A 55523-nucleotide genomic window follows, 5' to 3' on the forward strand; every position below is an offset into this window, starting at 1 on the left:
GGCGCAAGCCACTTGCGCACCGAAAATGAACCCGGAGCGCGATGCGCAATACTGGTTTGACCAGCCGGGTGCACCGAAACCGAAACTGGCGAACGAGAAGCCTAAAGGTGAGACCGTGAACTACAACGAACTGCTGAAGTCGTGGGCGGACGCGCGTAAATAATAGCTGTACTGTGAAACGCGAACGGCACCGGAAGGTGCCGTTTGCATTTGCGGCTGTTCTGCGGCTTTCGGCGGAACGCCGCTAGGAGCAGGCTCGCTCCCACCGTGATAAACGGTGCGGTCATTGGACTGCGCGGATTCAGGTCAGCGCCGCCAGTTGTTCGACAGTCTCCGGGAAACGCTCGACCAACCGGATAAGCGTGGTGGCTTGAGCATTGGGTTGCGCTCGCCCTTGCTCCCAGTTTTCCAGCGTTCGGGTGTTGGTCCGAAGGTACATCGCGAACACCGGCCTGGAAAGATTCAATTGCTGACGAATGCTGACCACCTCCTCTGCGGTTATAGGAGCAAGTCTGACCAGTTTCACTTTGTGCGTGCGCAGTGTGACTTTACCTTGGCGCTCATTGGCCAGGGCTTCAACCCCCTCTAGCAGCTCCGAAAAAATGTCACGTTTCATCGTTCGTTCTCTCTCTGATTTCTCGATAAAGCACCTGTTTGAACAGCTTTTTTTGATGTGGCGTCAGGTCGCTTTGTTCATTTTTGCCGTACAAGGTAAAGAGCCAGAATTGGTCGAAACCGGACCACCAGTAATAAATAACCCTTAGCCCGCCACGCTTGCCCTTGTTTCGTCGCTCATCAACCACACGTATCTTGCGCAGGCCTCCAGTGCCTTCAACGATATCACCGGCTTCCGGGTTGTTTAGCAGCTCCTGCTGGAAGCTATGAAAAGTGTCATCGTCCAGATAATCGTTTCGATGCTTTTCAAAAGCTGGCAGTTCGATAAATAGAGCGTCCATGTTCTGTACGTTACCTGCGTATATTTCTATCACAAGAATCGAATAGGTCAAGCTTCTGTTCCCGCCAATTCGGTCAAGTCATTACGTTAAAGTCGAATGCAGGAACGGGATGTAGGACGCGGCTGATTCGCTCGCGAGGGGATTCGCGAAGTGCACAGGTGCGTAGGAAGTCCGATTGTTGGCCCCAAACGCAAAAACGGCACCTGAAGGTGCCGTTTGTGTTTTCTACCCAGTACCGCTTAAGCGATCAACTCGCCAACCCTGCCTGCTGAACCAGGACCAGCAACGGCTGTGGATACAGTCCAAGGAAGAACGCCAGTGCGGCGATGGCCAGCAGCATCACGCCGCCTGCCTTTTGTTCCCAGTGCAGTTGTGCATCGTGACGACGCAGGTTCGGCTCGATCAGGTACAGGGTGACCATGACGCGCAGGTAGTAGAAAACGCCGATGGCGCTGCCCAGTACCAGGGAACCGACCAGCCACCATTGGCGTGACTCGACACCGGTGGCGATGATGTAGAACTTGCCGATGAAGCCCGCGGTCAGCGGGATACCGGCCAGGGACAGCATCATCACAGTCATTACGGCGGTCAGGTACGGACGACGCCAGAACAGGCCGCGATATTCGTACAGGGCGTCCGCATCACGGCCGTTGTACGGCGAGGACATCAGGGTGATCACGCCGAACGCGCCGAGGCTGGTGATCACGTAGGTGACCAGGTACACGCCGATGGCTTCCACGGCCAGACCCTTGCTCGCCACCAGGGCGATCAGCAGGTAACCGAAGTGAGCGATGGACGAGTAACCCAGCAGACGCTTGAGGTTGCTTTGGGTCAGGGCCAGCAGGTTACCGAACAGGATCGACGCGATGGCGATGATGGTCAGCACGTCGCTCAGTACACCGCTGCTTGCCGCCGGCGAGATCTGGAACAGACGCACCATCACCGCGAACACGGCGACTTTCGACGCGGTGGCCAGGAACGCTGCCACCGGTGCCGGAGCACCTTCGTAAACGTCCGGGGTCCAGAGGTGAAACGGTACCAGCGACAGCTTGAACGCCAGACCGATCAGCATCATGCCCAGGCCCAGTTGCGCCAGCGAACTTGGCAGGCCGGTGGCGGCCAGGGCCTGGCCGATGCCGACGAAGCTCAGGCTACCGGAGTCGGCATACAGCAGGGCCATACCGAACAGCAGGAACGCGGAACCGGCGGCCGACAGCACCATGTACTTGATACCGGCTTCCAGCGAACGCTTGTTGAAGAAGGCGTAAGCCACCAGACCGTAAACCGGTACCGAGAGCAGTTCCAGACCGATGAACAACCCGGCCAGGTGCTGCGCGCTGACCAGCACCAGGCCACCGGCGGCGGCCATCAGGATCAGCAGGTAAAGTTCTTCACGGTTGCCCGGGTAACCCGAACCGCCATCGCCGAGGTAGGCGTGGGCGAGGGTTACACAAGCGAGGGTGGCGGCCAGGATCAGCGCCATGTACAGACACGCGAAGCTATCGATCTGCAGCAGAGGGGTCACAGCTAATGGTGCGACCTTTAAGGCTGGCAGGATCGACAGCAACGCCAGGTTCAGACCCGCCACGGAAATCAGGAAGGTCTGCGAGTGGTTGCGGCGCCAGGCGATTGCCAGCATCACCACGATGATCGTGGCGCTGGTGATCAACAAAGGCGCAAGCGCGATAAAGTGTTGAGTCGTGAATTCCATAGCGCTCTTACCGGGCCGAAGCGAGTTGAGTGAAGGCGGTGCCGAGCCATTGCTGCACGCCATGCATCGTCGCGGCAGAGGTATCGAGGAACGGTTGCGGGTACACGCCGATGTAAATCAGCAGCGCCGCCAGGCCGACCACCATGATCAGTTCGCGACCGTCCATGCCATGCAGCACCGCGTCCGATTTGGCCGGGCCGAAGTACGCACGGTGGATCATGATCAGCGAGTAGACCGAACCGAACACCAGGCCGGACGTCGCGATGATAGTCAGCCATGGCGTAGCGGGGAACGTGCCGATCAGGATCAGGAACTCACCGACGAAGTTACCGGTACCCGGCAGGCCGAGGGACGCGGCTGCAAAGAACAGGCTGAGGGCCGGCAGGTAAGCGATCTTCGACCACAGGCCTCCCATTTCGCGCATGTCGCGGGTGTGGGTGCGTTCGTACAGTTGACCGCTGAGGATAAAGAGTGCCGCGGCCGACAGACCGTGTGCCAGCATCTGCATCACCGCACCCTGCAGCGCCAGTTGGCTGCCGGAGTAGATGCCGATCAACACGAAGCCCATGTGGGAAACGGAGGAGTAGGCGATCAGACGCTTGATGTCGGTTTGTGCGAAGGCCAGGAACGCACCATAGAAAATCCCGATCAGACCGAGCGTCATGGCGATCGGCGCGAACTCGGCCGAGGCATTCGGGAACAGCGGCAGGGCGAAACGCAGCAGCCCGTAAGCCGCCGTTTTCAACAAGATACCGGCCAGGTCGACCGAACCCGCTGTCGGCGCCTGGGCGTGAGCATCAGGCAACCAGGAGTGGAACGGCACAACTGGCAACTTGACCGCGAAGGCGATGAAGAAGCCGAGCATCAGGATGTACTCGGTGGTCAGCGACATCTTGGTTTTCAACAGATCGGCGTAGTTGAAGGTAATCACGCCGGTGTCGTTGAAGTTGACCAGTACCAGACCCAGGATCGCCACCAACATGATCAGGCCGGAAGCCTGAGTGAAGATGAAGAACTTGGTCGCCGCGTAGATCCGGGTTTTCTTGCCGTCCGAAGAACTGTGACCCCAGAGCGCGATGAGGAAGTACATCGGCACCAGCATCATTTCCCAGAAGAAGAAGAACATGAACAGGTCGAGGGCGAGGAACACGCCGATGACACCGCCCAGGATCCACATCAGGTTCAAGTGGAAGAAGCCAACGTGACGCTGGATCTCTTTCCACGAGCAGAGTACCGAGAGGATACCCAGCAGGCCGGTCAGCAGGATCATCAACAGCGACAGGCCGTCGAGGGCCAGGTGTACGCTGATGCCGAAGCGTTCGATCCAGATGTGCTTGAACTCAAGCACCCAGGTCGGATCGGCACCCGGTGCCGGAGCAAATGAATAATTACCGTGGGCCCACAGCCAGAGGCCGAGTGCGAGTTCCAGGGTCATGGTCAACAGCGCAATCCAGCGGGGGAGGGTAGCGCCGAAGCGCTCACCCATCCAGCACAGCAGGCCGCCGATGAAGGGGATCAGGATTAGCCAAGGCAGAATCATGACGGGCTCAATTCCTTTCGCAAGTTCGCAAGGTTCATATCAGACCGCTACCAGCACGATGGCGCCGATGACCAGCACGGAGCCGGCTGCCATCGATGCCGCGTACCAACGCAGTTGACCGGTTTCGGTACGGCTCAGGGCGGTGTGGCCGCCTTTGGCCATACGCGGGATCAGACCGATAGTCTGGTCGAGCGGGTCTCTGCGCAGTGCGTGGCTGATCGCAAGGTATGGCTTGACGAACAGTTTGTCGTAGATCCAGTCGAAGCCCCAGGCAGCGAACCACCAGGCCGAAAGGAAGCGGCCGATGCCGCTGTTGGCGATTGCAGTGACGAAACGACGCTTGCCGAGGAACAGCAGCGCGGCCAGCAGGATACCGGCCAGGGCGATGGCGCCCGAGGCGATTTCCAGACTGTGCTTGGCTTCGCCGCCGGCATGGCCGACGCTTTCCGGCAGCACGCCGTGCAGTGGTGGAACGATCATCGCGCCAATGGCGGTAGACAATACGATCAGCACCGACAGTGGCAGCCAGTGAGCGATGCCGTGACCGGCGTGCGCTTCGGTCTTCGCTTCACCGTGGAACGCGATGAAGATCAGGCGGAAGGTGTACAGCGACGTCATGAACGCGCCGACCAGACCTGCGTAAAGCAGGCCGTGGTTGCCGCTGGCGAATGCTTCCCAGAGGATTTCGTCCTTGGAGTAGAAGCCTGCGGTCACCAATGGCAGGGCCGACAGAGCCGCGCCGCCGACGATGAAGCTGGTGTAGGCCAGTGGCAGTTTTTTCCACAGGCCGCCCATCTTGAAGATGTTCTGCTCGTGGTGGCAGGCAACGATCACCGCACCGGACGCAAGGAACAGCAGCGCCTTGAAGAAGGCGTGGGTCATCAGGTGGAAGATCGCGCCATCCCAGGCACCAACGCCCAGGGCCAGGAACATGTAGCCGATCTGGCTCATGGTCGAGTAGGCGAGGATACGTTTGATGTCGGTCTGGACCAGTGCGGCAAAACCGGCGAGCACCAAGGTCACGCCACCGACGATGCCGACGAGGTGCAGGATGTCCGGCGCCAACGCAAACAGACCGTGAGTACGGGCGATCAGGTAGACACCGGCGGTCACCATCGTTGCCGCGTGGATCAGTGCCGAAACCGGAGTAGGACCGGCCATCGCATCCGCCAGCCAGGTTTGCAGCGGCAGTTGCGCGGATTTGCCGACAGCGCCGCCCAGCAGCATCAGGGTCGCCATAACCATCCAGAAGTCACCAGCCTGGAACTTCTGTGGCGCCAGAACCAGCAGTTCCTGGATGTTCAGCGTCCCCAGTTGCGCGAACAGGATGAAGAGGCCGATGGCCATGAACACGTCGCCGATACGGGTCACGATGAAGGCTTTCAGTGCCGCGTTACCGTTGTTACGGTTGCTGTAGTAGAAACCGATCAACAGGTACGAGCACAGGCCCACGCCTTCCCAGCCGAAGTACAGGAACAACAGGTTATCGCCCAGGACCAGGAACAGCATGCTGGCGATAAACAGGTTGGTGTAGGCGAAGAAACGCGAGTAACCGGCTTCACCGCGCATGTACCAGGACGCGAACAGGTGGATCAGGAAGCCGACGCCGACCACCACACCGAGCATGGTCAGGGACAGACCATCCAGGTACAGCGCGAAGTTCGGCGTAAAGCCTTCCACCGCCATCCACTGCCACAACACCTGGGTGTAGTGACCGCCTTCAGGTGGCGCAACGTTGAATTGCCAGATCACGTAAGCCGTGACGATGGCAGACAAGCCGATGGAACCGACGCCAATCAGCGCCGACAGGTTTTCCGAAAAGCGGCCGCGTGAGAACGACAGCAGCAGGAAACCTATGAGAGGGAATACGAAAGTCAGATAGAGAAGATTCATCCGCGCATCTCGCTGGCAGCGTCGATATCGAGAGTGTGGAAGCGGCGATACAGCTGCAACAGAATCGCCAGGCCAATACTGGCCTCGGCGGCTGCCAGGCTGATCACCAGGATGAACATGATCTGTCCATCCGGCTGACCCCAGCGGCTACCGGCAACGATGAAGGCCAGTGCGGAGGCATTCATCATGACCTCCAGGCTCATCAGCACGAAGAGAATGTTGCGGCGGACCATCAGGCCGACCAGACCGAGGCAGAACAGGATGCCGGCAACGGCGAGTCCATGCTCGAGAGGGATAGCAGGCATCGTCATTGCTCCTTGGCTTCGTTGCGGCCCAAGTGGAACGCCGTGACGGCTGCAGCAAGCAGCAGCATCGAGGCGAGTTCGACCACCAGCAGATAAGGACCGAACAGGCTGATGCCCACGGCCTTGGCGTCTACGGTGGTGTGGCCGATGGCCTGACCGCTGGCGTCGCTGAACAGCACGTACAGCAGTTCAACCAGCAGCAGGGTGCCGAGTGCGACCGGGCCGAGCCAGATGCCGGGTTTGAGCCAGACGCGCTCTTGCTGAACCGAGGCCGGGCCCAGGTTCAGCATCATCACCACGAACACGAACAGCACCATGATGGCGCCCGCGTAGGCGATCACTTCCAGCACACCGGCGAACGGCGCGCCGAGGGCGAAAAAGGTCATCGCCACGGCAATCAGCGAAATGATCAGGTAGAGCAGGGCGTGCACAGGGTTGGTGTTGGTGATCACGCGAAGCGTGGACACAACAGCGATACCCGATGCGAAATAGAAAGCGAATTCCATCTTTCTTCCTTAAGGCAGCAAGCTCTTTACGTTGATCGGTTCGGCTTCATTCTGCGCGGCGCCTTTGGGCTTACCGGCAATTGCCATACCTGCAACGCGATAGAAGTTGTAATCAGGGTTTTTGCCGGGGCCGGAGATCAGCAGATCTTCTTTCTCGTACACCAGGTCCTGACGTTTGAACTCGGCCATCTCGAAATCCGGTGTCAGCTGGATCGCGGTGGTCGGGCAGGCTTCCTCGCAGAGGCCGCAGAAAATGCAGCGCGAGAAGTTGATACGGAAAAACTCCGGGTACCAGCGACCGTCTTCGGTTTCAGCTTTCTGCAGCGAGATGCAACCGACCGGGCACGCCACGGCGCACAGGTTGCAGGCTACACAACGCTCTTCGCCATCAGGGTCGCGAGTCAGGACGATACGTCCACGAAAGCGCGGCGGCAGGTACACGGCTTCTTCCGGGTACTGCAGCGTGTCGCGCTTGCGGAAGGCATGGCCGAAGATCATCACCAGGCTGCGAAGCTGGGTGAAGAAGCCATGCACGATGTCAAAAATGTACTTCATGATTCTCTATCCTCACTGAGCCGCGACGGCGGGCGTGTTGAGCAACACGATCGCAGCGGTCACCAGCATGTTGACGAGGGTCAGCGGCAGGCAGAACTTCCAGCTGAAATCCATCACTTGGTCATACCGTGGGCGCGGAATCGAGGCGCGCAGCAGGATGAAGAACATGATGAAGAACGCAGTTTTCAGCGCGAACCAGATGAACGGGATCTGCGGCAGAATACCGAACGGACCGTGCCAGCCACCGAAGAACAAGGTCACCAGCAGCGCCGAAATCAACACGATGCCGATGTACTCGCCGACGAAGAACATGCCCCATTTCATGCCGGCGTATTCAATGTGGTAACCGTCGGCCAGTTCCTGTTCCGCTTCCGGCTGGTCGAACGGGTGACGGTGAGTCACGGCGACGCCAGCGATGAAGAAGGTCAGGAAACCGAAGATCTGCGGAATGACGAACCACAGGTTCTGCGCCTGATATTCAACGATGTCGCGCATGTTGAACGAGCCGACCTGGATCACGATGCCCATCAGCGACAGGCCCATGAACACTTCGTACGACACGGTTTGCGCCGAGGCCCGCAAGCTGCCCAACAGGGCGAACTTGTTGTTACTCGACCAGCCGGCGAACAACACCGCATAAACCGACAGACCGGCCATGGCGAAGAAGAACAGAATGCCGATGTTGATATCCGCCACGCCCCAGGTCGGGGTGATCGGGATGATCGCGAAGGCAATCAACAAGGAGCTCATGGCAACCACCGGCGCCAACGTGAAGATCACTTTGTCGGCGAACGGCGGGGTCCAGTCTTCCTTGAAGAACATCTTGATCATGTCGGCAGCGATCTGGAACGCGCCGAACGGACCGACGCGGTTCGGACCGTAACGGTCCTGCCAGAGGGCGAGCAAACGACGCTCGACCCAGCTTAGCAGTGCACCGCACACCACCACGGCGAGCAGAATCACGATGGCCTTGAGGACCGCGATGATCACGTCAATCACTTCAGGCGTGAACCAGGTCATTGAGCTGCCTCCTGCAGACCGTCAACGGATTTGCCGAAAATCGCTGGCGGAATGCCGGCGATACCGGCCGGCAATGCGACCAGGCCGGCACCCAACTCTTCGTTGATGCGCAGCGGCAGACGCAAGGTCTGGCCCGCCACGTTCAAGCTCAGCAGAGCACCGTCATTGACACCCAGGCGGTCGGCTTCGGATTTGGCCAGCGACACGTAGGCGGCGGGGATGCGCTCTTGAACCGGTGTGGCTTTGGAAGAGTTCTCTTCGCTGCCGAACAGGTGGAAGAACGGCACAACCTGCCAGGTGCCCGGAGCCGGGTTGAACGCGCGAGGAACACTGGCGAACCAGTTCAGCGAATCACCGGTGCTTTCGATCAGGCGGGTGCCCGGGTCGCCAGCGCGGATGTGACCACCGACTTCGTCCTGGAACTTGTTCCAGGCTTGCGGCGAGTTCCAGCCCGGAGACCAGGCGAATGGCACTTGCTGACGCGGTTCGACCGAGCCCGAGTAACCTTCCATGGAGAACGAGAACGCCGTGTCGTTATCCTGGGAAGTCCGCGGTTCGTGCACGCTGATGTCGGCGCGCATGGCGGTGCGACCGGAGTAACGCAGCGGTTCGCGCGCCAGCTTCAGGCCTTTGATACGGAACGCGGCGGACGGCGCGGCACTGACGATGCCGGCCAGTTGCGCAGTGCTTGCAGCACACGCAGCGGTGACGTGGTCCAGTTGAGTCCAGTCGATTGGCTGGTTCAACAGGGTCGCGCGCAGGGCATGCAGCCAGCGCCAGCCTTCGTGAACGAGGATGCTCGCGTCGAGGTAAGTCGGGTCGAAGACCTGGAAGAAACGCTGGGCGCGGCCTTCCTGGCTGACCAGCGTACCGTCGCCTTCAGCGAAGCTGGCGGCTGGCAGAACCAGGTGCGCGCGATCGCTGGTAGCGGTTTTCTGATGGTCCGCAACGATCACCACTTTCGCGGCGTTCAGGGCAGCATCGACACGGGCTTTGTCGGTACGGGTGTACAGATCGTTTTCCAGTACGACGAGGGCGTCCGCTTTGCCGTCAATCACGGCTTGCAGGGCCGCGTCGACCGATTCGCCACCGAGCATGGCCAGGCCGAGGCTGTTGGCCTCTGGAACGATCAGGCTGATGGAACCGTTCTTCTCGCGCAACTTCAGCGCTTTGGCGATGTTCGCCGCCGCTTCGATCAGCGCCTTGGAACCCAACGAGGTACCGGCAATGATCAGCGGACGCTTGGCGGCGAGCAGGGCATCGGCAATACGCTTGGCCAGCGCCAGCGCTTCAGCGTCCAGGCCTTCAACGGCAGGCGCGCTGGCGTCGAGGGCGTGAGCCACGGCGAAACCGATGCGGGCCAGGTCGTCTGGCGCGGCGTGAACGCATTCTTCAGCGATGTCGTCGAGCTTGGTTTCAGCCAGGCTGGCGATGAACAGCGGGTTCAGCGCGTTCTGACCGATGTTCTTCACCGCAGCGTCGAGCCAAGGCTGAACGCGCATGGCGTCGGCCATGTCTTCAGCCTTGCCTTTGACCGATTGACGCAGGGACAGGGCCATGCGCGCAGCAGTCTGGGTCAAGTCTTCACCGAGGACGAAGATTGCATCGTGGTCTTCGATGTCGCGCATGTTCGGGATCGGCAGCGGGCTGTCTTTGAGCACCTGCATGACCAGACGAATGCGTTCCAGCTCAGCGGCTTCGATACCGGAGTAGAAGTGCTCGGCGCCGACCAGTTCGCGCAACGCGTAGTTGCTTTCGAGGCTGGCACGGGGCGAACCGATACCGACGATGTTGCGACCGCGCAGCAGGTCGGCGGCTTTATCCAGCGCTTCGTCGAGGGTCAGCTTGGCGCCGTTGGCCAGCTTTGGCTGACGCGGGCGGTCTTCGCGGTTGACGTAGCCGTAGCCGAAACGGCCACGGTCGCACAGAAAGTACTGGTTTACCGAACCGTTGAAGCGGTTTTCGATACGGCGCAGTTCGCCGTAGCGCTCGCCCGGGGAGATGTTGCAACCGCTGGAGCAGCCATGGCAGATGCTCGGCGAGAACTGCATGTCCCACTTGCGGTTGTAGCGCTCGGAGTGAGTCTTGTCGGTGAACACACCGGTCGGGCAGACCTCGGTGAGGTTGCCGGAGAACTCGCTTTCGAGGGTGCCGTCTTCTACGCGTCCGAAGTACACGTTGTCGTGTGCGCCGAATACGCCCAGGTCGGTGCCGCCGGCGTAGTCTTTATAGAAGCGCACGCAGCGGTAGCAGGCGATGCAGCGGTTCATTTCGTGGGAAATGAACGGGCCCAGTTGCTGGTTCTGGTGAGTACGCTTGGTGAAGCGGTAACGGCGCTCGTTGTGGCCGGTCATTACCGTCATGTCTTGCAGGTGGCAGTGACCGCCTTCTTCACAGACCGGGCAGTCGTGAGGGTGGTTGGTCATCAGCCATTCAACGACGCTGGCGCGAAACACTTTCGCTTCTTCGTCGTCGATGGAGATCCAGCTGCCGTCGGTAGCAGGCGTCATGCACGACATGACGATCCGACCACGCTTGTCGTTCTCGTCGGTGTACTGCTTGACCGCGCACTGGCGGCAAGCGCCAACGCTGCCTAGGGCTGGGTGCCAGCAGAAATAGGGGATGTCGAGGCCTAGCGACAGACATGCCTGTAACAGGTTGTCTGCCCCATCGACTTCGAGCTCTTTGCCGTCTACGTGGATAGTGGCCATGGTTCAAAGTTCTTCGTTGGCCCGGTGTCAGCGGGCGTGGCTAATGGAATCTTGTTATCCGCGCGAATCAAAACAGCCGTTAAAGGCGTCATCGCGCGAAAGCGAACGGCACGGACCGTTCGCTTTGTTTAAAGCGTTAAGCGCCGACTACGATCGGCCTTGCCAGAGGCGGGACGACGGCGCTGGTAGGCGCGATGCCGGCTTCGAACTCATGGCGGAAGTATTTGATTGCGCTGCCCAACGGCTCCACGGCGCCCGGTGCGTGAGCACAGAAGGTCTTGCCGGGGCCGAGGAAACCGACCAGACCCAGCAGGGTCTCGATATCGCCGGCTTGCCCTTCACCGTTCTCGATGGCGCGCAGAAGCTTGACGCTCCACGGCAAGCCGTCACGGCACGGGGTGCAGAAGCCGCAGGATTCACGGGAGAAGAACTCTTCCATGTTGCGCAGCAGGGACACCATGTTGACGCTGTCGTCCACCGCCATGGCCAGGCCGGTACCCATACGGGTGCCCACCTTGGCGATGCCGCCGGCGTACATTTGTGCGTCCAGGTGTTCCGGCAACAGGAAACCGGTACCGGCGCCGCCAGGCTGCCAGCACTTGAGCTTGTAACCGTCGCGCATGCCGCCAGCGTAGTCTTCAAACAACTCGCGACCAGTGACGCCGAACGGCAATTCCCACAAACCCGGGTTCTTGACCTTGCCGGAGAAGCCCATGAGCTTGGTGCCCATGTCTTCACTGCCTTCACGTGCCAACGATTTGTACCACTCCACGCCGTCGGCAATGATCGCCGGCACGTTGCACAGGGTTTCAACGTTGTTCACGCAGGTCGGCTTGCCCCACACGCCAACGGCGGCAGGGAAAGGCGGCTTGGAGCGCGGGTTGGCGCGGCGGCCTTCAAGGGAGTTGATCAGTGCGGTTTCTTCACCGCAGATGTAACGCCCGGCGCCGGTGTGGACGAACAGCTCGAAATCGAAGCCGCTGCCCAGGATGTTTTTACCCAGCAGGCCGGCTGCCTTGGCTTCTTCCACAGCACGGTTGAGGTGCTTGGCGGCGGTGGTGTATTCGCCACGCAGGAAGATGTAGCCGCGGTAGGTTTTCAGTGCGCGAGCACTGATCAGCATGCCTTCGATCAGCAGATGGGGCAGTTGCTCCATCAGCATGCGGTCTTTCCAGGTGTTTGGTTCCATCTCGTCCGCGTTGCACAGCAGGTAGCGGATGTTGATGGATTCGTCTTTCGGCATCAGGCCCCACTTAACGCCCGTGGGGAAACCTGCACCGCCGCGACCTTTAAGACCGGCGTCTTTCACGGTCTGGACGATGTCGTCCTGGGCCATGTCGGCGAAGGCTTTGCGCGCAGCCGCGTAACCGTTCTTGGCCTGGTACTCGTCGAGCCAGACAGCTTCGCCGTCGTCACGCAGACGCCAAGTGAGCGGGTGAGTCTCGGCCGACCGCTTGATGCGGTTGGCAGGACCGAAGGAAGTCAGGGTCATACGTAGCCCTCGAGCAATTTGGCAACGCCGGCAGGCTGCACATCACCGAAAGTGTCGTCGTCGATCATCAGCGCCGGCGCCTTGTCGCAGTTGCCGAGGCAGCAGACCGGCAGCAGGGTGAAACGACCGTCGGCGGTGGTCTGGCCCAGGCCGATGCCCAGATTGCTCTGGATTTCGCTGACAACGGATTCGTGGCCGCCGATGTAGCAAACCATGCTGTCGCAGACGCGGATGATGTGACGGCCCACTGGCTGACGGAAGATCTGGCTATAGAACGTCGCCACGCCTTCAACGTCGCTCGCCGGGATGCCGAGGATTTCGCCGATGGCGTAAAGCGCGCCGTCAGGCACCCAGCCACGTTCCTTCTGGACGATCTTCAGGGCTTCGATCGACGCCGCGCGCGGGTCTTCGTAGTGATGCAGCTCGTGCTCGATGGCCGAGCGCTCGGTTTCGCTCAGGGCGAAACGGTCTGTCTGGATAAGCGTGCTATTCATGCTTAGCGGTCCACGTCGGCCATAACGAAATCGATACTACCCAGGTACGCAATCAAGTCCGCGACCATGCTGCCTTTGATCACCGAAGGGATCTGCTGCAGGTGCGGGAAGCTTGGGGTACGAATCCGGGTGCGGTAGCTCATGGTGCCGCCATCGCTCGTCAGGTAATAACTGTTGATGCCCTTGGTCGCTTCGATCATCTGGAAGGATTCGTTGGCCGGCATGACCGGGCCCCACGAAACTTGCAGGAAGTGCGTGATCAGGGTCTCGATGTGCTGCAGGGTGCGCTCTTTCGGCGGCGGCGTGGTCAGCGGGTGATCCGCCTTGTACGGGCCTTCTGGCATGTTGCGCATGCACTGCTCGATGATCTTCAGGCTCTGGCGCATTTCTTCGACACGCACGATGCAACGGTCATAGGCATCGCCATTGGCCGCCAGCGGCACTTCGAATTCGAAGTTCTCGTAACCGGAGTACGGGCGAGCCTTGCGCAGGTCGAAATCGCAACCGGTCGAACGCAGGCCAGAACCGGTGACGCCCCATTCCAGGGCTTCCTTGGTGTTGTAGGCCGCGACGCCGATAGTCCGGCCACGCAGGATGCTGTTGTCCAATGCGGCTTTCTGGTATTCGTCCAGACGCTTTGGCATCCACTCGATGAAGTCTTTCACCAGTTTTTCCCAGCCGCGTGGCAGGTCGTGAGCGACGCCACCGATGCGGTACCAGGCCGGGTGCAGGCGGAAACCGGTAATGGCTTCGATCACCGTGTACGCCTTTTGACGGTCGGTGAACGTGAAGAACACCGGGGTCATGGCGCCGACGTCCTGGATGTAAGTCCCCAGGAACAACAGGTGGCTGGTGATCCGGAAGAACTCGGCCATCATGATGCGGATGACGTCGACCTTCTCGGGCACTTTGATGCCGGCCAGCTTCTCGACCGAGAGCACGTACGGCAGGTTGTTCATCACGCCGCCGAGGTAATCGATACGGTCGGTGTACGGAATGAAACTGTGCCAGGACTGACGCTCGGCCATCTTCTCGGCACCACGGTGGTGGTAACCGACGTCCGGCACGCAGTCGACGATCTCTTCACCGTCCAGCTGCAGAATGATGCGGAACGCACCGTGAGCAGAAGGGTGGTTAGGACCGAGGTTGAGGAACATGTAGTCCTCGTTCGCACCGGAACGCTTCATGCCCCAGTCTTCAGGCTTGAAGCGCGCGGCTTCTTCCTCAAGCTGTTGCTTGGCCAGGGTCAGGCTGAACGGGTCGAATTCGGTGGCACGGGCCGGGAAGTCCTTGCGCAGCGGGTGACCTTCCCAGGTTGGCGGCATCATGATGCGGGTCAGGTGCGGGTGACCGGCAAAGTTGATGCCGTACATGTCCCACACTTCACGCTCGTACCAGTTGGCGTTCGGCCAGATACCGGTCACGGTCGGCACGCTAAGGTCGCTCTCGGACAAGGCGACCTTGATCATTACGTCACTATTACGTTCGATCGACATCAAGTGATAGAACACAGTGAAGTCGGCGCCGTTTGGCAGCCCTTGACGCTTAGTGCGCAGACGCTCGTCCACGCCGTGCAGGTCATAGAGCATGACGTATGGCTTGGGCAGGTTGCGCAGGAAGGTCAGGACTTCAACGAGTTTGGCGCGGGCAACCCAAAGCACCGGCATGCCGGTGCGGGTAGGCTGGGCGGTGAACGCCTCGGGGCCAAATCGGTTATTCAGTTCGACGACCACATCCTGGTCGTCTGCCTTGTAAGGCGGGATGTACAGAGCACTGCCTGTAGTCATGGTTATTTATCGCTTTCGGTCAACGTAAAGAATGAAGCCAGTGTCTCGTTCTATAAAAGAAGCAGATCTGGATCAGACTTCGTCGGGGCTGCGCAGGTTGGTGACTGCGATTCGCTGTTCGCGGCGCTGTTCCTTTTGCGAAGGCATCTCGGCGCGGTACACGCCTTGATCGCCGACGACCCAGGAAAGCGGACGACGCTCCTGTCCAATCGACTCTTGCAAGAGCATCAAGCCTTGCAGAAAAGCTTCAGGGCGGGGCGGGCAGCCAGGCACGTAGACGTCCACGGGCAGGAACTTGTCCACCCCTTGAACGACAGAGTAGATGTCGTACATGCCACCGGAGTTGGCGCACGAACCCATGGAGATAACCCATTTAGGTTCGAGCATTTGCTCGTAGAGACGTTGAATGATCGGCGCCATCTTGATGAAGCAGGTACCGGCGATAACCATGAAATCCGCCTGACGCGGCGATGCCCGGATAACCTCGGCGCCAAAGCGCGCGATGTCGTGGGGCGCCGTGAAGGCGGTGGTCATTTCCACATAGCAGCACGAAAGGCCGAAGTTATACGGCCACAGGGAGTTTTTGCGCCCCCAGTTGATCGTGCCGTTAAGCACGTCTTCGAGCTTGCCCATGAAAATGTTTTTGTGAACTTGATCTTCTAACGGATCGGAAACGGTTTCCCGTTCGCCAATCGGATACTGCTCGTTAGGAGCATCGGGGTCGATCCTGGTGAGATTGTATTGCATTGCCAAAGCCTCATTGTTTCAGCTTCGCCTGCCGCTTGCGACGAGCTTCCGGAGCCCAATCAAGGGCGCCCACTCGGAACAGGTAGACAAGACCTGCCAACAGAATTGCTATGAAAACGAGAGCTTCGACGAATCCGGTCCAGCCGCTTTCGCGGACGGACACAGACCAGGCAAAGAGAAAAAGGGCTTCGATATCGAAGATCACGAAGAGCATCGCGACCAGATAGAATTTGGCTGAGAGCCGCAAGCGGGCACCACCTGTAGGTAGCATGCCGGACTCGAACGGTTCGTTTTTGCTGCGGCCCCAGGCTTTTGACCCGAGGAGGCTGGAGACGCCGAGCATGAAGGCGCAAAGGCCGACAACGCCCAGAAGGAAAATGGCAAAGCCCCAGTTGTGGGCCATGAGTCCTGTCGCTTCGGGCATGCTGGTAATCCTTAACAGAGAGCAAAGGTCTCTGAGCTTGAAAAGAAACAAAGCAGTGACGATATGTCGCAGCAATCAATCCCGCTGATTTTATGGCACAACACCGTGCAAGTAAAATTCCTATAGCGAAATTATTTATAGGAATAAGGACATAGCGCACCTCCGAAGCCCCGCAGCCCATGCGTTGCGGGCGTTAGCCGGGATTTCATCAAATATGTTTTGTAGGGAGTGTAACGAACATAATTTTGGATAAATGATAATCAATATTGTTTGCGGCGGTTTTTAAACTGTTTAATGGGTGGGTGGCCGGGAAGTTGTCTTATAGGCGCGTTACTGCAAGTTGTGGGTGTGGTCGTTTTACCTTGTTTTTCTGATCAAGAAACTGCTCTGGATCAATGATTTTTCGCAAGATTTGAAGGTTGGTACGTACCTTGTGGGAGCCGGGCTTGCCCGCGATGGCGGTGGTTTTGCGGTTGCTCGTAAATCCCAGGCAAAAAAAACGCCCCGAACCAGTCGGGGCGTCAGTTGTGCGACGTTGCGGTTAGCTTTCTATCCGGTCCGCAACGGCCGTTTGCTCAGGCGAATCAGATCAGTGGAACTGCTCTTCTTCAGTCGAACCGGTCAGTGCGGTTACCGAGGACGAGCCACCTTGAATCACAGTGGTCATGTCATCGAAATAGCCGGTGCCCACTTCCTGCTGGTGAGCCACGAAGGTGTAACCCTTGGCAGCGTCAGCGAACTCTTGCTCTTGCAGCTTCACGTAGGCAGTCATGTCGTTACGGGCGTAGTCGTGCGCCAGGTTGAACATGCTGTGCCACATGTTGTGAATGCCGGCCAGGGTGATGAACTGATGCTTGTAACCCATGGCGGACAGTTCGCGCTGGAACTTGGCGATGGTCGCGTCGTCCAGGTTTTTCTTCCAGTTGAAGGAAGGCGAGCAGTTGTACGACAGCAGTTGGTCCGGGTATTCCTTTTTGATCGCTTCGGCGAAGCGACGAGCCTCGTCCAGATCCGGCTTGGCGGTTTCGCACCAGATCAGGTCGGCGTACGGCGCGTAGGCCAGGCCGCGGGAGATGGCCTGGTCAAGACCAGCGCGCACTTTGTAGAAACCTTCCTGAGTACGTTCGCCAGTCACGAACTCTTTGTCGTACGGGTCGCAATCGGAAGTCAGCAGGTCAGCCGCGTTTGCGTCGGTACGGGCCAGAATGATGGTCGGCGTACCGGCAACGTCAGCAGCCAGGCGAGCAGCGGTCAGCTTTTGTACAGCTTCCTGGGTAGGAACCAGTACCTTGCCGCCCATGTGGCCGCATTTTTTCACGGAAGCCAGTTGGTCTTCGAAGTGAACGCCGGCGGCGCCTGCTTCGATCATGCTCTTCATCAGCTCGTAAGCGTTCAGTACGCCGCCGAAACCGGCTTCGGCATCAGCCACGATCGGAGCGAAGTAGTCGATGTAACCTTCGTCGCCCGGGCCTTTGCCGGCTTTCCACTGGATCTGGTCAGCACGACGGAACGAGTTGTTGATGCGCTTGACCACGGTTGGAACCGAGTCCACCGGGTACAGCGACTGGTCCGGGTACATCGATTCGGCGGAGTTGTTGTCCGCAGCCACTTGCCAGCCCGACAGGTAGATTGCCTGGATGCCGGCTTTAACTTGTTGCACAGCCTGGCCGCCGGTCAGGGCGCCCATGCAGTTGACGAAATCTTTCTCAGGACGGAAGGACGGCTTGGCGCCCTGGGTCACCAGGTTCCAAAGCTTCTCGGCGCCCAATTTTGCAAAGGTGTGCTCAGGTTGAACCGAGCCACGCAGGCGGACGACGTCAGCAGCGGAGTAAGCGCGTGTCACGCCTTTCCAGCGTGGGTTTTCAGCCCAATCTTTTTCGAGGGCTGCAATTTGCTGTTCGCGTGTCAGTGCCATGGAGATAAACCTCGTCGCGTCTTTTACGGAAAGTTGTTCTGCGGTGGAAAATTCATGCGCTCGCTGACCAGAAGCTTAGATGGTCAAGTCGGATTCGGCGGGGATGGCGACGGGATGAACGATGGGCTCGAGGGGAAGTGAGCAGGTAAGGGCGAACTGGCGGGCGCATTCGGGCGTCGTGGGCCTTGGTGCGAACTTCAGTGTGGAGCCGGGTTACCTAATTACGCTTCCGTCCCTCGGGACAACTTCGTTCCAGTCGGCAACCTCGTCAAACACACCTTGTGGGCGGTACAGACACGAAGCGGCTCGCGGGGTAGGTGCGAACGGCGCCTCGAAGGCCCTTGCCAGGGCCCCTGATTAGCGGGAGCGAGGCCATCATGCCTTCGCTTTTTTGTATCGTCAAACGTTTTGTAGTGCTTTTTTTCAAGCACTACATCTTTGGTCTAATACGACTAATCAGTCAGTTTTCGGTGGTTTAGTCCAAAGTATCGACTTTAACCCGCAGGGTCATGTCGTCCCGTCCCTGAGTCGAGTAGCTGCGGGTCTGGCCCTGTTTATCGGCCTGTGTCTGGCGATTTACGCCAGCCAGGGTGATCCACTCGCCAACCCGGCCCGTGACAGTTGTGTCGGTACTTTGCACATTCACTACATCGAGACGTTCCTGGCTTATGCGGTCACGATTGGTGCTGATCGCCAAGTGAACGATGTCGCCGGTGACGCTGGCGGTGACGTAGAAACCCTGGGTGACGTTACGGTATTCGGTCTGGCTTCGCAGGTCGCCGTAAGCGTCGGTCTGAGTGCTGGTCAGCGGTACGCTCTGGCCGACCTGGATCAGGGCTGGTGCGCCTTCGCTGGCCTGAACCTGTTGGATTCCGCCATCACGGCTGTCGGTGCTGCGATTGATGATGCGGGTTTGATTCGGTTTGGCACCGTTCACCGAATAACCCTGATCGCCCTGGAAGTTGTTTTCGTTGGTGTCGACGGTGATCAGCAGGCGTTTGGGTTGGGTGTCGAGTTGCGCAATCAGGGCTTTAAGTTCGTCGATCTTGCGTTGATCGGCATTTACGATCAGTTGGTTGCCGTAGGCGCTGACCTGGCCATCCTTACCGATGAAATCCTGAGCCATCGGCAGCATGTCGGCGCTGGTGTGGTAGTTCAGGGGCACGATCTCGGTGGCGGCTATAACCGAAAAACTGCAGGCCATCAGCAGCGTGGTGAGCAGGGTGCGTAGGGACATATCCGTTATCTCCGACATCTTGAAGTGTTGATATTGCCAGTTTGTCGGCCCGGCGTGGGGCAAGTTGAATCGTAGACAGCAAAACGCCCCGGCATCGGTTGATGGCGGGGCGTGATCGTTCCCACGCTCCGCGTGGGAATGCAGCCTGTGACGCTCCGCGTCACTTGCCGCGATGGGCGCGGAGCGTCCCGAGAGGCATTCCCACGCGGAGCGTGGGAACGATCAGTCTCAAGCGGAATGCCGCACCATGTCCACATGCGGAATCCCTGCTTCCAGGAATTCCTCACTGACCAGGCTGAAGCCCAAGCGCTCATAGAACGCCGTGGCTTGTACCTGTGCGCTCAGCATCTGCTGCTTCAGGCCGCGCTTCTCGGCTTCACCGATCACCGCTTGCATCAGCGCATCGCCGACTTTCAAGCCGCGCCAGTCTTTGAGCACCGACACCCGGCCGACGTGGCCGTCGGGCAGCAGGCGAGCGGTGCCAATCGGAAAGTCGCCTTCGAAGGCCAGAAAATGCACCGCTGTTGCGTCATCAGCATCCCATTCCAGCTCGGGCGGAACGGATTGCTCGGCGATGAACACCGTCTCACGAATGCGCCGGATCTCGGCGTTGTCCTTTTGCCAGTCTGCGACACGAACGTGAATTTTATTCATCAGCAAACCCCAGGCTTCCTTGCTTAACCAGTTCACACAGCAGGCCGCGACCGTCTTCGTCGCTCAGCCAGTCGCCGAGGTTGTCGGTGTGCAGCGCGTCTGCGGCGCAAATCAACTTCAGCAGCTCGCGCAATTTGCCCGGCAGGTAACGGCTCTGGCCGCTGGCGAACAGCAGCAGGTCGTCATCGACTTCGGACCAGGCCATGCGCGCGCTCGGGTTGCGGATCAGTACTGCGCCTTGCTCAAGGCTGGCGAGCAGGTCGTCTTCTTCGATCTCTTCCGGTCCCACCACCAGTTCCGGGTAGCGCGGCTCGGTCATGAACTGGCCGAACCAGGTCAGCAGCAGACGTTCGTCGCTCATGTGCTCGGCAAGCAGGCCTTTCAAGCGATCAAGGGCGTCGTGCTGGATCTGATGTGGATCAGCCGCAGGCAGGGCGTCGGCATCGGTGTAACGCTCTTCGTCTGGCAGGAACTGGCTGAGGAAGTCGGTGAAGTGGGTCAGCACTTCAGCGGCGCTCGGCGCGCGGAAACCTACCGAGTAGGTCAGGCAGTCATCAACGGCAACGCCGCAATGGGCCAGGCGCGGCGGCAGGTAGAGCATGTCGCCCGGTTCCAGGACCCATTCGTCGGTGGCCTCGAAGTCGGCGAGGATGCGCAGGTCGGCGTGTTGCAGCAGCTTGCTCTCGGAATCGCACATCTGGCCGATTTTCCAGTTGCGCTTGCCGTGACCTTGCAGAAGGAATACGTCGTAGTTGTCGAAGTGAGGGCCGACGCTACCACCCGGGGCGGCGAAGCTGATCATCACATCGTCGATGCGCCAGCTCGGCAGGAAGCGGAAGTTTTCCAGCAGCTCAGCGACTTCCGGTACGAATTGGTCGACCGCTTGAACCAGCAGCGTCCAGTCGCGTTCCGGCAATTTGCTGAATTCGTCTTCGGCGAACGGCCCGCGGCGCAATTCCCAAGGGCGCTCGCCGTGCTCGATCACCAGGCGCGATTCGACTTCTTCTTCCAGCGCCAGGCCGGCCAGTTCGTCGGCGTCGATTGGGCTTTCGAATTCAGGAATCGCCTGGCGGATCAGCAGGGGTTTTTTCTGCCAGTAGTCGCGCAGGAATTCGCGCGCCGTGATGCCGCCCAGAAGTTGAAGAGGAATGTCAGGATTCATGTGTAACCTATTGAAAAAAAGCACTTTTCAGACGGGAATAAAAACGCCCGGCGCTGCCGGGCGTCTCAAACGGGTAAAGCGGTCGATCAGATGCGCTTGGCTTGCTCTACAGCGTTACCGATGTAGTTCGCCGGGGTGAGCAATTTCAGCTCGGCCTTGGCCGCGGCTGGCATGTCCAAGCCGTCGATGAAAGTTTGCAGTGCTTCAGGGCCGATGCCCTTGCCACGGGTCAACTCTTTCAGTTTTTCGTACGGGTTTTCGATGTTGTAGCGGCGCATGACGGTCTGGATCGGCTCAGCCAATACTTCCCAGCACGCATCCAGGTCAGCAGCAATTTTCTGAGCGTTGAGCTCCAGTTTGCTGATGCCTTTGAGGCTTGCTTCGTACGCGATCACGCTGTGGGCGAAGCCGACACCGAGGTTGCGCAGTACGGTGGAGTCGGTCAGGTCACGCTGCCAGCGGGAAATCGGCAGCTTGCTCGCCAGGTGCTGGAAAAGCGCGTTGGCGATACCCAGGTTGCCTTCGGAGTTTTCGAAGTCGATAGGGTTGACCTTGTGCGGCATGGTCGACGAACCGATTTCGCCAGCGATGGTGCGCTGTTTGAAATAACCCAGGGAAATATAGCCCCAGATGTCGCGGTCAAAGTCGATCAGGATGGTGTTGAAGCGCGCGATCGCGTCGAACAGTTCGGCGATGTAGTCGTGCGGTTCGATCTGCGTGGTGTACGGGTTGAAGCCCAGGCCCAGCTCGTCTTCGATGAAGGCGCGGGCATTTTCTTCCCAGTCGATCTCAGGGTAAGCCGAGAGGTGCGCGTTGTAGTTGCCGACAGCGCCGTTGATCTTGCCCAGCAGCGGAACGGCAGCGACTTGGGCGATTTGACGCTCCAGACGGTAAACCACGTTCGCCAGCTCTTTGCCCAGGGTGGTCGGCGAAGCCGGTTGACCGTGGGTGCGCGACAGCATCGGCACGTCAGCGAAACGGATGGCCAGTTCGCGGATGGCTTCGGCAGTCTGGCGCATCAGCGGCAGCATCACGTCATCACGGCCTTCGCGCAGCATCAGGGCGTGGGACAGGTTGTTGATGTCCTCGCTGGTGCAGGCAAAGTGGATGAATTCGCTGACCTTGGCCAGTTCTGGCAGCTTGGCCGCTTGCTCTTTGAGCAGGTACTCAATGGCTTTTACGTCGTGGTTGGTGGTGCGCTCGATCTCTTTGACACGCTCGGCGTGCTCCAGAGCGAAGTTTTCCGCCAAGGTATTCAGCACCGCGTTGGCTTCGGCGGAGAACGCCGGCACTTCGCTGATGCCAGGATGAGCGGCCAGGCGCTGGAGCCAGCGCACTTCAACCAGAACGCGAGCACGGATCAAGCCGTACTCGCTGAAAATTGGGCGCAGGGCCTGGGTTTTGCCGGCGTAGCGGCCGTCAACAGGGGAAACCGCAGTGAGCGAAGAAAGCTGCATGGGGTGTTCTCGGACAGTCGGGCAACGAAATGGGGCGCGTATCATACATGAAAAAATCCGCCGGTCCGTTGCCAACTGACCAGCGTCTTACGCGTTACAAATTACAAAAGGTCTTGCGAGCGCGGTTCAGCTGCTGCGCATCAGCGGGTAAAGCTCTTTCAGCAATTTGCGACGGCTGATCACCAACTGCCAGCGATGACCGCCCAACTGCCGCCACAGGCGCGCCGATCGAATCCCGGCCAGCAACAGGGCGCGGATTTTCGAAGCGTTGCTCGGTTGCTGCAGGTTGCGCATGTCGCCATGGACCTGAATGCGTTGGCGCAAGGTGCTCAAGGTGTCCTGGTACAGCGCGCCGCAGGCCGCAATCACGTTTTCGTGAGCCGGGCCGAAGTGCTCGACCTGGGACTGAATCTGCGGCAAGCGCTTGCCGATCTCATCCAGCATATCGTTGCGCTTGGCCAGTTGACGCTCCAGACCGAGCATCGCCAGGGCGTAACGCAGCGGTTCGCGCTGAAGGGTGCTCGGGTCGCGTTCAAGGGCGCCGATCAATGCGCGATAGCCTTCACGCAGATTGATGTCGTCGCCGCCGTAGACTTCCAGGGTGTCCTTGGGGTCACGAATCAGCAGGCTACCGAGCATGCAGGTCAGGCCGGCCTCGGTGGTCTGGCCGGTCTTGGCGATCTTGTCGACCAGCACGGCGGCGAGGAATACGCCGCCCAGTGCCGTCAGTTGCTCCTGAGTCGGGCTCATTGCTGCTCGCCTTGAGGAGTGCCCTTGCTCGTCCACGGTTCCGCAATTTCGATCACGCCGCCGCCGAGGCAGATTTCACCGTCGTAGAACACCACGGACTGGCCCGGGGTGACCGCGCGTTGCGGGTCATCGAAGGTGGCGCGGTAGCCGGTGGCGGTTTTCTCCAGCGTGCAGGGTTGATCGCTTTGGCGATAACGGACTTTGGCGGTCAACTTGCGCGGCTCGGTCAGATCAATCGGGTTGACCCAGTACATGTCTGAAGCGAGCAGGGCGCGGGAGAACAGATACGGATGATCATTGCCCTGGCCAACGATCAGTTCGTTGTTCTCAAGGTCTTTGATCAGTACGTACCACGGCTCGTCACCCGCGTCTTTCAAGCCGCCGATGCCGAGGCCCTGGCGCTGACCGATGGTGTGATACATCAAGCCGTGGTGACGGCCGATGACTTCACCTTCGGTGGTCTTGATCTCGCCGGGCTGGGCCGGCAGGTATTGCTTGAGGAAGTCGCTGAAGCGGCGCTCGCCGATAAAGCAGATTCCGGTGGAATCCTTTTTCTTCGCGGTGGCCAGATCATGTTTCTCGGCAATCGCGCGCACTTCGGGCTTTTCCAGTTCGCCGACCGGGAACAGGGTCTTGGCGATCTGTTCACCGCCGACGGCGTGCAAGAAGTAGCTCTGGTCCTTGTTCGGGTCCAGGCCCTTGAGCAGCTCGGTGCGACCCTCGATATCACGGCGGCGCACGTAGTGGCCGGTGGCGATCAGGTCGGCGCCGAGCATCAGGGCGTAGTCGAGGAACGCCTTGAACTTGATCTCGCGGTTGCAGAGGATGTCCGGGTTCGGCGTGCGACCGGCCTTGTATTCGGCCAGGAAGTGCTCGAACACGTTGTCCCAGTACTCGGCGGCGAAGTTGGCGGTGTGCAGCTTGATGCCAATCTTGTCGCACACAGCCTGAGCGTCCGCCAGGTCATCCATGGCGGTGCAGTATTGCGTTCCATCGTCTTCTTCCCAGTTCTTCATGAACAGGCCTTCCACCTCATAACCCTGCTCGATCAGCAGGAGAGCGGAAACGGAAGAGTCCACGCCGCCGGACATGCCGACAATGACGCGCTTCTTTTGTGTGTCAGAAGGGGCTGGATCACGCATAGGGATTCAATGAGTGTCTTGAAAAAGGACGCGATTCTAACAGGCCCAAGCCTGCAAGGCTAAAGAGAAGGGCGGATCAGTTCGAGACCGAAGTGTTGACCGTCCAGATAATCATCAATACAGCGGATGATCAGCTCACTGCGCCAGTTTGCGCGCTGTGCCAGCAATTCGTCACGCGTCAGCCACTTGGCGCTGACGATGCCGTCGTCCAGTTGATAGTCGGGGTGGTGTTTGATTGGTTTTGCGGTGAAACAGACTCGCTGATACGTCACGCCGTTACTCGGGGCGGTATAGAGGTAAATCCCCACCACGCCCGTCGGCTCGACGTCCCAGCCGGTTTCTTCGAGGGTTTCGCGCACGGCGGCGTCGATCAGGGTTTCGTCCGGGTCGAGGTGGCCGGCGGGCTGGTTGAGTACCGTTCGTCCGCCCTTGAGCTCTTCGACCATCAGGAAACGGCCGTTGTCTTCGACGATGGTGGCGACGGTGATGTGGGGTAGCCAATCCATAATTAAAACCTCCTGTTGAGGGGCGAAAACAGAAACCCCGGCACAGGGCCGGGGCTTCTTTGCATCCTTACAACCTTAAACCAGCGCAGCGATCGCGGCGTTGAAAGTGTTGCTTGGGCGCATGGCCTTGCTGATCAGATCGGCATTGGCGTGGTAGTAACCGCCGATGTCCACTGGCTTGCCCTGAACGGCGTTGAGCTCGGCGACGATGGTCGCTTCGTTCTCGGCCAGGGTCTTGGCCAGTTGGCCGAACTGCGCTTGCAGTGCAACGTCTTCGGCCTGGGCAGCCAGGGCTTGAGCCCAGTACAGCGCCAGGTAGAAGTGGCTGCCGCGGTTGTCGATGTTGCCGACTTTGCGCGATGGCGACTTGTTGTTGTCCAGGAACTGGCCGGTGGCCTGATCCAGGGTCTTGGCCAGAACCAGCGCTTTAGGGTTGTTGTACGTCACACCCAGGTGCTCAAGGGACGCGGCCAGGGCCAGGAACTCCCCCAGGGAATCCCAGCGCAGGAAGTTCTCTTCCAGCAGCTGCTGAACGTGCTTCGGTGCAGAACCGCCAGCGCCGGTTTCGAACAGACCGCCGCCGTTCATCAGTGGAACGATCGACAGCATCTTGGCGCTGGTGCCCAGTTCCATGATCGGGAACAGGTCTGTCAGGTAGTCGCGCAGTACGTTACCGGTCACCGAGATGGTGTTCTTGCCTTCGCGGGTACGGCCCAGGGTGAAGGCCATCGCGTCGACGGGCGACATGATGCGGATGTCCAGGCCTGCGGTGTCGTGATCCTTCAGGTAAGCCTGAACTTTCTCGATCACTACACCGTCGTGGGCGCGCATTGGGTCCAGCCAGAAAATCGCTGGCGTGCTGCTGGCGCGAGCGCGGTTGACCGCCAGTTTGACCCAGTCCTGGATCGGCGCGTCTTTGGTCTGGCACATGCGGAAGATGTCGCCGGCTTCAACCGACTGCTCCAGCAGCGTACGGCCAGCGCCGTCGGAAATCCGAACTACGCCATTTACCTTGACCTGGAAAGTCTTGTCGTGGGAGCCGTATTCTTCAGCTTTTTTCGCCATCAGGCCAACGTTTGGCACGCTGCCCATGGTGGTGGGGTCGAAGGCGCCGTGCAGCTTGCAGTCTTCGATCACCGCCTGGTAGATGGTGGCGTAGCAGCGATCCGGGATCACCGCCTTGGTGTCGTGCAGTTGACCGTCAGTGCCCCACATTTTGCCGGAGTCACGGATCATTGCTGGCATCGAGGCGTCGACGATAACGTCGCTCGGCACGTGCAGGTTGGTGATGCCTTTGTCGGAGTTGACCATGGCCAACGACGGACGAGCGGCGTAGACCGCCTGGATGTCCGCTTCAATCGCAGCTTGCTGCTCAGCTGGCAGGGCTTTGATGCGAGCGTACAGGTCACCGATGCCGTTGTTCAGGTTGAAGCCGATCTGTGCCAGCACGTCAGCGTGCTTGGCCAGTGCATCTTTATAGAACTCGGCAACGATCTGGCCGAACATGATCGGGTCGGAGACCTTCATCATGGTGGCTTTGAGGTGAACCGACAGCAGCACGCCTTTTTGCTTGGCGTCTTCGATCTCGGCAGCGATGAAGCGGCGCAGAGCGTTTTTGCTCATGACTGCGCAATCGAGGATCTCACCGGCTTGCACGGTGGTTTTTTCTTTCAGGACGGTGGTAGTGCCGTCTTGAGCGATCAGTTCGATTTTGACGGCGTCAGCGGCGTCGATCAGGGCAGCTTTTTCGCTGCCGTAGAAATCGCCGGTGCTCATGTGCGCTACGTGGGACTTGGAGTCCGCAGCCCAGGCGCCCATTTTGTGCGGGTGCTTGCGCGCGTAGTTCTTGACCGACAGCGGTGCACGACGATCGGAGTTGCCTTCGCGCAGAACCGGGTTCACGGCGCTGCCCTTGATCTTGTCGTAACGCGATTTGGCAAGCTTGTCGGCGTCGCTGGTCACGGTTTCCGGGTAGTCAGGCAGTGCGAAGCCCTGGGCTTGCAGTTCCTTGATCGCGGCTTGCAGTTGCGGAACCGAGGCGCTGATGTTCGGCAACTTGATGATGTTGGCTTCAGGCGTAACGGCCAGGTCGCCCAGTTCGGCGAGGTGGTCGGCTACGGCTTTGTCACCCAATTGCTCGGGGAAGCTGGCCAGGATGCGCCCTGCAAGAGAGATATCGCGGGTTTCCACGGCGATATCAGCGGAGGCGGTGAAGGCCTCTACGATAGGCAACAGTGAATAGGTGGCGAGGGCGGGAGCTTCGTCGGTGAAGGTATAGATGATCTTCGAGCGGGTGGGCATATTCGGATTAACTCTCTCTTCTTTGCTAAAGCGTGCGCAGAAAAACTCGAGGGGCGCCGGGTAAGCGCGTTCGTTCAAAGTCATCCATGAGCCGAATGTCGAGATTTGTGCGCGGTGATGTTGGGTGCATCAGTCGAGCGTCAAGCGGGTGGACTGCGGTAACAGTCCTGCTTTTTCGGGCTTGGAGTCCTCGTAGTAGAGAGGTCGGCCGTCGTGACTCTGTGGTCAGCGGCCGGCATTATACATAGGTAGCTGGCAATCTGCCGATGGTTCATAAGCAACGAATATCGTCCATTGGTCTAAAGGTCGCAGGGGCGAGCGGGGCGTAGAGTCTTGCACCGTGCTTGAGTTTGGCGCTTTTCCCTTTGCTTTCAGGCTTGTAGGCCGCGAACTGTGCAGCTTTGCGGCAGATGAATGGAACATAGGGTTTGCGTGCCGATTTAACTGGGGTACGCTCGAACGAAGCCAGATGTTCAATCCAAACAATGGAGTTCAGCATGGGATACAAGAAGATTCAGGTTCCAGCAGTCGGCGACAAAATCACCGTCAACGCGGACCATTCTCTCAATGTTCCTAACAACCCGATCATCCCCTTCATCGAAGGTGACGGTATTGGCGTTGATATCAGCCCGGTCATGATCAAGGTTGTCGATGCTGCTGTTAAGAAGGCTTACGGCGGCGAGCGCAAAATTTCCTGGATGGAAGTCTATGCCGGGGAGAAAGCGACTCAGGTTTACGATCAGGATACCTGGCTACCTCAGGAAACCCTGGACGCGGTCAAGGATTACGTTGTTTCGATCAAGGGCCCGCTGACCACGCCGGTCGGCGGCGGTATTCGCTCCCTGAACGTAGCCCTGCGTCAGCAACTCGACCTTTATGTCTGCCTGCGCCCTGTGCGCTGGTTCGAAGGCGTGCCTAGCCCGGTCAAGAAACCAGGCGACGTCGACATGACGATCTTCCGCGAAAACTCGGAAGACATTTATGCCGGTATCGAGTGGAAAGCCGGTTCGGCGGAAGCGACCAAGGTCATCAAGTTCCTTAAAGATGAAATGGGCGTCACCAAGATCCGTTTCGACGAAAACTGCGGTATCGGCATCAAGCCGGTTTCGCTGCAAGGTACCAAGCGTCTGGCGCGCAAGGCGTTGCAGTATGTGGTCGACAACGACCGCGACTCGCTGACCATCGTGCACAAAGGCAACATCATGAAGTTCACCGAAGGTGCCTTCAAGGAATGGGCCTACGAAGTGGCGGCTGAAGAGTTCGGCGCGACCCTGCTCGATGGCGGTCCGTGGATGCAGTTCAAAAACCCGAAAACCGGCAAGAACGTTATCGTCAAAGATGCCATCGCCGACGCCATGCTCCAGCAGATCCTGCTGCGCCCGGCTGAATACGATGTGATCGCGACCTTGAACCTGAACGGCGACTACCTCTCTGACGCCCTGGCGGCGGAAGTGGGTGGTATCGGTATCGCACCGGGTGCCAACCTGTCCGACACCATTGCGATGTTCGAAGCGACCCACGGTACTGCGCCGAAATACGCCGGCAAGGACCAGGTCAACCCGGGCTCCCTGATCCTGTCCGCCGAGATGATGCTGCGTCACATGGGCTGGACCGAAGCGGCTGACCTGATCATCAAGGGCACCAACGGCGCGATTTCCGCCAAGACCGTGACCTATGACTTCCACCGTTTGATGGAAGGCGCGAAGCTGATGTCTTCTTCGGCGTTTGGTGATGCGATGATTTCGCATATGTAAGCGAGTCGGCACAAAAAAACCGCCTTCGGGCGGTTTTTTCATGACTGGATGATCGGTTGCGTCAGCTCGACACCTTTTCGTGGTGAGTGTCAGGAGTGGCTGCTTCGTTCGCGACAGGCGCAGACGTGATCTTCACCGCGTGCAGGCCTTTGGGGCCCTGAACGATCTCGAAGCTTACGGCTTGGCCGGCCTTGAGGGTTTTGTAGCCCTCCATTTCAATGGCCGAATAGTGAGCAAAGAAGTCGATCTCTTTGCCATCCTCGTCGCGACCTTCTCTGGCGTCGGTGTTAATGAAACCGAATCCCTTGGCATTGTTGAACCATTTCACCTTACCGACTGACATACCCATATCCCTCTGCAACAGACTCCATCACTGGAGTATCATCCAGTACATCCGCAGTCAGTTCTTAGAAATAAGATTGACTCCGCGGACCTTTTTTACCCACTGTGGGCTCTATTGGTTGTAACACCGTTTTGCCGATAGTCAAGGTGACCAGGCAGTCGGAGTTGAAATCGACGATGGTCGCCCCCACCACTGTATTTGCACAACTGACGAACCTTTCTTTCCATGCATGCAATCAGCCAGATTCGACTAACATTCAATCAGGATCGCCCGACTCTCCAAAAAGATCATCCGGAGGAACACGACGACGATTCCGCAGGCATTGCTGTTCAGGAGGCCAAGCCTGCTTTACAGGCGCCGCCGATGTACAAGGTGGTTTTGTTCAATGATGACTACACACCGATGGATTTCGTCGTCGAAGTGCTCGAGGTGTTTTTTAACCTGAATCGAGAGCTGGCGACCAAGGTCATGCTGGCCGTCCACACAGAAGGACGGGCAGTATGTGGAGTGTTTACCCGCGACATCGCCGAGACTAAGGCCATGCAGGTCAACCAGTACGCCAGGGAAAGCCAGCATCCGCTGCTCTGTGAAATCGAGAAGGACGGTTAATCGCCGACCACTTGGGTATGAGGTGAAGCTATGTTAAACCGCGAGCTCGAAGTCACCCTCAATCTTGCCTTCAAGGAGGCCCGATCGAAGCGTCATGAGTTTATGACCGTCGAACACCTCCTGCTGGCGCTATTGGACAATGAGGCTGCCGCCACCGTATTGCGTGCCTGCGGCGCAAACCTCGACAAACTCAAGCATGATCTGCAGGAGTTCATCGACTCCACCACGCCATTGATCCCCCTTCATGACGAGGATCGTGAAACCCAGCCAACCCTGGGCTTCCAGCGTGTTCTGCAGCGTGCTGTCTTTCACGTACAGAGCTCGGGCAAACGCGAAGTGACTGGCGCCAACGTACTGGTCGCGATCTTCAGTGAGCAAGAGAGTCAGGCAGTGTTCCTGCTGAAACAGCAGAGCGTTGCGCGCATCGATGTCGTCAACTACATCGCACACGGCATTTCCAAAGTGCCGGGGCATGGCGATCACTCTGAAGGTGAGCAAGATATGCAGGACGACGAGGGCGGTGAGTCTTCATCTTCAGGCAATCCTCTGGATGCTTATGCCAGCAACCTCAATGAACTCGCGCGCCAGGGTCGTATCGATCCATTGGTAGGCCGTGAGCTGGAAGTCGAGCGCGTCGCACAGATCCTGGCGCGTCGTCGCAAAAACAATCCGCTGTTGGTGGGCGAGGCAGGGGTGGGTAAAACCGCGATTGCCGAAGGCTTGGCCAAACGCATTGTCGACAACCAGGTGCCGGACTTGCTGGCCAACAGCGTGGTGTATTCCCTCGATCTGGGCGCTTTGCTGGCCGGAACCAAATACCGTGGGGATTTCGAGAAACGCTTCAAGGCGCTGCTCAATGAGCTGAAAAAACGTCCGCAGGCGATCCTGTTCATCGACGAAATCCACACCATTATCGGTGCGGGTGCCGCGTCGGGTGGCGTCATGGACGCCTCGAACCTGCTCAAGCCGCTGTTGTCGTCGGGTGATATCCGCTGCATCGGTTCGACCACGTTCCAGGAGTTCCGAGGGATCTTCGAGAAGGACCGTGCCTTGGCTCGGCGCTTCCAGAAGGTCGATGTGTCGGAGCCTTCGGTAGAAGACACCATCAGTATCCTGCGCGGCCTGAAAGGGCGTTTTGAAACGCACCATGGCATTGAATACAGCGATGAAGCCCTGCGTGCAGCGGCTGAGCTGGCCTCGCGCTACATCAATGACCGGCACATGCCGGACAAGGCCATCGACGTCATTGACGAGGCGGGCGCCTACCAGCGTCTGCAGCCGATTGAAAAGCGCGTGAAACGCATCGAAGTGCCTCAGGTCGAGGACATCGTTGCGAAAATCGCGCGGATTCCGCCTAAGCACGTCAACAGCTCCGACAGAGAGCTGCTGCGTAACCTTGAGCGAGACCTGAAGCTGACGGTATTTGGTCAGGATGCCGCGATCGACTCGCTGTCGACCGCGATCAAGCTGTCCCGTGCCGGCCTCAAGTCGCCTGACAAGCCCGTCGGTTCGTTCCTGTTCGCAGGGCCTACCGGTGTCGGTAAAACCGAAGCGGCGCGTCAGTTGGCCAAGGCGTTGGGCATCGAACTGGTCCGCTTCGACATGTCCGAGTACATGGAGCGCCACACCGTATCGCGTCTGATCGGTGCGCCTCCGGGCTATGTCGGGTTCGATCAGGGCGGTCTGCTGACTGAAGCGATCACCAAGCAGCCTCACTGCGTGCTGTTGCTCGATGAAATCGAAAAGGCGCATCCGGAAGTCTTTAACCTGCTGCTGCAGGTCATGGATCACGGTACGCTCACCGATAACAACGGGCGCAAAGCGGATTTCCGAAACGTGATCGTCATCATGACGACCAACGCCGGTGCCGAAACGGCAGCGCGCGCTTCGATCGGTTTCACCCATCAGGACCACTCGTCCGATGCGATGGAAGTGATCAAGAAGAGCTTCACGCCGGAGTTTCGTAACCGTCTGGACACCATTATTCAGTTTGGTCGCCTCAGTCATGAGGTTATCAAAAGCGTGGTGGACAAGTTTCTTACCGAGCTTCAGGCGCAGCTGGAAGACAAGCGCGTGCAGTTGGAAGTGACGGACGCGGCGCGCAGCTGGTTGGCGGCGGGTGGCTACGACACGGCAATGGGCGCTCGACCAATGGCGCGTTTGATCCAGGAGAAGATCAAGCGTCCGCTGGCCGAAGAGATTCTCTTTGGCGAATTGGCCGATCATGGTGGGGTGGTTCACATCGATCTCAAGGACGGCGAGCTGACCTTTGACTTCGAGACCACGGCAGAGATGGCCTGACGGTTGCTGATCTGTTGTAACGCGAAAGGCGCCTTCGGGCGCCTTTTTGCTGTTTACGGTTTGGGTGTATATCCGTTGCTGCGGTAACGGCTGCTGGCGGTTTCGCCCTTACGGCAACTCACTTTTTTTTCAAACGCCAAAAAAAAGTAAGCAAAAAAAGGCTCGCCCCGAGCGTCCGGCCCCTCGCTTAGGCTCGGCGTTCCCTCGCTACGGTATCCATCTGGGGGCATCGCCTCCGGTTGGCTTCGCTTCAACCTCCTCTCGATGTGTTCGACTTCGTCGAACGGCGCTGCGCGCCTGCCCCCCAGATGAACACCTCCGCTCGGCCTGCCGAAGGGGCGGGTGGATCAAAATCAAAAGCTGCAGGCGAGCTAACGCTCGGCCTGTTGAGTGGTGAGGGGCGGGTGTACAGCAATGGCCATGTAGCAGCTGCCGTAGGCTGCGATCTTTTGATCTGGCTTTGGCTTTGGCTTTGGCTTTTGATGTTGATCGTGCTTTTGATCTTTCGCCCCTTCGGCAGGCCGAGCGTAGGTGTTCATCAGGGGGGTAGGCGCGTAGCGCCGTGCGGCGAAGCCGCACACATCGAGAGGAGGTCGTCGCGAAGCAGGCCGGAGGCGATGCCCCCTGATGGATACCGTAGCGAGGGAACGCGGAGCTTTAGCGAGGCGCCGTACGCCGGGGCGAAGCCTTTTGGTTCCTTTTTGGCGTTTGAAAAAGGGACTCGCTGTAAGAGCGAAACCGCCAGAAGCCATAGCCGCAGCAACGGATATACACCCAGAACCAAAATAAAACCGCAGACACAAAAACGCCCGGCATAAACCGGGCGTTTTGTATTGACTTGATTAGCGAGCGCGGTAAGTGATGCGCCCTTTGCTCAAGTCATAGGGCGTCAGCTCGACGCGCACCTTGTCACCGGTAAGAATACGGATGTAGTTCTTGCGCATCTTGCCGGAAATATGCGCGGTTACGACGTGCCCATTTTCCAACTCCACACGAAACATGGTGTTGGGCAGGGTGTCGACGACAGTGCCTTCCATTTCGAAGCTGTCTTCTTTCGACATGCAGTAAAGCCCTCGGTGTCCAATGAATGGCCCGGTGCAACTGCGCCAGGCAAAAGCGGCGTGCATTGTGCCCGAAAAATGGGGTTTAAGCCAAGGGGTTTACAGCTTGCTCTAGTTCAGGATGACCCAGCGCTGATTAATCAGCAGTTCGATAGGACGATATTGCGTCTTGTAACTCATCTTTTTGCAGTTTTTGATCCAATAGCCCAGATAGACAGCTTCCAGCCCCAGACGCTGAGCCTCGGTAATTTGCCAGAGAATCGCATAACGCCCCAGGCTACGGCGTTCTTCAGCGGGCTCGTAGAAGGTATAGACCGCCGACAGGCCGTTCGGCAGTAAGTCGGTGACGGCCACTGCCACCAGTCGCCCTTCGAGGCGAAACTCGTAGAAGCGGGAAAACGGCAGGTCACGTACCAGGAACGTCGCAAACTGATCGCGACTCGGCGGGTACATATCGCCATCGGCGTGACGCTGTTCGATATAGCGCTGATAAAGGTCGAAATACTCCTCGCTGAACCCTGGCTTGGCGGGACGTATCTGCAAGTCGGCATTACGCTTGAAGATGCGTTTCTGCTGACGGTTGGGCTCAAATTGCGCCACAGGTATGCGCGCCGGCACGCAGGCATTGCAGTTCTGGCAATGGGGGCGGTAGAGATGATCGCCGCTGCGACGGAAACCCATTTCAGACAGGTCTGCGTAGACATGCACATCCATGGGCTGACTAGGGTCGAGAAACAGGGTCGTGGCCTGTTCCTCGGGCAGATAACTGCAAGAGTGGGGCTGAGTGGCATAGAACTTCAAGCGCGCCAACTCGGTCATGATCAACCCTCGGGATAGCTTTTGAATTAAGTGTAAGCCACGCGCGCCAAAGTCGCTCAGCAAACCCAGGTTGCGCGGCTGGGTTGATCCAGATGCTGCGCAAGGTAGTCGGCAAACTCGCTGCGTGGAATCGCTCGGGCGCCGAGGCTGTGCAGATGATCGGTAGGCATCTGGCAGTCGATCAGCACAAAACCTGAGTCTTTCAGATGTCTGACCAGTGTGGCAAAGCCATATTTCGAGGCGTTGTCGGCGCGGCTGAACATGGATTCGCCGAAAAACAGCTGACCCATCGCCAGGCCATAGAGCCCGCCGACCAGTTCATCCCGGTCCCAGACTTCCACCGAATGGGCGTACCCGCGCTTGTGCAGTTCGAGGTAGGCGTTCTGCATCGCCTCTGTGATCCAGGTCCCGTCGGCGTAATCCCGTGGCGCGGCGCAAGCGCGGATGACCGCGGCAAAATCCTGATCAAAGGTCACTTGATAGCGTTGCTGGCGCAGCAGTTTGTTCAGACTGCGCGAGACATGCAGTTCGTCGGGAAGCAGTACGGTGCGCGGATCCGGCGACCACCAGAGAATCGGCTGGCCCTCCGAGAACCAGGGAAAACAGCCGTGGCGATAGGCCTGAATCAGACGATCGGCGGACAGATCGCCGCCCGCGGCCAACAGCCCGTTGGGATCTCGCATGGCTTTTTCCAGGGGCGGGAAGGTCAGGGTGTTGCGTTGTAACCAAGTCAGCATGGCATCCGGGCTTACAGAAGGGGAGGGCAGTGGCGGGCGGGTGGGCCCACCCTGAAGTGTGCCGTCAAACGACTGGAATGTCGTCGAGATACTTCTCGGCGTCCAGCGCGGCCATGCAGCCGGCCCCTGCAGAGGTCACGGCCTGGCGATAAACGTGGTCGGCGACGTCGCCGGCGGCAAACACGCCTTTGATTTCGGTGCTGGTAGCATCGCCTTCGCTGCCGCCCTTGACCAGCAGATAGCCGTCACGCATTTTCAGCTGGCCTTCGAACAGGTCGGTGTTGGGCTTGTGGCCGATAGCGATGAACACGCCGGCCAGCGCCAACTCGCTGGTTTCGCCTGTATGGCTGTCCCGCAGGCGGGCGCCAGTCACGCCGCTGGCATCGCCCAGTACTTCATCCAGATTCTGGTTCCAGTGCAGGTGGATATTGCCGTTGGCGGCTTTTTCAAAGAGCTTGTCCTGGAGGATCTTCTCCGAGCGCAACTTGTCGCGCCGGTGAATCAGGTGAACTTCCTTGGCGATGTTCGACAGGTACAACGCTTCTTCAACCGCCGTATTGCCGCCGCCAACGACCGCGACCACCTGATTGCGGTAGAAAAAGCCATCGCACGTCGCGCAGGCCGAAACCCCTTTGCCGGCAAATGCCTCTTCCGATGCCAGCCCCAGGTATTGCGCCGAGGCGCCGGTGGCGATAATCAGCGCGTCACAGGTGTAAGTGCCGCTGTCGCCGATGAGTTCGAATGGGCGCTGTTGCAACTTGGCGGTGTGGATGTGGTCGTAAACGATCTCTGTATGAAAGCGCTCGGCGTGTTTTTGCATGCGTTCCATCAGCACCGGGCCGGTGAGGCCTTCGACATCACCGGGCCAATTGTCCACTTCGACGGTGGTGGTGAGCTGGCCCCCTGCCTGCATGCCGGTAATGACAACGGGTTTGAGGTTGGCGCGGGCGGCATAAACGGCTGCGCTGTAACCGGCAGGGCCGGAACCCAGAATGATCAGGCGGGAATGCTTCGCTTCGCTCATAAAAACACCTCATAAGCCTTTGTCACAAAAGAGAATGCATGCTCAAATTGAACCGCGAGTCATGTGCTGTTGGCTATGCTGCACCTTGGGTTTCAAGCATGGCATCGGACGAACAAACCCGTACAATGCCTGCCTGTTACAGTGCTTGAAATAAAATAAGCGGTGCGCGCCGTGTTTATAAAAGCCGGAGCGTAGTGTTAAAAGTAGTCTCAGTTACGCCTGTTAACTTTTTTACCTGCCTGGATTGGGCAGTTTTTTATAGTCATTCAACAGATGGACGCGCCATGGGCGCAGGAAAAGAAGCGTTTTGAAGAAATCCACCGCAGCACCAAAAACAGTCGTTCCGCTCTGGCGCCAGCAATTGCACTACCGGCTCAAGGAAGGTGCATTGATCGCCATTGGCGGCTTGTGCCTGTTCCTGATGATGGCCTTGTTGACCTATGGCAAGGACGATCCGGGCTGGAGCCATAACAGCAAAATCGACGATGTGCAGAACTTCGGCGGACCGGTCGGCTCCTACAGCGCCGATATCCTGTTCATGGTGTTGGGTTACTTCGCCTACATCTTCCCGCTGTTGCTGGCGATCAAGGCTTTTCAAATCTTCCGTCAACGCCACGAGCAGTGGGAGTGGAGCGGCTGGCTGTTCTCCTGGCGCCTGATCGGCCTGGTGTTTCTGGTGCTGTCGGGCGCCGCCCTGGCCCATATCCATTTCCACGCCGCGACCGGTCTGCCGGCCGGTGCTGGCGGCGCTTTAGGCGAAAGCCTTGGCGATCTGGCCAGGAACGCTCTGAATATTCAGGGCAGTACGCTGTTGCTCATCGCGTTGTTCCTGTTTGGCCTGACGGTGTTCACCGACCTGTCGTGGTTCAAGGTGATGGACCTCACCGGCAAGATCACCCTCGACCTGTTTGAATTGTTCCAGGGTGCGGCCAATCGCTGGTGGGCCGCCCGCACCGAACGCAAGCAACTGGTCGCTCAATTGCGTGAAGTCGACGACCGCGTCCATGACGTGGTGGCGCCGACCGTCACCGACAAGCGCGAGCAGGCCAAGGTCAAGGAACGCTTGATCGAGCGTGAGCAAGCGCTGAGCAAGCACATGTCCGACCGCGAGAAGCAGGTGCCGCCGGTCATTGCGCCAGCTCCGCCCAAGCCGGCGGCTCCCAGCCAGCGCGTGGAAAAAGAGAAGCAGGCGCCGCTGTTCGTCGACAGCGCCGTCGAAGGCACCTTGCCGCCGATCTCGATTCTCGACCCTGCAGAAAAGAAACAACTCAATTATTCGCCTGAATCCCTGGCCGCGGTCGGCCACTTGCTGGAAATCAAGCTCAAGGAATTCGGCGTCGAAGTCTCGGTGGATTCGATTCACCCAGGCCCGGTCATTACCCGTTACGAAATCCAGCCAGCGGCAGGCGTCAAGGTCAGTCGCATCTCCAATCTGGCGAAAGACCTGGCACGTTCCCTGGCCGTGACCAGCGTTCGTGTGGTGGAAGTGATTCCGGGCAAGACCACCGTGGGTATCGAAATTCCTAACGAAGATCGCCAGATCGTGCGCTTCTCCGAAGTGCTGTCGACGCCTGAGTACGATAACTTCAAGTCACCGGTCACCCTGGCCCTGGGCCACGACATCGGCGGCAAGCCAGTCATCACCGATCTGGCAAAAATGCCCCATTTGCTGGTAGCCGGTACGACGGGTTCCGGTAAGTCGGTAGGTGTGAATGCGATGATCCTGTCGATCCTGTTCAAGTCCGGCCCGGAAGACGCCAAGCTGATCATGATCGACCCGAAAATGCTTGAGCTGTCGATCTACGAAGGTATTCCGCACCTGCTGTGCCCGGTCGTGACCGACATGAAGGACGCGGCCAACGCCCTGCGCTGGAGCGTGGCGGAGATGGAGCGTCGCTACAAATTGATGGCGAAGATGGGCGTGCGTAACCTGTCGGGCTTCAATGCCAAGGTCAAGGAAGCCCAGGACGCCGGCACGCCGTTGACCGATCCGCTGTACAAGCGCGAAAGCATTCACGACGAAGCGCCGTTGCTGACCAAGCTGCCGACCATTGTCGTGGTGGTGGACGAATTCGCCGACATGATGATGATCGTCGGCAAGAAGGTTGAAGAACTGATCGCCCGTATCGCCCAAAAGGCCCGTGCTGCCGGTATCCACTTGATCCTTGCGACCCAGCGTCCGTCGGTTGATGTGATTACCGGTCTGATCAAGGCCAACATTCCGACCCGTATGGCGTTTCAGGTATCGAGCAAGATCGATTCGCGAACCATCATTGACCAGGGCGGCGCCGAACAACTGTTGGGCCACGGTGACATGCTCTACATGCCGCCGGGCACCAGTCTGCCGATCCGTGTCCACGGTGCTTTTGTCTCCGATGACGAGGTCCACCGGGTGGTCGAAGCCTGGAAGCTGCGTGGCGCGCCGGAATACAACGACGAGATCCTTGCGGGTGTCGAAGAGCCCGGTAGCGGCTTTGAAGGCGGCAGCGGCGGCGATGACGACAGTGAATCCGATGCGCTCTACGACGAAGCGGTGCAGTTCGTACTGGAAAGCCGCCGTGCGTCCATCTCTGCGGTTCAGCGCAAGCTGAAAATCGGCTACAACCGCGCCGCGCGCATGATCGAAGCCATGGAAATGGCCGGGGTCGTGACGTCCATGAACACCAACGGTTCGCGTGAAGTCCTGGCCCCTGCCCCGGTGCGCGACTGATTTGACTGATCTGAACTGAAAAAGCGGTGGCGCACTGATGTGCCGCCGCACTCCCCACGAATGTTATGAGGACTCCCATGCGTCTTATCCGCATGCTGTTGCTGCCGGTACTGGCTTTGACTACGCTTTCGGCCCACGCCGATGACAAGGACGTGGCGCGTCTGACCCAATTGCTGGAAAAATCCCAGACCCTGACCGCGCGCTTCTCGCAGCTGACCCTCGACGGCAGTGGCACCCGGTTGCAGGAAACGGCGGGTCAAATGTCCCTGCAGCGTCCTGGCCTGTTCTACTGGCACACCGACGCACCGCAAGAGCAGCTGATGGTCTCCGACGGCAAGAAGGTTTCCCTGTGGGACCCGGACCTGGAGCAGGTCACCATCAAGAACCTCGACCAGCGCCTGACTCAGACCCCGGCGCTGCTGCTGTCCGGTGACGTGTCCAAGATCAGCCAGAGCTTCGACATCAGCGCCAAGGAAGCCGGTGGCGTGATCGACTTCACGCTGAAGCCGAAAACCAAGGACACCCTGTTCGACAGCCTGCGCTTGTCGTTCCGCAACGGCCTGGTCAATGACATGCAACTGATCGACAGCGTCGGTCAGCGCACCAATATTCTGTTCACTGGCGTGAAGGCCAACGAGCCGATTCCGGCGTCCAAGTTCAAGTTCGACATCCCTAAAGGCGCGGACGTCATTCAAGAGTAAAACCCGGAAACTGTGGGAGCGGGCTTGCTCGCGAATGCGGTGTTTCAGTCGCCGCATATGTCATCTGGCACACCGCTTTCGCGAGCAAGCCGCTCCCACATTTCCAGCGGTGTTCACAGTGAGGTTTCATAAGTAGTGATGGACCTGTTTCGCAGTGCCCCGATTGCTCAGCCCTTGGCCGCCCGTTTGCGGGCAGCCAATCTGGACGAGTACGTCGGTCAGGAACACCTGCTCGCTCGCGGCAAGCCTTTGCGCGAGGCTCTGGAGCAGGGTGCCCTGCACTCGATGATTTTCTGGGGCCCGCCGGGTGTGGGCAAGACCACCCTGGCGCGGCTGCTGGCGGAAGTCTCGGACGCGCACTTCGAAACGGTTTCGGCGGTGTTGGCCGGTGTAAAGGAAATCCGGCAGGCGGTGGAAATCGCCAAGCAGCAGGCCGGGCAGTACGGCAAGCGGACCATCCTGTTTGTCGATGAAGTGCATCGCTTCAACAAGTCCCAGCAGGATGCGTTCCTGCCGTACGTTGAAGACGGCACGCTGATTTTCATCGGCGCGACCACTGAAAACCCCTCGTTTGAACTCAACAACGCGTTGCTCTCACGGGCCCGCGTCTACGTGCTCAAAAGCCTCGACGAAGCGGCACTGCGTAAGCTGGTGCATCGAGCCCTCACCGAAGAGCGTGGTTTGGGAGCGCGGCAACTGACCCTCAGCGATGAAGGCTTCCAGATGCTGCTGTCGGCTGCCGATGGCGATGGCCGGCGTCTGCTGAACTTGCTGGAAAACGCCTCGGACCTGGCTGAAGACAACAGCGAGATCGGCGTCGACCTGCTGCAAAGTCTGCTCGGTGATACCCGTCGGCGTTTCGACAAGGGCGGCGAAGCGTTCTACGACCAGATCTCCGCGCTGCATAAGTCGGTGCGCGGCTCCAATCCCGACGGCGCGCTGTACTGGTTCGCCCGAATGATCGACGGCGGTTGCGATCCGCTGTACCTGGCCCGGCGCGTGGTGCGCATGGCCAGCGAAGACATCGGCAACGCCGACCCCCGCGCCCTGAGCCTGTGCCTGGCGGCGTGGGAAGTGCAGGAGCGTCTCGGTAGCCCCGAAGGTGAATTGGCGGTGGCTCAGGCCATCACCTATCTGGCCTGCGCGCCGAAAAGCAACGCGGTGTACATGGGTTTCAAAGCCGCCATGCGCAGCGCCACCGAACACGGTTCGCTGGAAGTGCCGCTGCACCTGCGCAACGCGCCGACCAAATTGATGAAGCAACTGGGTTATGGCGACGAATACCGTTACGCGCACGATGAGCCGGACGCCTACGCGGCCGGCGAAGATTACTTTCCAGAAGAACTTGAGCCACAACCGTTCTATCAACCGGTGCCCCGCGGACTGGAGCTGAAGATCGGCGAGAAGCTCAATCACCTCGCGCAACTTGACCGTCTGAGCCCACGGCAGCGGAGAAAATAGTGATTCCTTTGATCGTTGCCGTTTCTGTGGGCGGTATCGCCGGAACGCTTTTGCGCTTTGCCACCGGTAACTGGATCAACGCTAATTGGCCGCGGCACTTCTATACCGCTACGCTGACCGTTAATATCGTGGGCTGTTTGCTGATCGGCGTTCTATACGGTGTGTTTTTGCTACGCCCGGAGGTGCCGATTGAGGTGCGCGCCGGGTTGATGGTTGGCTTCCTCGGGGGGCTGACGACTTTTTCATCCTTTTCACTGGATACGGTGCGCCTGCTGGAAACCGGGCAAATGCCGCTGGCCTTGGCCTATGCGGCCATCAGCGTATTCGGCGGGCTGCTTGCTACCTGGGCTGGCCTGTCCTTGACCAAACTTTGATAACGAGAGACCGACATGCTCGATTCCAAACTGTTACGTAGCAACCTTCAGGACGTAGCGGACCGCTTGGCATCCCGTGGCTACACGCTGGATGTTGCGCGCATCGAAGCGCTGGAAGAACAGCGCAAGACCGTCCAGACCCGCACCGAAGCACTGCAGGCTGAACGTAATGCGCGCTCCAAATCCATCGGCCAGGCCAAGCAGCGCGGCGAAGACATCGCACCGCTGATGGCTGATGTCGAGCGCATGGCGAACGAATTGAGCGCCGGCAAAGTCGAGCTGGACGCGATCCAGACCGATCTGGATTCGATCCTGCTCGGCATCCCGAACCTGCCGCACGAATCCGTGCCGATCGGTGATGACGAAGACGGCAACGTCGAAGTGCGCCGCTGGGGCACCCCGACGGCGTTCGATTTCCCGGTTCAGGACCACGTGGCCCTGGGCGAGAAGTTCGGCTGGCTGGACTTCGAAACCGCCGCCAAGTTGTCCGGCGCCCGTTTCGCCCTGTTGCGCGGCCCGATTGCTCGTATGCATCGTGCCCTGGCGCAGTTCATGATCAACCTGCACACCAGCGAACACGGTTACGAAGAGGCCTACACGCCTTATCTGGTTCAAGCGCCGGCGCTGCAAGGCACGGGTCAGCTGCCGAAGTTCGAAGAAGACCTGTTCAAGATCACTCGCGAAGGCGAAGCCGATCTGTACCTGATTCCGACCGCTGAAGTGTCGCTGACCAACATCGTCGCGGGCGAAATCGTCGATTCGAAACTGCTGCCAATCAAGTTCGTTGCGCACACGCCGTGCTTCCGCAGTGAAGCCGGTGCGTCGGGTCGCGATACTCGCGGCATGATCCGTCAACACCAATTCGACAAGGTTGAAATGGTCCAGATCGTTGAGCCATCGACTTCGATGGAAGCGCTCGAAGGCCTGACTGCCAACGCCGAGAAAGTCCTGCAATTGCTCGAGCTGCCGTATCGCACTATTGCACTGTGCACCGGCGACATGGGCTTCAGCGCGGTCAAGACCTACGACCTGGAAGTGTGGATCCCGAGCCAGGACAAATACCGCGAGATTTCGTCGTGCTCCAACTGCGGCGACTTCCAGGCCCGTCGTATGCAAGCGCGCTTCCGCAACCCGGAAACCGGCAAGCCTGAACTGGTTCACACCCTGAACGGTTCCGGCCTGGCGGTCGGTCGTACGCTGGTGGCGGTGCTGGAAAACTACCAGCAAGCCGACGGCTCGATCCGTGTGCCGGACGTGCTGAAACCGTACATGGGTGGCCTTGAGGTCATCGGCTAAATGGACTATCTGCCGCTGTTTCATAACCTTCGCGGCAATCGTGTGTTGGTCGTCGGCGGGGGGGAGATTGCCTTGCGCAAATCCCGCCTGCTGGCCGAAGCCGGTGCACTGCTGCGGGTGGTTGCACCTGAAATCGAGCCGCAACTGCGTGAACTGGTTATCGGCAGCGGTGGCGAGTGTTGGGTGCGTGGCTACGTCGAAGCGGACCTGGACGGTTGCGGGCTGATCATTGCCGCCACCGACGACGAACCGCTGAACGCGCAAGTCTCCGCCGATGCCCATCGGCGTTGCGTGCCGGTCAACGTGGTGGATGCGCCGGCCTTGTGCAGCGTGATCTTCCCAGCGATCGTCGACCGATCCCCTTTGATCATTGCGGTATCGAGTGGCGGCGACGCGCCGGTGCTGGCGCGGTTGATCCGCGCCAAACTGGAAACCTGGATTCCTTCCACTTACGGTCAACTGGCCGGTCTGGCGGCGCGTTTCCGCAGTCAGGTCAAACGCCTGTGCCCGGATGTGCAGCAGCGTCGGGCGTTCTGGGAAGACGTGTTCCAGGGTCCGATTGCCGACCGGCAACTGGCCGGGCAGGGCGCCGAAGCCGAACGTTTGATGCTGGCGAAAATTGCGGGTGAAGCACCGAGTGCAACGGGCGAAGTCTATTTGGTGGGCGCCGGACCGGGTGATCCCGACCTGCTGACCTTCCGTGCCTTGCGCCTGATGCAGCAAGCTGATGTGGTGCTATATGACCGCTTGGTGGCGCCCGCGATTCTGGATTTGTGCCGTCGCGATGCCGAACGGGTTTATGTCGGCAAGCGTCGCGCCGATCACGCCGTGCCCCAGGATCAGATCAACCAGCAATTGGTGGATTTGGCCAAGCAAGGCAAACGGGTCGTGCGGTTGAAGGGCGGTGATCCGTTCATTTTCGGACGTGGCGGTGAAGAGATCGAAGAGCTGGCAGCCCATGGCATCCCGTTCCAGGTGGTGCCGGGTATTACGGCCGCCAGCGGTTGTGCGGCGTATGCCGGGATTCCGCTGACTCATCGCGATTACGCGCAGTCGGTGCGTTTTGTCACCGGGCACCTGAAGGACGGTTCCACCGATTTGCCGTGGGCCGACCTGGTTGCGCCGGCGCAAACCCTGGTGTTTTACATGGGGTTGGTGGGCTTGCCGATCATCTGCGAACAATTGATCAAGCATGGTCGCGCAGCGGAAACGCCGGCGGCGTTGATTCAGCAAGGCACCACGGTCAATCAACGGGTATTTACCGGCACCTTGGCGGACCTTCCACGGCTGGTGGCGGAGCATGAAGTGCATGCGCCGACGCTGGTGATTGTTGGGGAAGTGGTGCAGTTGCGCGAGAAACTGGCGTGGTTCGAGGGTGCTCAGGCGCAGGTCTGAACACCCCGTTACTGATCGTTCCCACGTCGAGGTGTCGAAACGTCCGCGTGGGAATGCATCCCGTGACGCTCTGCGTCACAGTGTCAGAAGCGGACGCAGAGCGTCCATGGCGGCATTCCCACGCAGAGCGTGGGAACGATCGTCTGTCAGGCTTTACACCAAACGCCTTTCCCGCTCAGCCGCTCCCGATCATGCGGCGCGGTGAAATCCTGCGCCGGCCCTTTCGGCACAACCCCTGTTGGGTTGATGGTCTTGTGGCTGCCGTAGTAGTGATGCTTTATGTGCTCGAAATCCACCGTCTCGGCAATCCCCGGCCACTGATAAATTTCCCGTAGCCAGTTCGACAGGTTCGGATAGTCGGCAATTCGCCGCAGGTTGCACTTGAAGTGCCCGTAGTACACCGCGTCGAAGCGAATCAGTGTGGTGAACAGCCGAATGTCCGCTTCTGTCAGGTATTCACCGACTAGGTAACGATTCTCGCCTAACAGCAGCTCCAGCCGATCCAGCTCGGCAAACACATCATCGAACGCCTCTTCATAGGCTTTCTGCGACGTGGCAAACCCGGCGCGGTACACGCCGTTGTTCACCGCCGGATAAATCCGTTCGTTCAGCGCGTCAATCTCGCCCCGCAGCGGCGCCGGGTAGAAATCCAGGTCATTACCCGTCAAATCATCGAAGGCGCCATTGAACATGCGGATAATCTCCGCCGACTCATTGTTGACGATGCGATGCTGCTGTTTGTCCCAGAGCACTGGCACCGTGACGCGGCCGGTGTAGTCGGCAGAATCGGCGGTGTAGCGCTGGTGCATGAAGTCGAAGTGATCGAGTTGGTCGCCGGTCGATCCGAGGTTCTGGTCGAAGGTCCAGCCGTTTTCCAGCATCAGCCAACTGACCACTGACACATTGATAAAGCTTTCGAGACCTTTGAGTTTGCGCAGGATCAGCGTGCGGTGAGCCCACGGACAGGCGAGGGACACATAGAGATGATAGCGCCCGGCCTCGGCCGCAAAACCACCGACACCGGTCGGGCCGGGTTTGCCGTCGGCGGTCAGCCAGTTGCGACGCTGCGCCTGTTCACGCTGGAACGCGCCGTCCTTGCTGCTTTCATACCACTGGTCATGCCAGCGACCTTCAACTAACAAACCCATGTTCAAGACTCCTCAACAATAAGCGTTGGGGAGGAGTCTATTCGCATAGGTTCGATAAAAAAGCGTAAAGGTTGGGTGCTTATGATCGGCTAAATCGATTTGTCCCGAGCGTTCCAATACTGCTGGGCGGTTTCGAAGGCTTGATCGCGAGATTGGCCGAGGCCACGCAAGGCCAGGGCCATGGTCGAGATCAGCGCCATTTGCGGGTAGCTGTCGACCACGTCACCACGCCACACGGCTTTCAGGTGCTCGGGATCGAGCGCGGCCGGTTTGACGTGGCGCTGGCTCGACAGTTGCGGCCATTCCTCATCCCAGCTTTCGCCGCCGGTGGTGCCGTACAGGTGACTGTCGGCGTCCGGGTTGATCTCGATTTCGCCGCCGTCGCCTTTCACCACGATCGCGGTGTCGCCGAGCAAGCCGCTGGCATCGCGATGCACAGCCTGGTAACCGGGGTGGAAAATGCTTTGCAGGCCACAGCGAGCACCCAACGGATTGAGAATCCGCGCCAGGGAGTGGATCGGCGAACGCAGGCCCAGGGTGTTGCGCAGGTCGATCATGCGCTGAAGTTGCGGCGCCCAATCCATCAGCGGCATGAAGGCCAGTCCGCCGTTATCCAGCGCCACACCCACCTGCTGCCAGTCGCGGCACAACGGAATCTTCAACTCATCCAGCAACTGTTCGCTATACAGCCGACCCGCCGTGTGTGCGCCGCCGCCGTGCATGAAGATGCGCAGACCCTTTTGCGCCAGGCACTTGGCCGCCAGCAGATACCATGGCAGATGGCGTTTCTTGCCGGCATACGTCGGCCAGTCCAGATCGACGGCCAGCGCTGGCGGATTCAGACGTTCGCGCAACGCTTCGGTAAAGCCCGCCATCTCTTCTGCGCTTTCTTCCTTGTGCCGCAACAGCATCAGGAAGGCGCCGAGCTGGGTGTCTTCGACCTTGTGGTCGAGCACCATGCCCATCGCTTCGCGGGCTTCCTCGCGGGTCAAGTCGCGAGCGCCGCGTTTGCCTTTGCCGAGGATGCGCACGAACTGGGCGAACGGGTGTTCGGCGGGTGTTTCGAGGGTCAGCGCTGGGTAATTGGTCATAAGCAATTCGTCGGTTTTGGCAGGCCCGCCAGTTTCGCGGCGAGTTTGGCAGGGGTGCCTTTGAACAGTCGGTTCAGGTGCAGGCTGTTGCCCTTGTCCGGGCCCAGCTTCAATGCGGTGTACTTGATCAGCGGACGGGTGGCCGGCGACAACTGGAATTCGTCGTAAAAATTGCGCAGCAGTTCGAGGATTTCCCAATGCTCTGGGCTTAACTCGATGTCTTCGGCGGCGGCCAGGGCGCTGGCAACCTCAGAGGACCAGTCGCTCAGTTCGACCAGAAAACCGTCCTTGTCCAACTCGATGGCGCGCGCGCCGACTGTCAGGGAGTTCATAGCCAACTGTTGACCTTGTCGTAGTGAATCGACAGCTCGACGAAGGCCGGGTAATCGATGGCCTTGACCCAGTCAGGCAATTGCAGGGCACGGGCCTGGGCGTCTTCGGCTAGCACGAACAGTTTCAGACTGCGGGCGCTCAGCGCGCTGAATGGCGCGGTGCCCGGTTGCAAGGCATAGGCTGCGTCGCCGCACAGCAGCAGCGCATCACCAGCGCCGATCACGCGCAAACAACTGGTCAGGCGATCGTCGCCGAACGGGGAATGAGACAACACATGCAAAGTCGACATCAGAGGGTGATCACCTGGTCGTAACGGTCAATAAGTGCGGTGATTTCGTGGACGGCCAGCACCTGGGCTTCTTCCAGCGCTAAACCGGCCGGGTCCAGACCCCGTTCTGCAGCACTGTCGCCACAGACGAAAAGGTCTTCGACACCGAACATCGGCAAGGCTTGCAGGTTGGCGCTCAGGTCCTTCTGCTGGAGGGCCTTGGCGTCCTGTTTCGCGGCGAGCTGAAACACCCCGTCATCGAGAAACAGCAGGCCGATCGGCAGGTCGAACGCTCCGCCGGCCAACACGATGTCCAGCGCTTCCCGCGCACTCGGTCCGGACCATGGCGCTTGACGGCTGATAATCAGCAAGGATTTAGGCATCTCACGCGCCTCCGAAACAGATCAGGCGGTCAGCGTCCTGCACCGCGTCGTGCAACTGGCCGAGGCCGGACAATTCCCACGGCGCGCCTACCGCAACGGCTTCACGCTGATAGCGTCCGGCTTCTTCTTCGTTCAACACGCCACGGCGCAGGGCCGCGGCGATGCACACGACACCGTCCAGTTGATGCTCGGTGACGAAGTTGCGCCATTGCTTGGGCAAATCCAGCTCATCCTGCGGCGTGACTACGCTTGCGCAGGCGTTGTAGACGCCGTCCTGATAGAAAAACAGCCGGACAATCTCATGCCCGCCGGCCAGCGCGGCCTGAGCGAACAGCAAGGCGCGGCGCGAGGAGGGCGCATGGGCGGCGGAAAACAGCGCGATGGCGAACTTCATGACGGACTCGATCAGCAAAACTGCGGCCATGATAATGCTTTATCGCCGGGTCGGCGAAGGGCGTTTTCCTCGAGACCCCATCGCTGCACCCACTGAATTCACTGATCGTTCCCACGCTCCGCGTGGGAATGCCTCATTGGACGCTCTGCGTCCGCTTGGGACGCAGAGCGTCCCGGGCAGCATTCCCACGCAGAGCGTGGGAACGATCATGTCAAGATCAGCGCGGCATATACCCCAACTGCCAACGCCGCGGAATTTTCAGCGACAGCAGCCCGATGGCGCCGGCCAGCAGACCGCTGACAAACAAGGCACTGAGCCCCAGATGGTGTTCCAGCACGGCGCCGATGACCGCGCCAGCAAACATCCCGGTCCAGGGGATCAGTTGCACGCGCCAACCGTTGCGACGTTCGCCGAGCATCCAGCGTCCCAGTCCACGGCCGAAGCGCGACAGGGCGCCGGTGACGTAGGTCAGGCCGACCGGCAGGCCGTTCACTTCTTCGACGGCGGCATTGAGCATGCCCATGGCGATGATCGCCGCCAGCAACGCCGGCAATTGTTCCTCATAAGGCCAAGCCGCTGCCCCACACAGCAGCATGGCGATGCACAACAGCAAGGGCAGCGCCCGGCGGCCGCCGAGGCGGCTGACGACAATACCCAAGGCGTTGCCGACGACGAAGGTGCCGACGAGTATCATCAGGCGCAAGGTCAGGCCCAAATCGCCATCGCTGATCGCCACGGCGAGGCGGGTGGTGTTGCCGCTCATGAACGAGACGAAATCGCCGCTGGCCATGAAGCCGATGGCGTCGGTCATGCCAGCGAGCACGGAGAGGCTGGCCACCAGCGACAGGCCGATGCGTCCCCGCCATTTCCGGGTATGCAGGTGGCGTGGGCTGGCGCGGTCAGTTGAGAGGGATGGCAACATTCGCGAAGGTCGTCCTCAGGCAGCGACCGTGATGGTCACTTACTCAATCCATATAACTCGCAATACTCCAGCCAGTCCATGCCGGCCATCTCGGCCACTTCCTTGTGCACTTCCAGGCGTTGTGCCTGATAGTCCTCGGCCGTCGCCGCGGTCAGTTGCAGCGTCAGCTCCCAGGCAAACAACCCCAGGCGCTCGGCCTCGGCTTCAAAGGCTTCATGCAAGCGCTCCTCGCGGTACTGCGCCGCGGTCTCGCCCTTGGCCTGAGCCAACAGCGGGTTGAGGTTGTCGAGTTCGACGCGCAGTTCAGGGCGCTCATCGAGAAACTTCTTCAGCGCTTGCTCGTGTTGCTGTTCGGTTGCCGCCATGGTCGCTCCTTGAGGCCGGGTTACGAAGATTGCTTCTTGCTGGCCTTGGCCGCTGCTGCCAGGCACTCAAGGGCAAACTGCTCGGGGTACGTCATTTGAATCGGCGTGGTTTCACCTTTGACGGTTCTTTCGCCGTCGAGGATGTAACGAATCCGCTTGTCGGTGACGCCAATTCGCTTGGCAATCCAGGACGGCGTCTGACCGATCTGGCTGATCAGCTTGTCGGCATATTCAGCGGTCGGTTTGTAATATTCAGCGTTGGGTGTCATGGCCTTTCCAAAAAATGAGCCCGGAAAAATGGGCAATGCGGCGTTAATGGCGCGACAGGGTGCGCGAATCGTCACTCGGTGTCGCGGTATAAATGAAGTAAAGCAGAACGATACGCCGTGCCGCGGTGATACAGTCCGCTTTTTCTTGAAGAGCGAACGTAATGCGAATTCTGATGGTGGCGCTGGCCATAACGTTGCTGGCGGGATGCGCCGGCTCGGCGATGAACGATGCCCGCACTGGAACCCCGTACAAAACCCTGACGTCGGACAAGCCGGAAAAAGTCGTCGCCCAATGTGTGCAGTTTTCCTGGCAGGACGAGGCGGTGTTCGGGGTCGATGCGGGCGCGTATTTGCAGCCTGGCAAGAAGGGTGGTTCCACCGTTTACACGCGCTCGGCAGAGTCCTTTGTGGACGTAACGACTGACGCTTCGGCAACCGTACTGAATTATTACGCGCAGCATGACGACTTTGTGGCCAAGCGCCGACTCGCGGCACTGGCGACCTGCTTGTAAACCGTTTAGCTACTGATCAGGCGCTTCTGGAAAAAGAAGCGCTTGTGACCCGGCGGATAGTCAGCGATCTGGCCTAATTCGCTGTAGCCGAGTTTCTTGTAGAACTCCGGCGCCTGAAAGTCGAAGGTGTCGAGCCAGACCCCGATGCATTCCTTCTCCCGTGCCAGGTCTTCGGCCATTTGCATCAGCTTGGTGCCCATGCCCTGTCCACGTGCCTGCTCCGGTACCGACAGCAGGTCGATGTACAACCATTGGTAAAACACTCGACCGTGAAGCCCACCGAGAATCTCGCCACTTTCGTCACGCACCAGCAAGGCAATGGGCTCCTGCGTCGAGACGCCGGCCTTGGCGGCGTTATAGGCGCGCAACGGCAACAGGATCGCCTGGCGCTCTTCATCCGTGGGGTTTTGCGACCGTTCGATTCGCAGGGTCATCAGCTATTTCCTTATTTCAGCGGTGGAAAACATTTCCAAGCCTATCGCGGCCCCTGGTCGATGTTCCAGTCCTCAGGTGGAACCGTCGTTCGCGCGCAGATGTCTAGGTTAAACAGCGTCATTCCAGAACGCGGCCTATGAGGACCCTCCGTGAATATTTTTGAAGCCTTGCGCGAAAGCCACGACCGCCAACGCACCTACGCCGATGCGCTGATCCAGACCAGCGGCGATACCCCGGAACGGGTCGAGGCTTACCAGCAACTCAAGTCCGAACTTCAGGCCCACGAAACGGCTGAAGAGCGGCATTTCTACATTCCGCTGATGGAGTTCGATAACGGCGTCGACCTCAGCCGCCATGCGATTGCCGAACACCACGAGATGGACGAAATGATGGAAGCGCTGGACGAGACCGAGATGTCCAGCCCTGCCTGGCTGGCGACCGCGAAGAAGCTTGCCGAGAAGGTCCATCACCACTTGAAAGAGGAGGAGCAGAAATTCTTCCAAATGGCCGGCAAGCTGCTCGACGACAAACAGAAAGAGGCGCTGGCGGGTCAATATGTAAAGGAATACAAGGCCCAGATTTCTTAGGGCCAGGCTTTCGTTTTCGCCTAACATGTGCGCCTTCCGACGAAAAAAGGGATGCGTTGTCATGTCGAACACAGCCGAGCGAGTCAACCTCATCGAGTCCCAGGTGTTGTCCCACGACTGGTACCTGCTCAAGAAAATCACCTTCGATTACTTGCGCAACAACGGCGAATGGCAGCGCCAGACCCGCGAGGTCTACGACCGTGGCAATGGCGCGGCGATTCTGCTGTTCAACCGCGAAAAGAAAACCGTCGTGCTGACCCGGCAATTCAGATTGCCGGTGTTCGTCAACGGCCACGATGGCTTGCTGATCGAAGTGGCAGCAGGGCTGCTCGAAGGTGCGGCGCCTGAAGAGCGCATCCGCGATGAAGCAGAAGAAGAAACCGGTTATCGCGTGCACCATGTGCACAAGGTGTTCGAGGCCTACATGAGCCCCGGCTCGGTGACTGAAAAGCTGCACTTCTTCATCGCAGAGTACGATGCCGCGTCTAAGGTCAGCGATGGCGGCGGACTGGAGGAGGAGACCGAGGAACTGGAAGTGCTGGAGTGGAAATTCGATGACGCGCTTGAGGCGTTTTATCGCGGGGAAATCTGCGATGCGAAGACCATCATGCTGTTGCAGTATGCGGCGATGAAAAATATCTTCACCGACGCTTGAGCGTTAAATCAAAACAATTCCCCCGTCCTGCTGAGGCCTGACCACTCGCCACCTTCAAGCATCAGCAGCCGCTCCTTTGCTTCAAGCCCTCCGGCAAACCCGGTCAACTTCCCCGAAGCGCCAATCACCCGATGACACGGCGCCACAATCGAAATCGGATTCTTGCCATTCGCGGCTCCAACCGCCCGAACCGCACTGGGATTACCGATCTGCCGGGCGATCTCGCTATAGCTGCGTGTCGCACCAAACGGAATGGTCAGCAACGCCTGCCACACCTTCTTCTGAAAGTCCGTCCCGGCAAACTCCAGATCCAGTTCGAAACGATCGCGGGTGCCGGCAAAGTACTCCTGCAACTGTTGAACGGCGCGCACCAGGATCGGATTGTCCGCCGCCTCACTCATCGGCCCTAGCCGTACGCGGTTCGGTTTGTCGTTTTCCCAGAGGATGGCCGCCAGTCTTGAACCGTTCGCGACCAGCTTCAGCTCTCCGACCGGGGACGCCAGGGTAGTGAAGGTATAACTCATGCCGGCGAACTCCGAAAACTGTCAACAAGAGGCAAGCATACTGCCTCGACGGGGAGGCGCAATACGCAATCCCAGCCATACTTGCTTTTGCTCTTGAAGCCCCCCCTCTGTTTTTGTACAGAGCCTAAAAACAAAAAGAGACTGACTCATGAAGTTCGAACCTTTTGCCAAATCGCTGATTGCGACCTCATTGGTGCTCAGCTGCCTCAGTGCTTACGCGGCCTCCGTGGCGCCGGTCGCGGCCGAAAACGGCATGGTTGTCACCGCGCAGCATCTGGCCAGTCATGTGGGCGTCGATGTGCTCAAGAACGGTGGCAATGCCGTCGATGCCGCAGTGGCGGTCGGTTACGCGCTGGCGGTGGTTTATCCCGCGGCGGGCAACCTGGGCGGCGGCGGTTTCATGACCATTCAGCTGGCGGACGGGCGCAAGACCTTCCTCGACTTCCGCGAAAAAGCACCGCTGGCCGCCACCGCAGACATGTACCTCGACAAGGAGGGCAACGTCGTCCCTGACCTGAGCACCCGTGGCCATCTGGCGGTCGGCGTGCCGGGCACCGTGTCCGGGATGGAACTGGCGCTGTCGAAATACGGCACCAAACCCCGCACAGAAGTCATCGCCCCGGCCATCAAGCTCGCCGAAGACGGTTTTGTGCTGGAGCAGGGCGATGTGGATTTGCTGGAATACGCCACCGACGTCTTCAAAAAGGACATGCGCGATTCCGGCTCGATCTTCCTGAGCAACGGCGAGCCGATGCAGGTTGGCCAGACACTGGTGCAAAAAGACCTTGGCAAAACCCTGCGGGAAATTTCCGAGAAGGGTGCCGACGGTTTCTATAAAGGTTGGGTGGCAGACGCCATCGTCACCTCCAGTCAGGCCAACAAGGGCATCATCACCCAGGCCGACCTCGACACATACAAGACCCGTGAACTGGCCCCGATCGAGTGCGATTACCGCGGCTACCACGTCGTCTCGGCCCCACCGCCAAGCTCCGGTGGCGTGGTGATCTGCGAGATCATGAACATTCTCGAAGGCTATCCGATGAAAGACCTGGGCTATCACTCGGCCCAGGGCATGCACTATCAGATCGAAGCGATGCGCCACGCCTACGTCGACCGCAACAGCTACCTTGGCGACCCGGATTTCGTGAAAAACCCGATCGCCCATTTGCTGGATAAAAACTACGCGACCAAAATCCGCGCCGCCATCGACTCGCAGAAGGCCGGCGTGTCCCGCGAGATCAAACCCGGCGTAGCACCGCACGAAGGCAGCAACACCACCCATTACTCCATCGTCGACAAGTGGGGCAACGCGGTCTCGGTGACTTACACCCTGAATGACTGGTTCGGCGCTGGCGTCATGGCCAGCAAAACCGGGGTCATCCTCAACGATGAAATGGACGACTTCACCTCGAAAATCGGTGTACCGAACATGTACGGCCTGGTTCAGGGGGAGGCCAATGTCATCGCTCCCGGCAAGGCACCGCTGTCGTCCATGAGCCCGACCATCGTCACCAAGGACGGCAAAGTCGTGATGGTCGTCGGCACCCCCGGCGGCAGCCGCATCATCACCGCGACCTTGCTGACCATCCTCAACGTGATCGACTACGGCATGAACATTCAGGAAGCGGTCGATGCACCCCGTTTCCACCAGCAGTGGTTGCCGGAAGAGACCAACCTGGAAACCTTCACCACCAGTCCCGATACGGTGAAGATGCTCGAAAGTTGGGGGCACAAGTTTGCCGGGCCACAGGATGCCAACCATGTGGCGGCGATTCTGGTCGGCGCGCCTTCGCTGGAAGGCAAACCAGTGGGCAAAAACCGCGTCTATGGGGCGAACGACCCACGTCGTAATACCGGGTTGTCGCTCGGTTATTGAGGGTTGTGTTTTAAAGGGGACGGATCTAGTTTCCGTCCCCTAATCCACCGACTTAGCAGGAAGGAACCCATGGCCACTGCATTGCTGATCATCGACGTCCAACACGCCCTGTGCACCGGCGAGTACGAATGCTTCGACATCACGCGCGTCATCGAGAACATCAACAGCCTGAGTGTCAAAGCCAGAGCAAAGGGGATCCCGGTGATCCTGATCCAGCACGAAGAAAAGGGGGGGCTGCTGCAACACGACTCCGAAGGTTGGCAACTGGCAGACAGCCTGGTGACTTCGCCACTGGACCTGCGCCTGCGCAAAACCACTCGAGATTCGTTCTACCAAACCCACTTGCAATCATTATTGCAAGACCAGGGCACTGACCGCCTGATCATCTGCGGCCTGCAAACCGACTATTGCGTCAACGCCACCGTCCGCCAGGCCCTGAAGCTTGGTTATGACGTGGTGCTCGCCGCCGACGCGCATTCCACCGTCGACAACGGCAACCTTGCCGCTCAGGACATCATTGCTGAGCACAACGCAGACCTGGCGCACTTGACGGGGCCCGTGGCCCGAATCGACGTTACCCCGACCAGCGAAGTCCGCATTTAGATGCCGAAGATGTCGATCAACTCCGTTAGAAAGGCGCTCACCACATCACGCTGGCGCGCCGAATGCCTGACCGCCGCATGAAAGCCGACCTCATAGCGCAGCAGCTCAGGATTCAGCGGATGTAACTGCCCCAACTGTTCATGCTTCGCCGCATAATGCTGCGGCAGAAAACCCAAATGCTGGCCCGACAGAATGAGCAGGGCGGCGCCGTCCATGCTGTCCGTGAGCACGGTCAGGCGCTCGATCGAAGTGGGTGCCGGCATTTCCGGCAAGGGGTGGCTGGGCCACACCCAGTCGTAATCGCTGACGTCATCCCGGTCAGCGCGCCCACGTGTTCAAACAGCGGGTGAGTGGGGGCGCAATAGGCGATCTGGGTTTCCTGGAATAGCCCAAAGTAATCAATGTTGGGCAGACGGTGCCAGAAATAGCCGATCGCCAGATCGATATGGCCGTTGATGATTTTCTCTTCCAGTAGCGATGACGACAGCTCCGTGAAGTGGAAATACAGCCCCTCATGCCGGGACCGTAAACGCGCAATGGCCAGGGCTATTTTCTTGTTGGCCACCGGGTCGATTTGACCGAGCAGGCCGATGTTGATGTTGCCCGACACCTTGCGATTGATGTGCTGGACTTCAACCCGGAACCCCTCGGCAGCCGCCAGTAACCGGCGGGCCGCCTCGACAAACTGGCTGCCCTTGGGCGTCACCGAAAATCCGCCGCGCCCAGTTCCCTGCATGCGTGCTCCCGATACTCACTCACAGAGACGTGGGTCTAAGTAAACAGTTTGCCTGCGATATTTCATAGCCCTGATCAACGCCCTACATTGCAATGAAACCGGCGCATTGCCCATAAAAACAACAATCACCAGCATAGGAATATTCGTATGTCAGGGTCTCCTCATTCTGCGCACGCCGTCGAGGCGAGTGGGGGGTTGGCCATCGAAGGCCACTCGATCGTTTACATTCCGCAAAACGAACGTCACGCCAAGCTCAGCAGCCAGGGCCCTTTCTGGTTTCTAGGCAACTTTCACTTCTTCACCATCTCCATCGGTTTTGTCGGCCCAAGCCTCGGCTTGTCAGCGCTGTGGACTGTGCTGGCCGGCGCGCTGGGCATTATGTTCGGGACCATTTTCATGGCGTTTCATGGCTCGCAGGGGCCCGAAATGGGTCTGCCGTAGATGATCCAGTCGCGTGCGCAGTTTGGTTATCGCGGGGTGATTCTGGCCTTGATGGCGACGATGTTTGTGTTCGTCGGTTTCAACGTGGTGAACATCTCGTTGATCATGAACGGTCTTGAACAGGTCGAATA

Annotated in this window: 55 protein-coding genes and 2 pseudogenes (1 of these 57 running past the window's edge); 16 read left to right on the forward strand and 41 right to left on the reverse strand. The window is 59.2% G+C overall.

All coding sequences use genetic code 11. The annotated features are described in order from the left end of the window. On the forward strand, positions 1-163 hold the final stretch of the coding sequence (locus ACYZTR_RS10845; RefSeq protein ID WP_461978701.1) for an ABC transporter substrate-binding protein. Its footprint begins 1580 nt before the window's first position; 163 of the gene's 1743 nt are visible here — the last part of the coding sequence; its start codon lies off the left edge, out of view; it ends in the stop codon at positions 161-163. Between the two features lie 138 nt (positions 164-301). Here the strand turns inward: ACYZTR_RS10845 and ACYZTR_RS10850 are convergent, their stop codons facing one another. The 24 genes from ACYZTR_RS10850 to ACYZTR_RS10965 form a co-directional block, all read right to left on the reverse strand. Continuing rightward, positions 302-616: a helix-turn-helix domain-containing protein gene (locus ACYZTR_RS10850; protein ID WP_461978703.1), complete on the reverse strand. Its 315-nt coding sequence runs from the start codon at positions 614-616 to the stop codon at positions 302-304. Further along, entirely contained in the window at positions 606-956 is a 351-nt protein-coding gene (locus ACYZTR_RS10855) for a toxin (protein ID WP_461979650.1), read from the reverse strand. The genes ACYZTR_RS10850 and ACYZTR_RS10855 overlap by 11 nt, the downstream gene beginning before the upstream one ends. 247 nt (positions 957-1203) lie before the next feature. Next, entirely contained in the window at positions 1204-2667 is a 1464-nt protein-coding gene (nuoN, locus tag ACYZTR_RS10860; protein WP_461978705.1) for an NADH-quinone oxidoreductase subunit NuoN, read from the reverse strand. A gap of 7 nt (positions 2668-2674) precedes the next feature. Beyond that, the gene (nuoM, locus tag ACYZTR_RS10865; RefSeq protein WP_461978707.1) at positions 2675-4207 is read right to left on the reverse strand and encodes an NADH-quinone oxidoreductase subunit M; all 1533 of its coding nucleotides are present in this window, start codon (positions 4205-4207) and stop codon (positions 2675-2677) included. Positions 4208-4246: 39 nt separating this feature from the next. Beyond that, entirely contained in the window at positions 4247-6100 is a 1854-nt protein-coding gene (gene nuoL / locus ACYZTR_RS10870) for an NADH-quinone oxidoreductase subunit L (RefSeq protein ID WP_461978709.1), read from the reverse strand. After that, positions 6097-6405: an NADH-quinone oxidoreductase subunit NuoK gene (gene nuoK, locus ACYZTR_RS10875; protein ID WP_007905077.1), complete on the reverse strand. Its 309-nt coding sequence runs from the start codon at positions 6403-6405 to the stop codon at positions 6097-6099. Before nuoK ends, nuoL begins: the two co-directional genes overlap by 4 nt. Positions 6406-6407: 2 nt before the next feature. Further along, positions 6408-6911 carry an NADH-quinone oxidoreductase subunit J gene (nuoJ, locus tag ACYZTR_RS10880; RefSeq protein ID WP_007905076.1) on the reverse strand — a complete coding sequence of 168 codons (504 nt, stop codon included), beginning with the start codon at positions 6909-6911 and terminating at the stop codon, positions 6408-6410. Positions 6912-6920: 9 nt separating this feature from the next. Continuing rightward, positions 6921-7466: an NADH-quinone oxidoreductase subunit NuoI gene (gene nuoI / locus ACYZTR_RS10885; RefSeq protein ID WP_218192018.1), complete on the reverse strand. Its 546-nt coding sequence runs from the start codon at positions 7464-7466 to the stop codon at positions 6921-6923. Between the two features lie 12 nt (positions 7467-7478). After that, positions 7479-8486: an NADH-quinone oxidoreductase subunit NuoH gene (nuoH, locus tag ACYZTR_RS10890; protein ID WP_131062359.1), complete on the reverse strand. Its 1008-nt coding sequence runs from the start codon at positions 8484-8486 to the stop codon at positions 7479-7481. Further along, complete coding sequence (gene nuoG, locus ACYZTR_RS10895) at positions 8483-11197, reverse strand: NADH-quinone oxidoreductase subunit NuoG (RefSeq protein WP_461978712.1); 2715 nt, start codon at positions 11195-11197, stop codon at positions 8483-8485. The genes nuoH and nuoG overlap by 4 nt, the downstream gene beginning before the upstream one ends. Positions 11198-11333: 136 nt before the next feature. Beyond that, entirely contained in the window at positions 11334-12689 is a 1356-nt protein-coding gene (gene nuoF, locus ACYZTR_RS10900) for an NADH-quinone oxidoreductase subunit NuoF (protein ID WP_461978714.1), read from the reverse strand. Continuing rightward, the gene (nuoE, locus tag ACYZTR_RS10905) at positions 12686-13183 is read right to left on the reverse strand and encodes an NADH-quinone oxidoreductase subunit NuoE (RefSeq protein ID WP_008146039.1); all 498 of its coding nucleotides are present in this window, start codon (positions 13181-13183) and stop codon (positions 12686-12688) included. The genes nuoF and nuoE overlap by 4 nt, the downstream gene beginning before the upstream one ends. 2 nt (positions 13184-13185) lie before the next feature. After that, on the reverse strand, positions 13186-14970 hold the full coding sequence (nuoC, locus tag ACYZTR_RS10910) for an NADH-quinone oxidoreductase subunit C/D (protein WP_056740437.1): 1785 nt from the start codon (positions 14968-14970) through the stop codon (positions 13186-13188). Positions 14971-15042: 72 nt separating this feature from the next. Next, positions 15043-15717, reverse strand: coding sequence for a NuoB/complex I 20 kDa subunit family protein (locus ACYZTR_RS10915; RefSeq protein ID WP_008146035.1), 675 nt, complete (start codon positions 15715-15717; stop codon positions 15043-15045). A 10-nt stretch (positions 15718-15727) separates the two neighbouring features. Further along, positions 15728-16141 (reverse strand): NADH-quinone oxidoreductase subunit A, encoded by a 414-nt coding sequence (locus tag ACYZTR_RS10920; RefSeq protein WP_003223812.1) that lies wholly within the window; start codon positions 16139-16141, stop codon positions 15728-15730. A 589-nt stretch (positions 16142-16730) separates the two neighbouring features. Further along, positions 16731-18056, reverse strand: coding sequence for an isocitrate lyase (aceA, locus tag ACYZTR_RS10925; RefSeq protein ID WP_282377694.1), 1326 nt, complete (start codon positions 18054-18056; stop codon positions 16731-16733). A gap of 475 nt (positions 18057-18531) precedes the next feature. Next, the gene (locus ACYZTR_RS10930; RefSeq protein WP_461978717.1) at positions 18532-19293 is read right to left on the reverse strand and encodes a secretin N-terminal domain-containing protein; all 762 of its coding nucleotides are present in this window, start codon (positions 19291-19293) and stop codon (positions 18532-18534) included. 228 nt (positions 19294-19521) lie between these two features. Continuing rightward, positions 19522-19947, reverse strand: coding sequence for a GNAT family N-acetyltransferase (locus ACYZTR_RS10935; RefSeq protein WP_017339601.1), 426 nt, complete (start codon positions 19945-19947; stop codon positions 19522-19524). Further along, a complete protein-coding gene (locus tag ACYZTR_RS10940) occupies positions 19940-21109 on the reverse strand; it encodes a ribosomal protein uL16 3-hydroxylase (RefSeq protein ID WP_461978719.1) in 1170 nt (389 codons plus the stop codon). Before ACYZTR_RS10940 ends, ACYZTR_RS10935 begins: the two co-directional genes overlap by 8 nt. Positions 21110-21195: 86 nt before the next feature. Beyond that, on the reverse strand, positions 21196-22566 hold the full coding sequence (gene purB, locus ACYZTR_RS10945; protein ID WP_461978721.1) for an adenylosuccinate lyase: 1371 nt from the start codon (positions 22564-22566) through the stop codon (positions 21196-21198). A 126-nt stretch (positions 22567-22692) separates the two neighbouring features. Next, positions 22693-23316, reverse strand: coding sequence for a high frequency lysogenization protein HflD (gene hflD, locus ACYZTR_RS10950; RefSeq protein ID WP_347805483.1), 624 nt, complete (start codon positions 23314-23316; stop codon positions 22693-22695). Continuing rightward, on the reverse strand, positions 23313-24458 hold the full coding sequence (gene mnmA, locus ACYZTR_RS10955) for a tRNA 2-thiouridine(34) synthase MnmA (RefSeq protein WP_461978723.1): 1146 nt from the start codon (positions 24456-24458) through the stop codon (positions 23313-23315). Before mnmA ends, hflD begins: the two co-directional genes overlap by 4 nt. A 59-nt stretch (positions 24459-24517) precedes the next feature. Continuing rightward, positions 24518-24964, reverse strand: coding sequence for an NUDIX hydrolase (locus tag ACYZTR_RS10960; RefSeq protein ID WP_461978725.1), 447 nt, complete (start codon positions 24962-24964; stop codon positions 24518-24520). Between the two features lie 75 nt (positions 24965-25039). Further along, a complete protein-coding gene (locus ACYZTR_RS10965; protein WP_461978727.1) occupies positions 25040-27265 on the reverse strand; it encodes an NADP-dependent isocitrate dehydrogenase in 2226 nt (741 codons plus the stop codon). A gap of 497 nt (positions 27266-27762) precedes the next feature. On the opposite strand from ACYZTR_RS10965, the gene icd reads away from it, so the two are divergent. Further along, positions 27763-29019, forward strand: a complete 1257-nt coding sequence (gene icd, locus ACYZTR_RS10970) for an NADP-dependent isocitrate dehydrogenase (RefSeq protein ID WP_461978729.1) — start codon at positions 27763-27765, stop codon at positions 29017-29019. Between the two features lie 61 nt (positions 29020-29080). On the opposite strand, the gene ACYZTR_RS10975 is transcribed toward icd, so the two are convergent. Next, positions 29081-29362 (reverse strand): cold shock domain-containing protein, encoded by a 282-nt coding sequence (locus tag ACYZTR_RS10975; protein ID WP_461978731.1) that lies wholly within the window; start codon positions 29360-29362, stop codon positions 29081-29083. Between the two features lie 225 nt (positions 29363-29587). Here ACYZTR_RS10975 and clpS point away from each other — a divergent pair, with 225 nt between their 5' ends. Continuing rightward, the gene (gene clpS / locus ACYZTR_RS10980) at positions 29588-29971 is read left to right on the forward strand and encodes an ATP-dependent Clp protease adapter ClpS (RefSeq protein ID WP_034146919.1); all 384 of its coding nucleotides are present in this window, start codon (positions 29588-29590) and stop codon (positions 29969-29971) included. Between the two features lie 30 nt (positions 29972-30001). Beyond that, positions 30002-32272: an ATP-dependent Clp protease ATP-binding subunit ClpA gene (clpA, locus tag ACYZTR_RS10985; protein ID WP_461978733.1), complete on the forward strand. Its 2271-nt coding sequence runs from the start codon at positions 30002-30004 to the stop codon at positions 32270-32272. Positions 32273-33114: 842 nt separating this feature from the next. Here the strand turns inward: clpA and infA are convergent. The 4 genes from infA to trxB form a co-directional block, all read right to left on the reverse strand. Continuing rightward, on the reverse strand, positions 33115-33333 hold the full coding sequence (infA, locus tag ACYZTR_RS10990) for a translation initiation factor IF-1 (RefSeq protein WP_002553999.1): 219 nt from the start codon (positions 33331-33333) through the stop codon (positions 33115-33117). Between the two features lie 111 nt (positions 33334-33444). After that, positions 33445-34152 (reverse strand): arginyltransferase, encoded by a 708-nt coding sequence (locus ACYZTR_RS10995; protein WP_461978735.1) that lies wholly within the window; start codon positions 34150-34152, stop codon positions 33445-33447. 56 nt (positions 34153-34208) lie between these two features. Next, positions 34209-34889: a leucyl/phenylalanyl-tRNA--protein transferase gene (gene aat / locus ACYZTR_RS11000; protein WP_461978737.1), complete on the reverse strand. Its 681-nt coding sequence runs from the start codon at positions 34887-34889 to the stop codon at positions 34209-34211. Positions 34890-34953: 64 nt separating this feature from the next. Beyond that, positions 34954-35913, reverse strand: coding sequence for a thioredoxin-disulfide reductase (gene trxB, locus ACYZTR_RS11005; RefSeq protein ID WP_461978738.1), 960 nt, complete (start codon positions 35911-35913; stop codon positions 34954-34956). Positions 35914-36220: 307 nt separating this feature from the next. Between trxB and ACYZTR_RS11010 the strand changes: the two genes are divergently transcribed. The 6 genes from ACYZTR_RS11010 (at position 36221) to cysG (ending at position 43850) form a co-directional block, all read left to right on the forward strand. Continuing rightward, a complete protein-coding gene (locus ACYZTR_RS11010; RefSeq protein ID WP_461978740.1) occupies positions 36221-38623 on the forward strand; it encodes a DNA translocase FtsK in 2403 nt (800 codons plus the stop codon). A 77-nt stretch (positions 38624-38700) separates the two neighbouring features. Further along, positions 38701-39324, forward strand: coding sequence for an outer membrane lipoprotein periplasmic chaperone LolA (gene lolA / locus ACYZTR_RS11015; protein ID WP_449644690.1), 624 nt, complete (start codon positions 38701-38703; stop codon positions 39322-39324). A 138-nt stretch (positions 39325-39462) separates the two neighbouring features. Continuing rightward, entirely contained in the window at positions 39463-40785 is a 1323-nt protein-coding gene (locus tag ACYZTR_RS11020; protein WP_282377712.1) for a replication-associated recombination protein A, read from the forward strand. After that, positions 40785-41159, forward strand: a complete 375-nt coding sequence (gene crcB / locus ACYZTR_RS11025) for a fluoride efflux transporter CrcB (protein ID WP_461978743.1) — start codon at positions 40785-40787, stop codon at positions 41157-41159. The genes ACYZTR_RS11020 and crcB overlap by 1 nt, the downstream gene beginning before the upstream one ends. 15 nt (positions 41160-41174) lie before the next feature. Beyond that, on the forward strand, positions 41175-42455 hold the full coding sequence (gene serS / locus ACYZTR_RS11030) for a serine--tRNA ligase (protein WP_461978745.1): 1281 nt from the start codon (positions 41175-41177) through the stop codon (positions 42453-42455). Beyond that, positions 42456-43850, forward strand: coding sequence for a siroheme synthase CysG (gene cysG, locus ACYZTR_RS11035; protein ID WP_461978747.1), 1395 nt, complete (start codon positions 42456-42458; stop codon positions 43848-43850). A gap of 146 nt (positions 43851-43996) precedes the next feature. Here cysG and ACYZTR_RS11040 read toward each other — a convergent pair whose 3' ends face one another. From ACYZTR_RS11040 to ACYZTR_RS11080, 9 genes are all read right to left on the reverse strand, one after another. Next, on the reverse strand, positions 43997-44998 hold the full coding sequence (locus ACYZTR_RS11040) for a glutathione S-transferase family protein (RefSeq protein WP_461978749.1): 1002 nt from the start codon (positions 44996-44998) through the stop codon (positions 43997-43999). 89 nt (positions 44999-45087) lie between these two features. Beyond that, positions 45088-46089, reverse strand: coding sequence for a glycosyl transferase family protein (locus ACYZTR_RS11045; RefSeq protein WP_461978751.1), 1002 nt, complete (start codon positions 46087-46089; stop codon positions 45088-45090). After that, on the reverse strand, positions 46086-46421 hold the full coding sequence (locus tag ACYZTR_RS11050; protein ID WP_461978753.1) for a TusE/DsrC/DsvC family sulfur relay protein: 336 nt from the start codon (positions 46419-46421) through the stop codon (positions 46086-46088). The genes ACYZTR_RS11045 and ACYZTR_RS11050 overlap by 4 nt, the downstream gene beginning before the upstream one ends. Beyond that, positions 46418-46711 (reverse strand): sulfurtransferase complex subunit TusB, encoded by a 294-nt coding sequence (gene tusB, locus ACYZTR_RS11055; protein WP_461978755.1) that lies wholly within the window; start codon positions 46709-46711, stop codon positions 46418-46420. The genes ACYZTR_RS11050 and tusB overlap by 4 nt, the downstream gene beginning before the upstream one ends. Continuing rightward, positions 46711-47073, reverse strand: a complete 363-nt coding sequence (gene tusC, locus ACYZTR_RS11060; RefSeq protein ID WP_461978757.1) for a sulfurtransferase complex subunit TusC — start codon at positions 47071-47073, stop codon at positions 46711-46713. Before tusC ends, tusB begins: the two co-directional genes overlap by 1 nt. Position 47074: 1 nt before the next feature. After that, on the reverse strand, positions 47075-47467 hold the full coding sequence (gene tusD / locus ACYZTR_RS11065) for a sulfurtransferase complex subunit TusD (protein WP_461979652.1): 393 nt from the start codon (positions 47465-47467) through the stop codon (positions 47075-47077). Positions 47468-47684: 217 nt separating this feature from the next. Further along, the gene (locus ACYZTR_RS11070; RefSeq protein ID WP_461978759.1) at positions 47685-48389 is read right to left on the reverse strand and encodes a YoaK family protein; all 705 of its coding nucleotides are present in this window, start codon (positions 48387-48389) and stop codon (positions 47685-47687) included. Between the two features lie 35 nt (positions 48390-48424). After that, a complete protein-coding gene (locus ACYZTR_RS11075) occupies positions 48425-48754 on the reverse strand; it encodes a DUF6388 family protein (RefSeq protein ID WP_461978761.1) in 330 nt (109 codons plus the stop codon). Between the two features lie 20 nt (positions 48755-48774). Then, positions 48775-49023 carry a hypothetical protein gene (locus tag ACYZTR_RS11080; protein ID WP_008154823.1) on the reverse strand — a complete coding sequence of 83 codons (249 nt, stop codon included), beginning with the start codon at positions 49021-49023 and terminating at the stop codon, positions 48775-48777. A gap of 161 nt (positions 49024-49184) precedes the next feature. On the opposite strand from ACYZTR_RS11080, the gene ACYZTR_RS11085 reads away from it, so the two are divergent. Further along, the gene (locus ACYZTR_RS11085) at positions 49185-49535 is read left to right on the forward strand and encodes a hypothetical protein (RefSeq protein ID WP_461978763.1); all 351 of its coding nucleotides are present in this window, start codon (positions 49185-49187) and stop codon (positions 49533-49535) included. Between the two features lie 5 nt (positions 49536-49540). Here the strand turns inward: ACYZTR_RS11085 and ACYZTR_RS11090 are convergent, their stop codons facing one another. Further along, a complete protein-coding gene (locus ACYZTR_RS11090) occupies positions 49541-49969 on the reverse strand; it encodes a GNAT family N-acetyltransferase (RefSeq protein ID WP_461978765.1) in 429 nt (142 codons plus the stop codon). 150 nt (positions 49970-50119) lie between these two features. Between ACYZTR_RS11090 and ACYZTR_RS11095 the strand changes: the two genes are divergently transcribed. Together ACYZTR_RS11095 and ACYZTR_RS11100 are read left to right on the forward strand one after the other, a co-directional pair. Beyond that, entirely contained in the window at positions 50120-50557 is a 438-nt protein-coding gene (locus ACYZTR_RS11095; protein ID WP_461978767.1) for a hemerythrin domain-containing protein, read from the forward strand. A gap of 61 nt (positions 50558-50618) precedes the next feature. After that, positions 50619-51212, forward strand: coding sequence for an NUDIX domain-containing protein (locus tag ACYZTR_RS11100; protein WP_461978769.1), 594 nt, complete (start codon positions 50619-50621; stop codon positions 51210-51212). Positions 51213-51220: 8 nt separating this feature from the next. Here the strand turns inward: ACYZTR_RS11100 and ACYZTR_RS11105 are convergent, their stop codons facing one another. Beyond that, positions 51221-51736: a methylated-DNA--[protein]-cysteine S-methyltransferase gene (locus ACYZTR_RS11105; RefSeq protein ID WP_461978771.1), complete on the reverse strand. Its 516-nt coding sequence runs from the start codon at positions 51734-51736 to the stop codon at positions 51221-51223. Positions 51737-51884: 148 nt separating this feature from the next. Here ACYZTR_RS11105 and ggt point away from each other — a divergent pair, with 148 nt between their 5' ends. Further along, the gene (gene ggt / locus ACYZTR_RS11110) at positions 51885-53612 is read left to right on the forward strand and encodes a gamma-glutamyltransferase (RefSeq protein WP_461978773.1); all 1728 of its coding nucleotides are present in this window, start codon (positions 51885-51887) and stop codon (positions 53610-53612) included. Positions 53613-53681: 69 nt separating this feature from the next. Continuing rightward, complete coding sequence (locus ACYZTR_RS11115; protein WP_461978775.1) at positions 53682-54215, forward strand: cysteine hydrolase family protein; 534 nt, start codon at positions 53682-53684, stop codon at positions 54213-54215. Here ACYZTR_RS11115 and ACYZTR_RS11120 read toward each other — a convergent pair. Continuing rightward, a pseudogene (locus tag ACYZTR_RS11120) lies at positions 54212-54945 on the reverse strand (LysR family transcriptional regulator); the annotation flags it as partial. The gene ACYZTR_RS11115 and the pseudogene ACYZTR_RS11120 sit on opposite strands and share 4 nt — an antisense overlap. A 153-nt stretch (positions 54946-55098) precedes the next feature. Here ACYZTR_RS11120 and ACYZTR_RS11125 point away from each other — a divergent pair. Continuing rightward, positions 55099-55518: pseudogene (locus ACYZTR_RS11125) on the forward strand (cytosine permease); the annotation flags it as partial. Between the last annotated feature and the right edge of the window lie 5 nt (positions 55519-55523).

Source organism: Pseudomonas sp. Hz4 (genome assembly GCF_054898165.1).

Excerpts from the sequence above, each read along its gene's own strand:
- ACYZTR_RS10850 (WP_461978703.1), bottom strand. The coding sequence starts at position 616 with ATGAAACGTGACATTTTTTCGGAGCTGCTAGAGGGGGTTGAAGCCCTG.
- ACYZTR_RS10855 (WP_461979650.1), bottom strand. The coding sequence starts at position 956 with ATGGACGCTCTATTTATCGAACTGCCAGCTTTTGAAAAGCATCGAAAC.
- nuoN (WP_461978705.1), bottom strand. The coding sequence starts at position 2,667 with ATGGAATTCACGACTCAACACTTTATCGCGCTTGCGCCTTTGTTGATC.
- nuoM (WP_461978707.1), bottom strand. The coding sequence starts at position 4,207 with ATGATTCTGCCTTGGCTAATCCTGATCCCCTTCATCGGCGGCCTGCTG.
- nuoL (WP_461978709.1), bottom strand. The coding sequence starts at position 6,100 with ATGAATCTTCTCTATCTGACTTTCGTATTCCCTCTCATAGGTTTCCTG.
- nuoK (WP_007905077.1), bottom strand. The coding sequence starts at position 6,405 with ATGCCTGCTATCCCTCTCGAGCATGGACTCGCCGTTGCCGGCATCCTG.
- nuoJ (WP_007905076.1), bottom strand. The coding sequence starts at position 6,911 with ATGGAATTCGCTTTCTATTTCGCATCGGGTATCGCTGTTGTGTCCACG.
- nuoI (WP_218192018.1), bottom strand. The coding sequence starts at position 7,466 with ATGAAGTACATTTTTGACATCGTGCATGGCTTCTTCACCCAGCTTCGC.
- nuoH (WP_131062359.1), bottom strand. The coding sequence starts at position 8,486 with ATGACCTGGTTCACGCCTGAAGTGATTGACGTGATCATCGCGGTCCTC.
- nuoG (WP_461978712.1), bottom strand. The coding sequence starts at position 11,197 with ATGGCCACTATCCACGTAGACGGCAAAGAGCTCGAAGTCGATGGGGCA.
- nuoF (WP_461978714.1), bottom strand. The coding sequence starts at position 12,689 with ATGACCCTGACTTCCTTCGGTCCTGCCAACCGCATCAAGCGGTCGGCC.
- nuoE (WP_008146039.1), bottom strand. The coding sequence starts at position 13,183 with ATGAATAGCACGCTTATCCAGACAGACCGTTTCGCCCTGAGCGAAACC.
- nuoC (WP_056740437.1), bottom strand. The coding sequence starts at position 14,970 with ATGACTACAGGCAGTGCTCTGTACATCCCGCCTTACAAGGCAGACGAC.
- ACYZTR_RS10915 (WP_008146035.1), bottom strand. The coding sequence starts at position 15,717 with ATGCAATACAATCTCACCAGGATCGACCCCGATGCTCCTAACGAGCAG.
- ACYZTR_RS10920 (WP_003223812.1), bottom strand. The coding sequence starts at position 16,141 with ATGCCCGAAGCGACAGGACTCATGGCCCACAACTGGGGCTTTGCCATT.
- aceA (WP_282377694.1), bottom strand. The coding sequence starts at position 18,056 with ATGGCACTGACACGCGAACAGCAAATTGCAGCCCTCGAAAAAGATTGG.
- ACYZTR_RS10930 (WP_461978717.1), bottom strand. The coding sequence starts at position 19,293 with ATGTCCCTACGCACCCTGCTCACCACGCTGCTGATGGCCTGCAGTTTT.
- ACYZTR_RS10935 (WP_017339601.1), bottom strand. The coding sequence starts at position 19,947 with ATGAATAAAATTCACGTTCGTGTCGCAGACTGGCAAAAGGACAACGCC.
- ACYZTR_RS10940 (WP_461978719.1), bottom strand. The coding sequence starts at position 21,109 with ATGAATCCTGACATTCCTCTTCAACTTCTGGGCGGCATCACGGCGCGC.
- purB (WP_461978721.1), bottom strand. The coding sequence starts at position 22,566 with ATGCAGCTTTCTTCGCTCACTGCGGTTTCCCCTGTTGACGGCCGCTAC.
- hflD (WP_347805483.1), bottom strand. The coding sequence starts at position 23,316 with ATGAGCCCGACTCAGGAGCAACTGACGGCACTGGGCGGCGTATTCCTC.
- mnmA (WP_461978723.1), bottom strand. The coding sequence starts at position 24,458 with ATGCGTGATCCAGCCCCTTCTGACACACAAAAGAAGCGCGTCATTGTC.
- ACYZTR_RS10960 (WP_461978725.1), bottom strand. The coding sequence starts at position 24,964 with ATGGATTGGCTACCCCACATCACCGTCGCCACCATCGTCGAAGACAAC.
- ACYZTR_RS10965 (WP_461978727.1), bottom strand. The coding sequence starts at position 27,265 with ATGCCCACCCGCTCGAAGATCATCTATACCTTCACCGACGAAGCTCCC.
- icd (WP_461978729.1), top strand. The coding sequence starts at position 27,763 with ATGGGATACAAGAAGATTCAGGTTCCAGCAGTCGGCGACAAAATCACC.
- ACYZTR_RS10975 (WP_461978731.1), bottom strand. The coding sequence starts at position 29,362 with ATGTCAGTCGGTAAGGTGAAATGGTTCAACAATGCCAAGGGATTCGGT.
- clpS (WP_034146919.1), top strand. The coding sequence starts at position 29,588 with ATGCATGCAATCAGCCAGATTCGACTAACATTCAATCAGGATCGCCCG.
- clpA (WP_461978733.1), top strand. The coding sequence starts at position 30,002 with ATGTTAAACCGCGAGCTCGAAGTCACCCTCAATCTTGCCTTCAAGGAG.
- infA (WP_002553999.1), bottom strand. The coding sequence starts at position 33,333 with ATGTCGAAAGAAGACAGCTTCGAAATGGAAGGCACTGTCGTCGACACC.
- ACYZTR_RS10995 (WP_461978735.1), bottom strand. The coding sequence starts at position 34,152 with ATGACCGAGTTGGCGCGCTTGAAGTTCTATGCCACTCAGCCCCACTCT.
- aat (WP_461978737.1), bottom strand. The coding sequence starts at position 34,889 with ATGCTGACTTGGTTACAACGCAACACCCTGACCTTCCCGCCCCTGGAA.
- trxB (WP_461978738.1), bottom strand. The coding sequence starts at position 35,913 with ATGAGCGAAGCGAAGCATTCCCGCCTGATCATTCTGGGTTCCGGCCCT.
- lolA (WP_449644690.1), top strand. The coding sequence starts at position 38,701 with ATGCGTCTTATCCGCATGCTGTTGCTGCCGGTACTGGCTTTGACTACG.
- ACYZTR_RS11020 (WP_282377712.1), top strand. The coding sequence starts at position 39,463 with ATGGACCTGTTTCGCAGTGCCCCGATTGCTCAGCCCTTGGCCGCCCGT.
- serS (WP_461978745.1), top strand. The coding sequence starts at position 41,175 with ATGCTCGATTCCAAACTGTTACGTAGCAACCTTCAGGACGTAGCGGAC.
- cysG (WP_461978747.1), top strand. The coding sequence starts at position 42,456 with ATGGACTATCTGCCGCTGTTTCATAACCTTCGCGGCAATCGTGTGTTG.
- ACYZTR_RS11040 (WP_461978749.1), bottom strand. The coding sequence starts at position 44,998 with ATGGGTTTGTTAGTTGAAGGTCGCTGGCATGACCAGTGGTATGAAAGC.
- ACYZTR_RS11045 (WP_461978751.1), bottom strand. The coding sequence starts at position 46,089 with ATGACCAATTACCCAGCGCTGACCCTCGAAACACCCGCCGAACACCCG.
- ACYZTR_RS11050 (WP_461978753.1), bottom strand. The coding sequence starts at position 46,421 with ATGAACTCCCTGACAGTCGGCGCGCGCGCCATCGAGTTGGACAAGGAC.
- tusB (WP_461978755.1), bottom strand. The coding sequence starts at position 46,711 with ATGTCGACTTTGCATGTGTTGTCTCATTCCCCGTTCGGCGACGATCGC.
- tusC (WP_461978757.1), bottom strand. The coding sequence starts at position 47,073 with ATGCCTAAATCCTTGCTGATTATCAGCCGTCAAGCGCCATGGTCCGGA.
- tusD (WP_461979652.1), bottom strand. The coding sequence starts at position 47,467 with ATGAAGTTCGCCATCGCGCTGTTTTCCGCCGCCCATGCGCCCTCCTCG.
- ACYZTR_RS11070 (WP_461978759.1), bottom strand. The coding sequence starts at position 48,389 with ATGTTGCCATCCCTCTCAACTGACCGCGCCAGCCCACGCCACCTGCAT.
- ACYZTR_RS11075 (WP_461978761.1), bottom strand. The coding sequence starts at position 48,754 with ATGGCGGCAACCGAACAGCAACACGAGCAAGCGCTGAAGAAGTTTCTC.
- ACYZTR_RS11080 (WP_008154823.1), bottom strand. The coding sequence starts at position 49,023 with ATGACACCCAACGCTGAATATTACAAACCGACCGCTGAATATGCCGAC.
- ACYZTR_RS11085 (WP_461978763.1), top strand. The coding sequence starts at position 49,185 with ATGCGAATTCTGATGGTGGCGCTGGCCATAACGTTGCTGGCGGGATGC.
- ACYZTR_RS11090 (WP_461978765.1), bottom strand. The coding sequence starts at position 49,969 with ATGACCCTGCGAATCGAACGGTCGCAAAACCCCACGGATGAAGAGCGC.
- ACYZTR_RS11100 (WP_461978769.1), top strand. The coding sequence starts at position 50,619 with ATGTCGAACACAGCCGAGCGAGTCAACCTCATCGAGTCCCAGGTGTTG.
- ACYZTR_RS11105 (WP_461978771.1), bottom strand. The coding sequence starts at position 51,736 with ATGAGTTATACCTTCACTACCCTGGCGTCCCCGGTCGGAGAGCTGAAG.
- ggt (WP_461978773.1), top strand. The coding sequence starts at position 51,885 with ATGAAGTTCGAACCTTTTGCCAAATCGCTGATTGCGACCTCATTGGTG.
- ACYZTR_RS11115 (WP_461978775.1), top strand. The coding sequence starts at position 53,682 with ATGGCCACTGCATTGCTGATCATCGACGTCCAACACGCCCTGTGCACC.